We start from the raw sequence: 55,587 nt of genomic DNA, 5'->3' as shown, positions 1-55,587 counted from the left end.
GAAGCGGCATCGGCAATCTTTCAGACCGACTGGCCGGCCAGGTCATCGGCATCGTGGGACTGGGCGGCACCGGCGGGTATGTGCTCGACTTCCTCAGCAAGACGCCGGTCGCCCGCATCCATCTGTTCGACGACGACCTGTTCCTGCAGCACAACGCGTTCAGGGCTCCCGGCGCCGTCCCGCTTGCGGCCCTCGCGGAAAGGCGCGCGAAGGTCGATCACTTCGACAGGATCTATTCTGCCCTTCATCGCGGCGTCGTGCCCCACCGGGTCAGGATGGGTCCGGCGACGATGCGGCTGCTGGACAATCTCGACTTCGTGTTCCTGTGCTCGGACGATCCGACGGGCAAGCGCCAACTCGTCGAGCGGCTTGAGGATCGCGGGATCAGCTTCATCGACGTCGGCATGGGGCTGCAGGCTGGAGAACACGGCCTGACCGGGATCGTTCGGACGACGGCCAGCACGCCGGCCATGCGGGACCATGTCTGGGACCGGTCGAGGATCCCCATGGCTGCCGACGACGGAGTCGATCCTTATGCCACCAACATCCAGGTGGTCGAGTTGAACGCCCTAAACGCTGCGCTGGCGATCATTCGGTGGAAGCGGCTGTCGGGCTTCTACGTCGACACCGAGGCCGAGCACTTCTCGACCTACGCCATCGACGGCAATCACATCACGAACGGCGATCAGGCATAGGCGTCCGGCCGAATGCCGCGCCTTGATCTCGAGCACGGTTTCGCTCACTCTGATCCAGCCGTGTCACTAAAAGCGCCGTTGTGACAGTGTTATCGCGCCGCAGCGCCCGGCGGCGCGGAGGTGGTGAGCCCGTCGGGATTCGAACCCGAGACCTACAGATTAAAAGTCCGTTGCTCTACCAACTGAGCTACGGGCCCACGAAGCCCCCGCCCCTAGTCCCGCGGACGAGCGCGGTCAACCAGTTGGTGCAGCTGTCGGATCGTGCGACCGCTGACCGGATCGCGCCAGTCCGGCGCCACGTCGCGCAGCGGGCGCAGGACGAACAGGCGCTCTCGAAACGCGATATGCGGCACGCACAGGCCCCGGCTATGCCATCGGCCGCCCGACCACAGGACGATGTCAAGGTCGATGACCCGCGATCCCCAGCGTCGCCCACGCCGCCGCCCGAAGCTGCGCTCGATCCCCTTCAACTGCGCGAGCATATCGGGCGGCGACAGCGACGTATCCAACAACAGCACGGTATTGGCATAGCGGCGCAGCGACGGGCCGATAGGCGCGCTGGCCATGATCGGCGCGACCGCGCGGACCCCGTCGAGCGCAGCGACGGCGGCGCGCACTTCGGCGACCGGGCCGCCATGCCGCCCCGGCCGGTTCGAACCGATCGCAATCGCATAGGTTGAGGTCGCCATCGGCTGCGCCTATCGGCTGGCGATGGAAATCGCTACCCCCGCCCTCGCCGCGACCGAACCCTCGCGCGACTGCCCGTTCTGCCCCCGCCTCGTCCAACTGCGCGAAAGTCTCCGGATCGAGCATCCGGCTTGGTGGAACGCCCCGGTCGCACCGCTGGCGGATGCCGACCCATGGCTGGCGATCATCGGCCTTGCGCCCGGCATGCAAGGCGCCAACCGTACCGGACGCCCCTTCACCGGCGACCGATCCGGGCCGCTGTTCTGGGACACGCTGATCGCCACTGGCCTCGCCGAAGGAAGCTATACCGGCAAGGTCGACGACACGCCTGCGCCCAAGGGGATCGCCATCGTCAACGCCGTCCGCTGCCTGCCGCCTGAGAACAAGCCAACGCCGGAGGAAATCCGCACCTGCCGGCCGTTCCTCGACGCCGATCTGGCGGCGATGCCCTCACTCCGCGTCGTCATCGCGTTGGGTGCGATCGCTCACCAGTCGGCGGTGAAGGTACTGGGCGGCCGCCTGCCAAAGGCACGGTTCGCGCACCTGGCCGAACACACGATGCCGAGCGGCGTCACGCTGATCGATAGCTATCACTGCTCGCGCTACAACCAGAATACCGGGCGGCTGACACCGGAAATGTTCGCTGAGGTCTTTGCCCGCGCGATCGAACTGCGCGGTGCCGACTGAATCCGCTTGTACCGTGCCGGAAGCGCGATAGCCTGCGCCAACGACCTTGGGGGAATATCAAATGTACCGTCGCCATTTCGTTGCGCTGATGGCGCTCGCGCCGCTTGCCGGCAGTTTTCCGGCACTGGCGCAAAGCGGGCCGGCGGGCGACTTCGCGCGTCTGTCGAAGCGGTATCTCGACGGTATGGCGCGGCTGCATCCGGGCTATGCCACGGCGCTCGGCAACCACGACTATGACGATCAGGTTGAGGATCTGTCCGCCGTCGGTCGCGCGCGCGATGCCGCCTTCCTGCGTGCGACGCTGGCCGAACTGGCGGCGATTCCCCGCGCGTCGCTGTCGCGTGACGACCAGGTCGATGCCGCGCTGCTCGACAACGACCTGCGCTATCAGTTGTGGACGCTGGAGGTGCTGCAACCCTTCGCGTGGGACCCGCAGGGTGCCGCCGGCACCATTTCCGGCGGGCTCTACGCGCTGGCAGCCCGCGACTTCGCCCCATGGCCGCAGCGGCTGCGCTCCGCGACGAAGCGGATGGAGCAGGTGCCGGTGATGTTCGCCCAGATGCGCGAGAGCATCGTGCCGGCGCGCGTGCCGGCGATCTATGCGACCACCGTCGCGAAGCAGAATGCCGGCGTGCTCCAGATCGTCGACACGATGCTGGCCCCGCACCGCGCAACGCTCAGCCGTGCCGATCGCGCGCGGTTCGACCGCGCCGTCGCCACGCTGAAGACCGCGACCGCCGAGCAGCAGCGCTGGCTCGACACGGTCCTGGTCCCCGCCGCCAAAGGAGAGTTCCGCCTCAGCCCCGAGCTGTACGACCAGAAGGTAAAGTTCGCGCTGCTCTCCCCGCTGTCGCGGACCGAGATCAAGGCGCGCGCGGTGAAGGCCGCCGCCGAAACCCGCGCGGAAATGTATGGCCTTGCCCGGCTCGTCCTGCGCGGCCGGCCCAAGGCACCGGTGACGCCCGCCCGCCCGACCCCGGCGCAACAGCAAAAGGCGATCGAGGCCGCGCTGGAAATGAGCTACGCCCGGCGTCCCAACCGGTCGGGCGTGATGGCGAAGGCGCGCTCGACGCTCGAACAGGCGACCGCTTTCGTCCGCGAGAAAAGGCTCGTTCGCGTGCCGACCACCCCGGTGCAGATCATCGAGATGCCGAAGTTCCAGCAGGGCGTCGCCGTCGCCTATTGCGACAGCCCCGGTCCGCTCGAAAAGCATCTCGGCACCTTCTACGCCGTGTCGCCGATCCCAGCCGACTGGACCGAAGCGCAGACGACCTCGTTCCTGCGCGAATATAACGACTACATGATCCACGACCTGTCGATCCATGAGGCGATGCCGGGCCATTACCTCCAGATTGCGCACAGCAATGAAAACAAGTCGGTTTTGCGCGCGGTGCTGTCGTCGGGACCGTTCGTCGAAGGCTGGGCGGTCTATGCCGAACGGATGATGGCGGATGCCGATTACCTGGACGGCGATCCCCTGTTCAAGCTGACCGTGCTCAAGATGCGGATGCGCTCGATCACCAACACGCTGCTCGACATCGGCATCCATACCGAGGGGCTGACCGAGGCGCAGGCGATGAAGCTAATGATGGAAGGTGCCTTCCAGCAGGAGCGCGAGGCTGCCGGCAAATGGACCCGCGCCCGGCTGGGGTCGACGCAGCTGCTCAGCTATTTCGTCGGCTATAGCGAGCATATGGACATGCGCCGCGAGGCGGAGCGCCGCGCGGGCAGCAAGTTCGACCTGATGCGCTACAACGACGCCGCCATCTCGTACGGATCGCCGCCGGTGCGGTTCGTGCGGGCGCTGATGTTCGGCGAGGCGATCGCGTAAGATCCTCCCCGCTTGCGGGAAGGAACTAGCGAACTGCAAACGCCGCGCGATACTCGGGTTTTACGGCGCGCAGCACCGCCTGCGTCACCGGCAGCGTATGTTCATACGGCCCCTCGACATAGGAGCCGACGACATATTGGTCGGCGATCACGCCGATCCGGTTCAACGCGCGCCCGTTCGATGACCCCAGCAGAACTGTCACGTCCTTCGCCGGCGGGCATTGGCCGAACGTCGTATCGTTGCCCGCATCGGCACCCACGCGCCGCGTCCGTTCGGCGCGCATCCAGCGGCACCACGGCGTCATCACCGCCGACTGAAACGCCGCGGGAGAGACGAACAGCGACACGGCGTTCATCCGCCGCCCGGCCCGCTTGTCCCAGATCAATCCGCCCGACGACCCGTTGCCATGCGCCCCGCCGGTATCGCTGTAACTGGCCGACGACAGGCTGAGAAAGCGCGGCGTTTCGGTGACGACGTCCCAGCTCTGCTGCAACTCGTACGCCCGGAACGGAGCGCGGGCGGCCTTCGCCTCCCGGCGCGCCTCGGCGGACGCGCGGACGACCCATGCGCGCCGTTTCGCCTTGTCGGCTTCCAGCCACGCCTTGAGCGGCGCGATGCGGGCAGCCTGTACCGGGTAGCTATAATCGAACTCGTAATCCGCCGTCGCTGCCGGCTTCTGCGCGATGGCCGACGGTGCCACCGCCGCCGCCAGCATCGCCACGCCGATCATCGATCCTGCCCGCATTCCACAACCCTCCGCATCCCACGCTACCCGAACGCGGCTGCCGCAGGCCGACGGGTCAGTCGGCGAACAACAGCACCGGCGTTTCGATCAGCCGCTTCAATGCCTGAACATAGCTGGCGGCGTCATGCCCGTCGACGACGCGGTGGTCGCAGCTGATCGACAGGTTTATCAGCTTGGCCTTGACGATCTCCTCGCCGCCGCCGGGCCGTGCGCGGAATACCGGGCGCTCGACGATGCGGTTCGGGCCGATGATCGCGACTTCGGGGCGGTTGATGACCGGCGTCGTCGCGATCCCGCCCAGCGGCCCCAGCGAGGTGACGGTGATCGTGCCGCCGGACAATTCCTCGGATTTGGCCTTACCGGTGCGGGCCGCTTCGGCGAGGCGGATAATCTCGCTGGCCAGCTGCCAAGGATTCATGTCCTGCGCGTCGCGGATCACCGGCACCATCAGCCCGGCATCGGTCTGCGCCGCCATCCCCAGATGGACGCTGCCGAAGCGCGTAACGACACCCGCTTCGTCGTCATAGCGCGCGTTGAGCATAGGGAAGTCGGGCAGCGTCCGGCAGATCGCGACGATCAGCAGCGGCAACATGGTCAGCTTGGGTCGCTGGCCCCGTGCGGCATTCAGATCGGCACGCATCGCCTCCAGCGCGGTGACGTCGATCTCCTCGACATAGGTGAAGTGCGGGATGTGGCGCTTCGCGGCCGCCATGTTCTCGGCGATGCGGCGGCGCATGCCGATGACCTTGACGGTTTCGTCCGCGCGCGCGCGGCTGGCGTTCGGGGCACGGTAGCCCTGCGCGCTGCCGTAGCGGAGGAAGGCGTCGAGGTCGGCGTGGCGGATGTGCGGGCCGTCGTGGCGGACGGTGAACAGGTCGATGCCGAGGTCCTTGGCACGAGCGCGCACCGCAGGCGAGGCGAGCACCTTATCCTCCCCGGCACGGGGAGGGGGACCGTCCGGCGCAGCCAGATGGTGGAGGGGGGCGGCCTCCTGCGAAACATGGTTGGGTGTAGCGTCCAGTGGCGCCCCCCCTTCACCATGCTGCGCATGGTCCCCCTCCCCTCCCCGGGGAGGATCTTGCCGTTCGGCTACTGGGGAGGTTGCGACCTCTTCAACGCCCGGGTTTTCCGCCCCGACCCGCTCGGGTTCGGCCGGCTGCACGACCTCGCCTTCGGTCTCGATCACCACCAGCGTTGCGCCGATCGCCACCTGATCGCCCGGCTCGCCGGCCAGTTCGACCACCGTGCCCGCGACCGGGCTTTCCATTTCGACCGTCGCCTTGTCGGTCATCATGTCGGCGAGGCGCCCGTCTTCCTCGACGCGGTCGCCTACGGCGACGTGCCATGCGACGATCTCGGCTTCGGAAATGCCTTCGCCGATGTCGGGCAGGCGGAAAGAGAAACGTGCCATGGCGGTCAGTCCTGCATGATCTTCTTGAGCGCCTGTCCGATACGGACCGGCCCCGGGAAATACGCCCATTCGAGGCTGTGCGGATACGGCGTGTCGAAGCCGGTCACGCGCTCGATCGGCGCTTCGAGATGGTGGAAGCAGCGTTCCTGCACCAGCGCCGACAATTCGGCACCGAAGCCGCCCGTCCGGGTCGCTTCGTGCACGATCATGCAACGACCGGTCTTCTTCACCGACGCCTCGATCGCGTCGATGTCGAGCGGCACCAGCGTGCGCAGGTCGAGGATTTCGGCATCGACACCGGCCGCTTCCACGGTCGCCTGTGCGACATGGACCATCGTGCCATAGGCGAGGATCGTCAGGTCGGCGCCTTCGCGCACGACCTTCGCCTTGCCTAGTTCTATGCGGTAATAGTCCTCGGGCACTTCCCCGCCGGGATGTTTCGACCAGTTTTGCGCCGGCTTGTCCCAATTGCCGTCGAACGGGCCGTTATAGATGCGCTTGGGTTCGAAGAAGAGGACCGGGTCGTTGTCCTCGATCGCGGCGATCAGCAGCCCCTTGGCGTCATAGGGCGTCGACGGGATTACCGTCTTGATGCCCGATACGTGGGTGAAAATGCCCTCGGGCGACTGGCTGTGTGTCTGCCCACCGAAGATACCGCCGCCGAACGGCGAGCGCACCGTGATCGGCGCGGTGAAGTCACCGGCCGAGCGATAGCGCAGCCGCGCCGCCTCGCTGACCAGCTGGTCGAGCGCGGGGTAGATGTAATCGGCGAACTGGATTTCGGGCACCGGACGCAGGCCGTACGCGCCCATCCCGACCGCGACGCCGATGATGCCGCATTCGGTGATCGGCGTATCGAACACGCGGGTCTTGCCGTATTTCGACTGTAGCCCGGCGGTCGCGCGGAACACGCCGCCGAAATAGCCGACATCTTCGCCCATGACGATCACGCTCGGGTCGCGGTCCATTACCACGTCCATCGCGGAGTTGATCGCCTGGATCATGTTCATCCGCGCCATGTCAGTGGCCCTCCTTGCGCGCCCAGGGGCGACCGGAGGCCTCCTCCTCGGCCATCATCTGCGCCTGTTGTTCACGAAGGTGCCACGGCATGTGCTCGAACACGCCGTCGAACAACGTGTCGAGCGGCTGGTGCAGGCCGTGGCCGAGGATGCCGTTGGCCTCTGCCGCCTTCTGTGCGGTGCGGACGGCTTCGGCGACCTCGCGGTCCATCGCCGCGTGACGTTCGTCATCCCACTCGCCGATGTTGACAAGGTGCGCCTTCAACCGGGCGATCGGATCGCCCAGCGGCCATGCGGTCGGCTCACCGGCGGAGCGATATTGCGACGGATCGTCCGAAGTCGAGTGTCCTTCGGCGCGATAGGTGAAATGTTCGATCAGTGTCGGTCCCTGATTGGTCCGTGCGCGTTCGGCGGCCCAGGCGGTGGCGGCATAGACCGCCAGCGCGTCGTTGCCGTCGACCCGCAGGCCGGCGATGCCGTAGCCGATCGCCCGCGCGGCGAAGGTCGTCGCCTCCGCGCCCGCAAAGCCGGAAAAGCTGCTGATCGCCCATTGGTTGTTGACGACGTTGAAGATCACCGGCGCGCGGTAGACGGTGGCGAAGGTCAGCGCGGAGTGGAAGTCGCCTTCCGCCGTGCTCCCCTCCCCGCACCACGTCGCCGCGATCCGGGTATCGCCCTTCGACGCCGACGCCATCGCCCAGCCGACCGCCTGCGGATATTGCGTGGTCAGGTTGCCAGAAATCGAGAAGAAGCCGAAATCCTTCGACGAATACATGATCGGCAACTGCTTGCCCTGCAACTTGTCGCCGCTATTCGAATAGATCTGGTTCATCATTTCGATCAGCGGATAGTCGCGCGTAATCAGGATGCCCTGCTGGCGATAGCTGGGGAAGGTCATGTCGTCGCGGTCGAGTGCCATGGTTCCGGCAACCGCGATCGCCTCTTCGCCGGTACATTTCATGTAGAAGCTGGTCTTGCCCTGCCGCTGCGCGCGGAACATGCGTTCGTCGAACGCGCGCACCGTCGCCATCTTCAGCAGCATCCGCCGTAGCATGTCGGGGTCGAGCCGGGGGTTCCAAGGGCCGACCGCCTGCCCCTGTTCGTCGAGCACCCGGACCAGCGTGTAGCTCAAGTCGTGGAAGCTGTCGGGCGCGGCGGCGGTGTCGGGGCGGGGTTGCGCGCCGGCGGGCGGCACGGCGACATCGGCGAAGTCCACGGCATCGCCGGGACGGAATTTGGGTTCGGGCACGTGCAGCGCGAGGCGCGGCAGGTTCGTGCGGCTGTCGCCGGTCATGCACTCTCCATGTCTCTGCGTCGTCCGTCAGGGCGCGCAGACTCGTTACAAACGCTTGTTATATAATTTCAACGCACTTGGCGAGGGGGTCGTTGCGCCCGACAGGAACCGTTGGCGCAATTATCCGTATCGCATTGAACCGAAACGGAGAAAATCATGGGCGACCTTGCCGGGTGGATCGCACCGACCGCTACCATGATCGCCGCGATGATGACCGCCGCCAATCTGGGCGCGCGGATCACCGGATGGGGCTTCGTCATATTCTGCGTCGGATCGGTCGCGTGGACGACGGTCGGACTGACCAGCGGACAGACCAATCTGGTGCTGTCGAACGCGTTCCTGACACTCGTGAACATCGTGGGCGTATGGCGCTGGCTGGGGCGGCAGGCGAGCTACGACAAGGGCAGCAGCGCGGCGGCGGACGCAAGCGCGCGGCATCCGGTGCCCTCGCTATATGCGGCGGGCGGCGTGATCGGGGCGACGCTGACGGGACCGCGTGGCGAGGCGGTCGGGACGATCGTCGACGCGATGCTCGGCTGCGGCGACAATGCCATCGCCTATGTCGTGGTCAGTACCGGGGGTGTCGGTGGGGTCGGCGAGACGCTGCATGCGCTGACGCCGGGGGAGTTGCTGTTCGGGAAGGATGGGGTTCGGACGACGCTGACCGCCGATGCGGTTCGCGGGAAGCCGGTGGTGCAGGCGAACCACTGGCCCGAGGCGGTGTAGGGGGCCGCCGCATTCCGGCAGTTCCGTATGCGGGCGCCCCCCTCCACCGTCCTGCGGACGGTCCCCCTCCCCGCGTAACGGGGAGGATCTTTAGCGGACCGGGAAGCCGCGGCGCTTGAACAATGCGGTCACGTCCGGGTCGCGACCGCGGAACGCGCGATAGGCGTCCTTGCGGTCGGTTTCGTTGCCGGTCGACAGCAACGTCTGGCGGAAGCGATCCGCCGTCGCCTTGTCCCACACATTGCCGGTCGCCTCGAACGCCGCCCAGGTGTCGGCGTCCATCGTTTCCGACCAGAGGTAGGAATAATAGCCGGCGGAATAGGCGTCGGAGGAGAAGAGGTGATTGAACTGCGGCAGGCGGTGCCGCATCACCATCTCCCTGGGCATGCCGAGCCTGCCCAGCGTTTCCCGCTCGAACGCCGCGACATCGGTCACCGGCGTCTCGCGGTCGTGCAACTCCATGTCGACGATCGCCGAGGACAGATACTCGACGGTGTCGAAGCCCTGGTTGAAGGTCGACGACTTCTCGATCTTGTCGACCAGCGCCTGCGGCATCGGCTGCCCGGTTTGGTAATGCTTGGCATAGCGGTCGAGCACGTCGCGCGTCAGCAACCAGTTCTCGTTCACCTGGCTGGGATATTCCACGAAGTCGCGCGGCGTGCCGGCGAGGCCCGGATAGGTCACGTTCTGCAGGAACGAATGGATCGCGTGGCCGAATTCGTGGAACAGCGTCGTGGCGTCGTCGAGGCTGATCAGCGTCGGCTGCCCGGCGGCGCCCTTGACGAAATTGTTGTTGTTCGACGCCAGTACGTTGGTCTCGCCGCCCAGCTTCTGCTGTCCGCGATAGCGCGTCGCCCATGCCCCCGACCGTTTGCCCGAGCGGGCGAAGTTGTCGAGATAGAAGACGCCGACATTGCGCCCGGTCTTCGCATCGGTGACGACGAAGGTCCGGACATTCTTTTCGAACACCGGAATCTGCCCGGTATTCTCGGTAAACTTCAGGTCGTAGAGGCGACCGGCGGCGTAGAAGGCGGCCTGCACGATATTGTCGAGCTGGAGATACGGCTTCACCTCGCTTTCATCGAGGTCGTATTTCGCCTTGCGCACCTTTTCGGCGTAGAAGCGATAGTCCCATGGTTCGATGGTGATGTTCGCGCCGTCCTTGCGCGCCAATGCCTGCATGTCGGCGACTTCCTCGCGCACGCGCGCCACCGCGGCGGGCCAGACGCGCATCATCAGCGCCTTGGCATTGGCGGGCGTACCGGCCATCGTGTCGTCCATGCGCAGATAGGCGTGGTTGCGGAAGCCGAGCAGCTTGGCCCGCTCCTGCCGCAGCTTCAGGATGGTCGCGATCGTCGCCTTGGTATCGTTGGCGTTGCCGTTGTCACCGCGCATGACGAAGGCGCGCCAGACCTTTTCGCGCAAGGCACGGTCGGTGGCATAGGTCAGCACCGGCGCGACCGACGAGCGGGTGTTGACGATCGCCCATTTGCCCGCAAGGCCCCGCTCGTCCGCTGCCGCCTTCAACGAGGCGATAAAGCTGTCGGGCAAGCCGGCAAGTTGCTTCGCGTCGTCGACGACGATCCAGGTTTCCTCGTCCGCCAGCACCTTCTGGCTAAAGTCGTTATAGGCGACCGACAATTGCTGGTTCAGGCCGCTGACCTGCTGGCGCTGCGCATCGGTCAACAGGCTGCCGCGTCGCACGAAGCTGCGATAGGTCCGCTCCAGCAAGCGCAGCTGCTGCGGGTTCAGCTTCTGGCTCGCACGGCTATCATACGCCGCCTTGATCCGGGCGAACAGCTTCGGGTCGAGGAACAGTTCGTCATAAAAGGCCGACAGCTTGGGCGACCATTCGCGGTCGATCGCCTGCACGTCCTTGGTCGCAAGGTTGCTGGTATAGACGCCCCACATCGACCCGACACGCTCCATCATGTCGCCGGCCAGTTCCATCGGTTCGATAACCGTCTTGAACGTCGCGGGTCGCTTGTCGTCGCGGATTGCGTGAATTTCGCGGCGCATCTCCGCCATCGCCACCGGGAAGGCGACCGGGAACATCGCCGGCGTCACCTTGTCCCAGGGCGGCACCCCCTGATACGGGCCGGTCCATTTCGCGGTGAGCGGGGTCGCGTCGACGGTCGCGGCGGGCGCCTGCGGCATGGCAGCGGCAAAGGCCGAGGGTATGAAAATGGTCGTGGCGAGCAGCGCGCCGATACGCAGGATCATGCAACTATCCGTTTTACAGGCAAATTCGTATCGAGGGTAACGATCGGGAGCCGCTTGGCAAGATCGGCGTTGATGCGGCAACGAAACGATACGGGGCCTCCATGCAAATCACTTCGCTGACCGAACTCGACCACGTGCGCGACGAAGCGCGCACGCTGGTGACCAAGCGTGCGCTGGTATCGGCCGGCGCGTCGGCAGTGCCGGTGCCGGGTGCCGACCTGATCGTCGATGCCAACATCCTGACCAAGCTGCTGCCCGAAATCAGCAACCGGTTCGGGCTGGACGAAAAACAGGTCAAGGCGCTGGAGCCGGACCGGGCCAAGCAGGTGCTGCTGATCGCCGCCAACCTGGGCAATGGCGTGATCGGCCGGTCGATCACCAAACGGATCGTCACCATGCTGATCCGCCGCGTCGGCGCGCGCTATGCCAGCAAGTCGCTGCTGCGCTTCGTGCCGTTCGCCGGGCAGATCGCGGCGGCAGGCATCAGCTTCGGGGCGATGAAGCTGGTCGGCAATTCGCATATCGACGATTGTTACGAGACGGTGCGGCGCACGCTGGCTTAGAACGCCCAACACCTATTCCAATCGTCACCCCGGACTTGATCCGGGGTCCCGCTTCTTCTTCTGATGTCGTTAGAAAGCGGGACCCCGGATCAAGTCCGGGGTGACGGTTTGGATAGGGTTGCTCGCTACTCCGCCGGCACCAGTTCGATCACGTCCAGCAGCGATTCGAACCGCGGATAGGGCAGGACCAGCCGCCAGCGACGCTCCCCTACCCGCTCCAGCAACCCGGCCATGTCGCGGTCGCGGTCCTGGCCATATTGCAGCGCCGCCCGTTCGTCACCGAGCAGCAGCGTGCCGAGAAAGACGGTGCGGTCGCCATCTGCGAACAGCAGGCCGACCGGGCGCTGCGACCCGCTTTCCTTGTAGAAGCTGCGGACGCGGCCTTCGTCGGTGATGTGGCAATCGAACGCGGGATAGGCAGTGAAGTCGCGCATCGCGCTGCCCGCGCCGCCCAGCTTGAACACGCGACAGCGATAGCGCCCGGCCGGGGCCGATCCGCCGGCCAGCGCACCATCGGGGTTGAACAGCGCCCCCTGCGCCGCGATCGCCGCCGCATCTGCCGCGCGTGCGCGGGGCAGCGCGGTCATCCACGCATCGCGCCACCGCCGCAGCCGGTCGCGATCCGCCGGGGTCGCCACCCGCCGCCAGTCGTCCGATCCGGCCGACGGCGCCGTCGGAGGCGCGCCGGTCCCGGACGAAGCGACAGCCGCCCCACCGCCACCGCACGCGGTGGTCGCGCAGCCGGCCAGGATCGTCGCGAGCGATGCGAGGCGGATCATGCCACGATCACGCGGCGGTCCATCCGCCATCGATCGACAGGTTCGCGCCCGTAATCGCCTTCGCCTCGTCACGGCACAGGTACAGTGCCAGGCTGGCGACCTGTTCGGCGGTGACGAATTCCTTGGTCGGTTGTGCGGCCAGCAGCACGTCGTTCATCACCTGCTCGCGCGTCAGGCCACGCGAGGCCATCGTGTCCGGAATCTGCTTTTCGACCAGCGGGGTCCAGACATAGCCGGGCGAGATGCAGTTGGCGGTGATGCCGCAGGTCGCGACTTCCAATGCGACCGTCTTGGTCAGGCCGGCCAGACCGTGCTTGGCGGTGACATAGGCCGATTTGTTGGGGCTGGCGACCAGGCTATGCGCCGATGCGGTGTTGATGATGCGGCCCCAACCGGCCTTCTTCATGTGCGGCACGGCGGCGCGGATCATGTGGAAGGCCGACGACAGGTTGATCGCTAGGATCGCGTCCCATTTGTCGACCGGGAACTCCTCGATCTTGGCGACATGCTGGATACCGGCATTGTTGACGACGATGTCGACCGACCCGAACTCGGCCGCCGCCTTGTCGACCATGGCCGCGATCTGCTCCGGCTTGGTCATGTCGGCCGCGTCGTAGCGGGCCTCCGCGCCGCTTGCCTGCGCCAGCGCGGCGCGTTCCTGTTCGATCGCGGCTTCGTCGCCGAAGCCGTTGATGACGACCGTCGCACCTTCGGCCGCGAATGCCTTGGCATAGGCGAGGCCGATGCCCGACGTCGAACCGGTGACGATCGCAGTCTTGCCCTTCAGGAACATGCGTTATCCTTGGCGTTGGTGAAGAGAATGGGTGAGGTCGAACGCGGCGGTGCGTCCGTCGAGGATGTTTTCGGCGACGACGCGGGCATTGGCCATCGTCTCGGCGATGGCGGCGCGACCGGCGGCCCAATGCTCCTGCATCGCGCGCGCCGAAAATTCGAAGTCGCGCGCGCCGCCTTCCCAGCGGTTCGCGCGGTAGATCAGGTGGACGAGACTCAGCGGATGTTCGTCCGCCATCGCCTCGAGCGCGCGGACATCGGCATCGTCGCGCAGCTCGACCGGCAATTTGCAGACCAGCCGGCGGATCAGCTCGCGCTCCTGTCGCAGACGCAGGCGTTCGGCGGTGACTTGCCGGGTGCGGCTGGAGAAGCGGATTTCCTTTTCCCGCGCCGCCACGTCGCCGATGGTGCGCGGGAGTTCGGCCTCGGCGGAGAACAGGTCGACTTGAAACACCAGCATCGGATCGCGCTGATGGTCGAGGATATGGGTCAGCGGCGTGTTGCTGACGAGGCCACCGTCCCAGTACCAGCGGCCGTCGATCTCGACCGGGGGGAGGCCCGGCGGCAGCGCGCCCGACGCCATGACGTGCCGCGCGTCCAGCCGTTCGCGGGCGCTGTCGAAGTACACGAAGTTGCCGCTTGCGATGTCGACCGCCCCGACCGACAGCCGTACCGGGCCGTCATTGACGAGGTCCCAGTCGACCAGCGTATCGAGCGTCTCGCGCAGCGGCCCGGTATCGTAGTAGCTGAGAGCCCCCGCCGTGCCGGGCGCGGCGAATTGCGGCGCGATCCCGCGCGGGCGGAAGAAGCCGGGTACGCCGGTCGCCAGCACGACGCCCGCCGACCATTCATGTACCCATTCGCGCACGCGGTCGTCCGGCAGGATCGGGAACCAGGGGAGCACGCCGGCCGCCGTCTCCCAGAATTGGCGCAACCGCTCGATCCGGCGCTCCGGCGGGTTGCCGGCGAAGATGGCGGCGTTGATCGCCCCGATCGAGATACCGGCGACCCAGTCGATCTCGATCTGTGATTCCCCCAGGCGTTCGATCACGCCCGCCTGATAGCTGCCCAGCGCCCCGCCCCCCTGCAGCACCAGCGCCACGCAATCGGGCAAGGGCAGACCGGCGGGGGATTGTCGGCGCAAACGGGGATCAGCTTCTGCCATCGACGACACTTTGCGCATTATGCGTACGGGGTACAACGCCCCTTCAACCGATTTCATGGCGGCTGGTTGCAACATCATGGGCGTTTCGCGCATTTCAGTACGCAGCTACAACGATTGGACCGCCGCCCATGCGCCTCGACGATCTCGATCCATCCAGCAATGTCGACGATCTCGGTCGCGGAAGTGGCGGGTTCGGGGGCGGCGGGTTCAACCTGCTGGGCCTGCTGCCGCTGTTGCTCGGGCGCGGGCTGGGTTGTGGCACCATCGGCATCCTGGCGATCGTCGGTGTCGCCTTCCTGCTGTTTTCGGGCGGCGGCGGCCTGATCGGCGGCGGGTCGCAGGCTCCGACCGCGCAACAGGGTTCGGCGCAGGAGAATGTGCCGTGCGATACGGCCGAGGAACTCTTCGCCTGCCGGGTACTCAAATCGACCGAACAGGTCTGGGGCCAGATCTACGCCGAACAGGGCGCGCGCTACACGCCGCCCCGGCTGCGCTTCTATCAGGACAACAACCAGTCGGGCTGCGGCGCGGCGCAGGCGGCGATGGGGCCCTTCTATTGCCCGACCGATCGTGGCGTGTATCTCGACACCAGCTTCTTCCGCGAATTGTCGCAGCGTTTCGGCGCCAGCGGCGACTTCGCGCAGGCCTATGTCGTGGCGCATGAGGTCGGCCACCACATCCAGAACCTGACCGGACAGGCCGAAGCGGTCAGCCGCGCGCAACGGACGCTGCCGACCGCGCAGGGCAACGAACAGTCGGTGCGGCTGGAACTGCAGGCCGATTGCTATGCCGGCGTGTGGGCGAAGCGCAGCGGCCGGATGGAGCCGGGCGACCTGGAGGAAGGGCTGCGCGCGGCCGAGGCGATCGGGGACGACCGGTTGCAGGGCAGCAACGCTGCACCCGAGAGCTTTACCCATGGCACGTCGGCGCAGCGGGCCTATTGGCTCAAGCGCGGGTATGACACGGGCGATCCCGCCCGGTGCGATACGTTTTCAGGGACGATTTGATGAGCGTTGCGTTTCGGCGAGAGGATGACGACGAGCATAAGGAACCCCGGTTCGAACTGCCGCTGCCGCCCGGCCCCAATCTGGTAACGAAGCGCGGGCTGGCGGCGATGGCGGCGCAGGTCGCGCGGCTGGAAGGCGAGCTGGAGGCGGCGGAAGGTGACGCCGAGCGGACGACGGCGATCAGGCGCGACCTGCGCTATTGGCGCACGCGCCATTCGACGGCGGAGATCGCCCCTGTCCCGACCGACGAGGTCGCGTTCGGATCGCGCGTCACCTATACGCTGAACGGCCAGCGCAAGACGATCGAACTGGTTGGCAGCGACGAGGCCGATCCGGCGGCAGGACGTATCCCGTTCACCGCGCCGCTGGCGCTGGCGATGACTGGGCTGATGGCGGGCGAGACCGCTGATTTCGGCGGGCGCAGCGACGCGATCGAGGTGATCGAGACCGGTCCGATCGAACCATGACCCGCATCCTGGTCGATGCCGATGCCTGTCCGGTGAAGGACGAGGTGTATCGCGTCGCCGAACGGCACGGCGCGCGGGTATCGATCGTCAGCAACAGCCATTTTCGCGTGCCGCTCCTGCCCTGGGTCGAGCGGGTGGTGGTGTCGGACGGGTTCGATGCCGCAGACGACTGGATCGCGGACGCCGCGGGCGCGGATTGCGTGGTGGTCACCGCCGATATCCTGCTGGCGGATCGTTGCCTGAAGGCCGGTGCGGTGGTGCTGGCGCCCAACGGCAAGCCGTTTACCGGCGCGTCGATCGGCGGCGCGATCGCCACTCGCGCGATCATGGCCGACCTGCGCGCGGGCGGCGAGCAGTTGGGCGGGCCGCCGCCGTTCGGCAAGGCGGACCGGTCGAACTTCCTGCAATCGCTCGACGCCGCGCTGGTGCGGCCGGCCCGCCAACGATAGGAGACGCGCATGGCCGAGAAGTTCGAACGTCACCGCCAGCCGTGGCGGCCCGATGAAATCCAGAAGCTGCACCAGTTGGCGGGCAAGGGCATGGCGTTGAAGGCGCTGGCCAAGGCGCTGACGCGTAGCGAGGAGTCGATCAAGGATCGGGCAAAGGAAGACGGGTTGAAGATCGCGAAGTTGCGGTAACCGCAGGCTCCTCCCCAGCACGGGGAGGGGAACCAGCAGAGTTGGTGGAAGGGGCGAGCCGCTGACGCTGCGGTTCCGTATGCCGACAACCCCCTCCACCGTCCTTCGGACGGTCCCCCTCCCCGCGGAGCGGGGAGGATCTTGGTTACAGCTTCACCAGCATCTTGCCCTTGTTCTGGCCGCTGAACAGACCGAGGAACGCGTCGGGCATGTTCTCCAGCCCTTCGACCACGGTTTCCTCGCGCTGGAAGTTGCCGCCGGCGACGATTTCGCCCATGCCCTGCTGGAATTCGGCGATGCGACCCATGAAGTCGCTGACGATGAAGCCCTGGATGCGGATGCGCGCGGCGATGACCCGCATCAGGTAGCGCAGGCTGGTCGGCTGCGACGCGTTATAGCCGTCGATCATGCCGCAGATCGCAAAGCGGGCGCCCTGGTTCGCATGGGCCAGCGCCGCGTCGAGATGGTCGCCGCCGACATTGTCGAAATAGACATCGATCCCGTCCAGCGCGGCGGCGCCGAGCGCCTTCACCAGCGGCACGTCACCCTTATAGTCGATGACATGGTCGGCACCGAGAGAGCGGACCCATTCGACCTTTTCCGCTCCGCCGGCCGATCCGATGACGGTCATGCCCTTCGCCTTGGCGATCTGCACCACGACCGACCCGACCGCGCCGGCGGCGGCCGAGACGAACACGGTGTCGCCGGCCTTCGCCTCGGCGACGGCAAGCAGGCCGAACCACGCGGTCATGCCGGTCAGGCCCAGCGCACCTAGGAACGCCTGTTCGGGGAGATCGATATCGGGCAGCTTGTTCACGCCCTTGGCAGGCACGATCGCTTCGTCGCGCCAGCCGGCCATGTGCTGCACGCGGGTTCCGACCGGCAGGTCGGCGGCCTTGCTTTCGATCACTTCGCCGACCGCGCCGCCATCCATCGGGGCGTCGAGCTGGAACGGCGGGACATAGCTTTTCACGTCGTTCATCCGGCCGCGCATATAGGGGTCGACCGACAGCCAGCGATTCGCGATGCGGACTTCCCCGTCCGCCAGTTCGCGCTGCGGCAGGTCGCGCAGGTCGAAATCGGTCATCACCGGCATTCCCTGCGGTCGCTTTACCAGATGCCACGCCTTCGCCATGTTGGATGCTCCATATCAGTTTCGGTCCGCAACTTAAGCGCCTGTCCCGCAAAAGCAAAGGGGCGCGGTTTCCCGCGCCCCTCCGCCTGTCGCCACTGCGAACGGTTTAGTAGGTTCCGGGGGAGCTACGATTGAGGTTCGTATTGCTGTCGGTCGTCGTCCCGCCCACGCCGGTTCCGGCCGTGGTCGAGGTGCCGGCACCCAGCGCCTGACCGGTCGTGGTCGACGTGTTGCCGGTCGTGGTCGACGCGCCATAGCGGTTCGCTTCGCGCGTCCGGTCGTCGTCATTGTTCTGCGTGCCGAAGCGATCGCTGCCATAGCGCTGCTGCGACTGGTTGCCGAACATCGCCTGCTTCTCTTCCTCGTCGCGCCATGCCTGCTTGGCTTCCGAGGCGGTCTTGCGCAGCTTCACCTTGCCGTCGACCGACGACACCCAGCGCGACGGGATCGAGTGATGATGACCACCGGCGTCCGGGTCGCTCTTCGTCAGGATGATGCGGTCGCCGCGCACCTTGTCGACAGTGCCGACATGTTCGTCGTCGGACCCGACGACTTCCATATGCTCGGTCACGCGGGTCAGGCTGTCGCGCTGCGTCTGCCGCTCGGTGCGGAAGGCGTTGAACTCGCTCTGGAAGCGCTGCGAATTTTCCTGGCGATATTCGTCGTAATCGCGGTCGAACGCGCTGACCTGCGTGTCACGCCATGACCGGTAGGCGTGGTCGCCGTGACGGTCGTCATAGCGCGCCATCTGCTCGTCGTAGCGCTGGTCGCGTTCGCGGCGGCGTTCCGCTTCTTCATCGCCGAACCAGGAGCGGACTTCGTCGCCGGCGCGCGCCAGGAAACCGCGCTCGTCGGCATCATATTCGAGGTCGTCGCGCCGGTTGCTGCGGTCGTTCCGGAAGCGGTCGTTTCCGTAGCGCGAGTCGCGTTCGCCCTGATCGGCGAAACGGTGGCCGTCATGGGCATAGCTGCCGCGATAGCGGTCGCCCTGCGCACCGTAGCCCCGCGACCCGCGATCCGAATAATCGAAGTCCCGGCTGCCGTAATCGCGGCTGCCGTAATCGCGGCTGCCATATTCACGGTTGCCATAGTCCCGGCTGCCATAGCCGCGGTCGCGGTCCGCACCGTAGCTGGAGCCGTAGGACGAACGGCCGCCATAATAGTCGCGATTGCCGCGGTCGTCGCGCTGCGATCCGCTGCCATAGCTTTGCGAACCATAGCCATAGCCGCCCCGTCCACGATCGTCGCGGTCCCGCCAGCGGTTGTCTTCGCCGTTGCGGCTGTTCCGCGACCAGTCGTCGTCGCGCGAATAGCGATCATAGCCCATGAAAATCTCCTGCAGATGGTTCATGTTGTTGGCGGCGCAGCAGCATGGTCGCTGCCATGTCGTATGCCAGAGAAGCACCCAACAGGCCGATGGTTCCGACCCGTCTGAAACGGGCGCGACGAAGGGGTTCGTCGCAGCGACCGATGGCGGCCGGACGTTTTTGATCGGGAAATGTGCAAGACCCGTTGCATCCGCTTTTTCGGGCCGCTAAGGGAACGGCCCCGGCGACGTCCGGGAACGGGGCGGGGCTGTAGCTCAGATGGGAGAGCGCTGCAATCGCACTGCAGAGGTCAGGGGTTCGATTCCCCTCAGCTCCACCACCCCGCCTTCTACCTCCACATCGCTGATCTGATAGCGCGACCACCGCCGGATCGGTCGCGGCATGGCTGCTTGCGTTGATAGCGGAGCAATACCCCACTAAAGCAATGGGATTATTCCCAGCTCCCGTCGAGCGGTTACAACGACCCTCGACACCGCCGATCCGCGGCGGTCCTGAACATGGGGAGATCAGGTTTGAAACAGAATTTCGCACCGCTCGCGGCCGTCGCGTTGCTCGGGCTCGCCGCATGCGGCGACAAGACCGCCGCCGACAATGCCGCCGCGGAAAACGCCGTGATCGAGACGAACCTGACCTCACTCGACGAACCGCTGGCGAACGATGTGGCGCTCGGCAACGACGTCGCCCTGCCCGGCGACAATGTCGTGCTGAACGACGCCGCGGCGAACGTAGCCGATCCGGTAACCAACGGCACCGGCCTTTGAGTTTCGCGGCGCTCCGGGCGCCGCCTCCGCAACGCTTTGGATAGCTCCCTGAGCGCAACTCGGGCCGGACGGCAGCCGCCGCCCGGCCCCTTTCTTTGCGAGCAGATGCGATGACCCAGCCCGACGACGACCGCCGCCGCGCGATCGACCATGCCACCCGTGCCCTGTCGAGCGCGCGCATGGCGTGGCGGCAGGCGCAGCCGAACCGGCGGCAGCCCGCGGCCTTTCCGCGCCGTGCCGAGCTGGCACGCGCGGTCGAGCTGCTGGCGGCGGCGCTGTTCCCGGCGCGGATCGGCGGCTTTGATGGCGCGGCTGACGCGGAGGATGCGTTCGTTGCCGAACGACTGACCGAAGCGTTCGCGCTGCTCGATACGGCGATCGTCGCCGAGTTCGCTTATTGGCGCGATGCGACGGGGATCGGGGCGGCGGCGGAGCGGCCCGCAGAGATCGTGCGGCTGTTCGCGGGGACGCTGTCGCGGGTGCGGGCGCTGCTCGACACCGACGTCGCGGCGATCTTTCGCGGTGACCCGGCCGCGCGGAGCGTCGACGAAATCCTGATCTGCTATCCGGGCGCGACCGCGATCCTGCACCATCGCCTTGCGCACGAGCTGGATTCGCTGGGCGCGCCGATCGTCGCGCGGATCATGTCGGAAATCGCTAACGAACGCACCGGGATCGACATCCATCCCGGTGCGACGATCGGGCCGGGCTTCTTCATCGACCATGGCACCGGCGTCGTCATCGGCGAGACGGCGGTGATCGGCGCGCGGGTGCGGCTGTACCAGCATGTGACGCTGGGCGCGCGGACACCGCGCCGGTCGGAGCTGCGCGAGGCGACCGGACCGTTTGCCGAACGGGTGCCGCGCCATCCGATCGTCGGTGACGATGTGGTGATCTATGCCGGGGCGACCATTTTGGGGCGGGTGCGGATCGGCGACCGGGCGGTGATCGGCGGCAATGTCTGGCTGCTGAAGGACGTCGCGCCGCGCACCGTCATCGTGCAGCCGGAGGCGGTCGTCGCGTCCTGACGGGACAATCGATCACGCCAGCGAAACGAAACCGGGCATCGCGACGTTGAGCGATGAACGATGATAAAGGTAGCCAGCTATAACATGCGCAAGGCGATCGGGACCGATCGCCGCCGCATGCCCGAACGCACGCTGGAAGTGCTGCGCGAGGTCGATGCCGACATCATCGCGCTGCAGGAATGCGACCGCCGACTGGGCGAGCGCGCCGGGGTGATCCCGCTGCACATGCTGGACGAGCACAGCCCGTGGAAGGCGGTGCCGATCGCGATCCGGGCGCAGTCGATGGGATGGCACGGCAACGCGCTGCTGGTGCGCAAGGACGCGACGGTCAGCGCGCCCCGCCGGATCGAGATACCGGCGCTGGAGCCGCGCGGTGCGGTGCGGGCGGATGTGACGCTGAACGGCATGACATTGCGGGTGGTGGGCATGCATCTCGACCTGTCGGGGTTGTGGCGGCGCAAACAGGCGTCGGCGATCCTGCACGAGGTCGATGGCTGCGAACCGGCGCTGCCGAGCGTGTTGATGGGCGACCTGAACGAATGGACGCCGCAATCGGGATGCCTGCGCGATTTCGGGCGCAATCATCGCTTCGCCGAAACCGGTCCGAGCTTCCATGCGAAGCACCCGGTCGGGCGGCTCGACCGGATCATGGTGTCGAGCGAGTTACGCGTCGTGGAGTCCGGCACCCATCACAGTGCGGCGGCGCGCAAGGCGTCGGATCATCTGCCGATCTGGGCGACGATCGAGCCGGCATGAACGACGCCCCGCCCCCGCTGCGTGACCGCGAGCTGCGGCTGGCGCTGGTCTGTTACGGGGGGATCAGCCTGGCGGTGTATATGCACGGGCTGGTCAAGGAAGTGTGGCATATCGCCCGCGCCAGCCGGGCGATGCAGGACGAGAGCGAGCCGCTCAGCGGCAGCGCCGGCGTCTATCAGACGATGCTGCACGAATTGGCGACACTCAGCGGCATCCGGTTGCGGGTGCTGGTCGATATCGTCGCCGGCGCCAGCGCGGGCGGGATCAACGGGGTGTTCCTGGCCCATGCGGTCGCGACGGGCCAGTCGCTCGACCCGCTGACCGAATTGTGGCTGGAGGGCGCCGATATCGAAGCGCTGATCGATCCGGCACAGGCGCCGGCCAGCGCGCTGTCGCGCCCCTGGGCCCGGCCGATTGCGTGGATGGCGCTGGGCCGCGAGGGCGAGGACGTGTCGAGCGTAGACATCGCCGCGCGCGACGAACTGCGCGCCAAGCTCGACCGGTTCGTCCGCGCCCGGTGGTTCGAACCGCCCTTTGGCGGGCGGGCGATGGTCGACATGCTGCTGAACGCGTTCGAGGCGATGGCGGCGGGGCCGGTCGGCCCGCGCCTGCTGCCGCCGGGCCAGCCGCTCGACCTGTTCGTTACCGTCACCGACTTTGCCGGCCACCCCGAATTGCTGCGGCTCAATTCGCCCAAGGAGGTGGTGGAGACCGAGCATCGCATCGTCATCGGCTTTTCCGACCATGGCGACGGGCCGCTGGCCGATCCGGCCGAACTGGTGTTCGCGGCGCGGGCGACGTCGAGCTTCCCGGGCGCGTTTCCGCCGTTCCGGGTGGGCGAACTGGATGCCGCGCTGGCGGATCGGGGGACCGCGTGGCCGGGGCGCGAGGCGTTCCTGCGCCGGGTGCTGCCACGGCAATCGGCGGTGAACATGGTCGAACAGGCGGCGCTGATCGACGGATCGGTGCTCGCCAACGCCCCGTTCCGCCCGGCGATCGACGCCCTTCGCGAACGCCCGGCGCGGCGGCAGGTCGACCGGCGCTTCGTCTATCTCGACCCCGCGCCCAACCACAAATTCGGCTTCGGCACCGAATCCAAGGGGCCGCCGACCTTCTTCCAGACGATCCTCGGCGCGCTGTCCGAACTGCCGCGCAAGCAGCCGATCCGCGACAATCTGGACGCGATCCAGCGCCGGTCGGAGCGGATCGAGCGGATGCTGGCGATCGTCGAGAAGCTGCGCGCCGGGGTGGAGGCGGAGGTCGAGCAGCTGTTCGGCTATACCTTGTTCCTCGACTGGCCCACCCCCTCGCGCCTCGCCGGGTGGCGGCAGCGGGCGCAGGTGCAGGCGGCGAAGCGCGCCGGCTATGGCCATGCCGCCTATGGGCTGCTGAAGGTCGACCAGGTGCTCGACCGGCTGGCCGACCGGGTCGTGACGCTGGCGGACGACCCCTCCCCCGACCGGCGGCGGCGGTTGCGCGAGGCGTTTCACCGCATCGTCGTGGAGCGGGAGGCGGACCGGTTCGATGGCGATGGCGCGTCGGCGGCGACGATCGACTTCCTGCGCGCCCATGATCTCGCCTTTCGCATCCGACGGCTGCGGCTGCTGGTGCGGACGGTTTCCGCGATGGAGCCGGACCAGGATGCGGCGGCGCTGGCGCCGGTGCGCGAGGCGATCTTCGCCAGTTTGACGCCCTACCTCGCCTGCGAACATGCCGATCATTTCGACGCCGTCCGGCCGCTGGCTGCCGACAAGCGGGTCGATCCGGCCGATCTGCTGGCGGCGATGGCGACGGCGATGGACCTTGCCACGCTCGACGCGCAGGCGGAGGAACTGCTGTCGGCGGCCCTCTCCGCCGCGCCGCGCGACATTCGCCGGCCGGTGCTGCTCGCCTATCTGGGCTTCCCGTTCTTCGACATCGCGACGCTGCCGCTCCTGGGCGGCGAAGGGCTGGACGAGTTCGATCCGGTGCGGGTCGACCGGATCGCGCCCGACGATGCGCCGTCGATCCGGGCGGGCGGCGCGGAGGCGACGTTGAAGGGCATACGCTTCAACAATTTCGGGGCGTTCTTCAGCCGGCCCTATCGCGAGAACGACTATCTGTGGGGGCGGCTGCACGGGGCGGAGCGGATGATCGATATCGCGCTGTCGACCCTGCCGAGCGAGGTCCGCCTGCCGCCGGGGTGGATCACCCGGCACAAGCGCGCGGCGTTCCTGGCGATCCTCGACGAGGAGCAGCCACGGCTGACGACGATCCAGCCGCTGTTCGACGAGTTGCGGGCGGAGATCGGGTAGCGGCCTTTCCCTGCCCCTGCGCGCCGCGTCGGGCAGCGGTTGAACAGAAGCGGGACCCCGGATCAAGTCCGGGGTGACGGTTGGAGATCGTGGAGCGGTCCTGCGCCTATTGGAATTTCGCGCATGACCGGCGTAAGGATGGACCTCAAGCGAGCATAATGACGAAGGCGCCCCCCGCATGCAGTTCCTGAAAACCCTCTTCTGGGCCTTGCTGGTCGGGGTGATGGTCGCCTTCGCGCTGAACAATATGACGATGGTGCCGCTGAAGCTGTGGGGCACGCTCTATGCCGATGTGAACCTGCCGCTGCTGCTGCTGGTCACGTTCCTGGCGGGGTTCCTGCCGACCTTCGTCGCGCTGCACCTGACGCGCTGGCGGCTGCGGCAGCGGATCGCGGCGACCGACCGGACGCTGGCCGACCTGCACCGCGTCGAGGCGGTGTCGGTGCCCGCCGACCCCGCCCCCATCCCTTCGCAGGTCACGCCGGGAGCCGTATCGTGAGCCGTTCGCCGATCTATGTCGCCCTCGACACCCCCGATCTCGACCGCGCCAAGGCGCTGGCGAACAAGGTGCGCGGCCATGTCGGCGGGCTGAAGCTGGGCCTCGAATTCTTCATGGCCAATGGCCGTGCGGGCGTGCGGACGATGGCCGAACTGGGGCTGCCCATCTTCCTCGACCTGAAATTCCACGACATTCCCAATACCGTCGCCAAGGCGATCCAGGCGCTGGGGCCGCTCGATCCGGCGATCCTGACCGTCCATGCCTCGGGCGGGCGGGCGATGCTTGAGGATGCGAAGGCCGCCGCGCCGGTCGGGACCAAGGTCGTCGCGGTGACGATGCTGACCAGCCTCGACGCGCACGACCTGTCGTCGATCGGCCTGTCGCCCGACCCGCATGAACAGGTGGTGCGGCTGACCGAATTGGCGAAGAGCGCCGGGATCGACGGCGTGGTGTGTTCGGGGGCCGAGGTTGCGGCGGCGAAGAAGGCGTGGCCGCAGGGCTTTTTCGTAGTGCCGGCCGTGCGGCCGGCGGACGGACCGGTCGGCGACCAGAAGCGGGTGGTGACGCCGCGCGCCGCGCTGGACGCCGGGGCGTCGGTGCTGGTGATCGGGCGGCCGATCACGCAGGCGGAGGACCCGGATCAGGCCGCACGGGCGATCGAGGGGACGCTATAGGACGCGCCGGGTGAGGTCGAGCGACGCTCGACCGAGCCGCACGAGGCGCGTCCGGCCGGCGGCGCGAAAAGCGCCGTCCGACGACGCGGGCTTTGCCCGCGACGGGCCCTCTGCTTCCTTCCAAAGAAGAAGAAGCGGGACCCCGGGTCAAGCCCGGGGTGACGGGCCAGGCTGTTGTTTTTGCTAGACAACGCTCCATACCCTAGTTTCAAACTTCACTAAGTTCACACTCGCCACGGTTTCGCGCGCGTTCTGCACCGTCCCCATTCCAACCCTGAGAAAGACCCGGCCGCCGACACAAACGCGACGATCCTCGGCCACCCTGCCCGACCGTCGTCATGTAGGAAAGCCGTTCCGCCCCTGAACCAACGCGGCGGCCCGACGTTGCCGCCATGAGCATGTGCGGAGGGATGATGGACAGGCGGACAATCTTCGTGACCGGCGGGGAATCGGGCATCGGTGCGGCGTGCGCGGCGGCGTTCGGGGCGTTGGGCGACCGGGTCGCGATCGGCTATCATGCGGACAGCAAGGCGGCCGATGCCAGTGCCGATGCGGTGCGCCGCGCCGGGGGCGAGGCGATGACGGTGCAGGCCGATGTTGCGGACGAGGCGTCGGTCGACGCGGCGTTCGGCGCGGTCGAGCGGGCCTGGGGTCCGGCGAGCGTGCTGGTCAATTCGGCCGGGCTGAACATGTCGGGCGTGACGGTGCGCGACATGACGCTGGACCAGTGGCGGCGGCTGATCGATACCGACCTGACCGGCGCGTTCCTGACGTCGCGGCGGTTCCTGATCGGGCGCGGGACCGAGCCGGGTGATGCGGCGATCCTGCATATCTCGTCGATCCATGCCTATGCGGTGCGCGCGGGCGGCGCGGATTACTGCGCGGCCAAGGGCGGGCTGTCGAACCTGGTCGAGACGCTGGCGATCGAGGAGGCGCCGCGCCGCATCCGGGTAAATGCGATCGAACCCGGCATGATCCTGACACCGATGAATGCGCGGGCGAGCGCGGATGCGACCTATCGCGCGACGCTGGAGCGCAACATTCCGCTGGGGCGTGCGGGCGAGGCGAGCGAGGTCGCCGATCTGGCGGTGTTCCTGGCCTCCGACAAGGCACGCTACATCACCGGCGCTCGGATCGTGATCGACGGCGGGCTGTCGCTGATGCAGGCGCTGGGCGCATGATCGCGTCCGATTCCCCAGTCGCCGATCCGCATCGCAAGGATGCAGTGGCCGACAGCCCGATCGCGCTGGATTTCAACGTGAAGGCCATCGAGGACGTCACGATCGCAGGGCCGCCCGAACTGATGGCCCGCGACCTGATGAGCCCCTATGTCTGGCGCGAGCCGGACGGGCGCTATGCGATGATGGTGCGCGCGGTGGTGCCGCAGGGGCAGGAACTGACCGATACCGGCGTCATCTGGTCCGGATGGAGCGAGGACGGGCGGCATTTCCAAATGCTCGACCGACCGTCGATCGTGCCGGGTCCGGGCGACCATGATGCGGGCGGGGTCGAGGACCCGACGGTGGTGCGGACCGATCGCGGCTATGTCGTCTATTATTCGGGCGTGCTGTCGGATCATTCCCATGGCGAATTGTCCTATGCCGCCGGGCCGTCGCTGGATGCGCTGACCAAGAGCGGGGTGGCGCTGGCGTCGTCCAAGTCGGAGGGGAATACGAAGGAGGCGACGGTCGATCGGACCGCCGATGGCGGATGGCGGCTATTCTACGAATATGCCGCCGACGAGGCGTCGCGCGTCGGGCTGGCCGTCGGGCCGGATGTGGCGGGGCCGTGGGACGAGCAGCCGACGCCCTTCACCCCGCGCACCGACAGCTGGGACGACTGGCATTTGTCGACCGGGCCGCTGCTGACCGACGATCCGTCGACGCCGGTGATGTTCTATAACGGGGCGACCCGCGATGCGCGCTGGCGGATCGGGTGGGTGGCGTTCGATGCCGATTACACCCGCGTCGTGGCGCGCGGCATCCAGCCGCTGGTGACCCCGCCGCCGGTCGACGACCGGAGTGCGACGGATATCGCGTTCGCGGCATCGGTGGTGGTCGTCGGGGGAGCGATCTGGCTGTATTATTCGCTGGAGGACCGGCGGCTGGCGCGGGCGTTGATCCGGCGGAGTTGAGGGTGGCACATCCTTCGTCACCCCGGCCTTGATCCGGGGTCCCGCTTTTTCTTCTTCCGAGGGCAGCAAGAAGGAAGAAGCGGGACCCCGGATCAAGGCCGGGGTGACGGTTTGGGTTGGGGGTTGCACTCCACAACCTCGGACCGTCACTCCCGCGCAGGCGGGAGTCCATAGACGCTGACGCTGCGCATGGAGCCGAGACGTTGGCGTGTATGGATTCCCGCCTTCGCGGGAATGACGAATGGTTCTCTTTGCTGGCGCAACCCTCTAAGCCCCGCCCCATGACGCTCATCAAGATCTGCGGCCTCTCGACCCCCGACACCCTGTCCGCCGCGCTGGCGGCGGGAGCGAGTCATGTCGGGTTCGTGTTCTTCCCGCCCTCCCCCCGCAATGTCGGCTTCGATGTGGCGAATGGCTTGGCGCAGGCGGTGCCGAACGGGCGCGCCAAGGTCGGGGTGTTCGTCGATCCCGACGACGCGCTGATCGATGCGGCGATGGCGGCGGCGCGGCTGAACGTGATCCAGCTGCACAAGACCGCGCCGGAGCGGATCGCAGCGATCCGCGCGCGGACCGGGCGCGAGACATGGGGCGCGGTGGCGGTCAAGACACGGGCCGATCTGGACGGCGCGCGGGCGCTGAGCGGTGCGGCGGACCGGGTGCTCTACGATGCCAAGACCCCGCCGGGCGCGGCGTTGCCGGGGGGCATGGGGCTGCGGTTCGACTGGGGGCTGCTCGACGGGTTTCGCCATCCGCTCCCCTGGGCGCTGTCGGGCGGGCTGGATGCGGGGAATGTCGCGGAAGCGATCCGGGTCACGCGCGCGCCGCTGGTCGATGTGTCGTCGGGGGTCGAGAGCGCGCCGGGCGTGAAGGATGCCGCGCGCATCCTGGCCTTTTGTACAGCGGTGCGCGGTGCCTGATCGATAGACATGGGCGCGCGTGCGGCGTAACGAGCGTCGCCATGAACGCCCCCAACAGCTATCGCGCCCAGCCTGACGAGCGTGGGCATTTCGGCGATTTCGGCGGCCGCTATGTCGCGGAAACGCTGATGCCGCTGATCCTCGACCTCGACCGCGAGTACAAGGCGGCGAAGGCCGACCCGGCATTCGCGGCGCAGTTCGACGATCTGATGACCCATTATGTCGGTCGTCCCAGCCCGCTCTATCATGCCGAGCGGCTGTCGGAGACGCTGCGTAGCGGCGCGGAGCCGGGCATGGGCGCGCAGGTGTGGTTCAAGCGCGACGAGCTGAACCATACCGGCGCGCACAAGATCAACAACTGCATCGGGCAGATCCTGCTCGCGATCCGGATGGGCAAGACGCGGATCATCGCCGAGACGGGTGCGGGCCAGCATGGCGTGGCGACCGCCGCCGTCTGCGCGCGCTTCGGCCTGCCCTGCGTCATCTATATGGGTGCCAAGGACGTCGAGCGACAGCAGCCCAATGTGTTCCGCATGAAGCTGCTGGGGGCGGAAGTCCGTCCGGTAACGTCGGGTGCGGCGACGCTGTCGGATGCGATGAACGAAGGCTTGCGCGACTGGGTCGCGAACGTCCACGACACCTTCTACATCATCGGCACCGCCGCCGGTCCGCATCCCTATCCGGAGCTGGTGCGCGATTTCCAGAGCATCATCGGCCGCGAAGCGCGGGCGCAGATGCTGGAGCGGACCGGACGCCTGCCCGACCTGCTGGTCGCGGCGATCGGCGGCGGGTCGAACGCGATCGGGCTGTTCCACCCGTTCCTCGACGATGCCGATGTGGCGATGCTGGGCGTCGAGGCGGCGGGGCATGGGCTGGACAAGGACCATGCCGCATCGCTGGCCGGTGGGTTCCCGGGCATCCTGCACGGCAACAAGACCTATCTGCTGCAGGACGAGGACGGGCAGATCGCCGAGGGGCATTCGATCTCGGCCGGCCTCGATTATCCGGGCATCGGGCCGGAACATGCCTGGCTGCGCGATATCGGGCGGGTCGAATATGACAGCGCGACCGACAAGGAGGCGCTGGATGCGTTCCAGCTGCTGTGCCGGACCGAGGGGATCATCCCCGCGCTGGAACCGGCGCATGCGATTGCGGCGGTGGCGCGGCGGGCGAAGTCCATGCGCGGCGACCAAATCATCCTGGCGAACCTGTGCGGGCGGGGGGACAAGGATATCTTCACCGTGGCGTCGGCGCTGGGGGTGGCGATTTAATGAAATCATCGCCAGGCAGCCTCAAACGACGTTCCATCAAGATCGCGCTTTTTGCGGCATCGTTCGCGCTGTTCACGCTGCTATTTTTCATAGCGGACTGGGGCCTACCCTTGATCGGGCTTCCGCGATATCTCGCGCCAGCAACCGGCGGCATCACCGCATTGCTAGCCCGTCCATGGTTCAAATGGTTTGATGAGAAGTGGCCGAAACAAAACCTCGAATATTCCCAATGACCTCCTCTCGTCTTGTCGCTGCCTTTGCAAAAGGCCGTCCGGCGCTCGTCTGTTTCGTCACCGCCGGTGACCCGACGCCCGACGCGACGCCCGCCATTCTCGACGCGCTCGTAGCCGGTGGCGCGGACGTGATCGAACTCGGCATGCCGTTCACCGATCCGATGGCCGATGGCCCGGCGATCCAGTCGGCCAATATCCGCAGCCTGAACGCCGGCACGCGCACCGCCGATGTGCTGCGGATCGCCACGGGTTTCCGCGAGCGCCATCCCGACGTACCTTTGGTGCTGATGGGCTATGCCAATCCGATGGTGCGGCGCGGCGCCGAGTGGTTTGCGCAAGGGTGCGTCGCGGCCGGGGTCGACGGGGTGATCTGCGTCGATATTCCGCCCGAGGAGGATGACAGCCTCGGCACGACGCTGCGCGCGCATGGCATCGCGCCGATCCGGCTGGCGACCCCGACCACCGATGCCGCGCGCCTGCCGGCAGTGCTGGAGGGGGCCGGCGGCTTCCTCTATTATGTCTCGGTCGCCGGGATCACCGGCAAGCAGCAGGCGGTGCAGACGTCGATCGACGAGGCGGTCGCCCGGTTGAAGGCCGCGACCGACCTGCCGATCGCGGTCGGGTTCGGCGTGCGTACGCCCGAACAGGCCGCCAATATCGCCCGCGTGGCCGACGGCGTCGTCGTGGGATCGGCAATCGTCGAGATCGTCGCCGAGCATGGCACGCAAGCCGCCGAACCCGTCCGCACCTATATCGAAAGCCTCGCCTCGGCCGTTGCCGCCGCGAGCAGGGAACCCGCATGAGCTGGCTCAACCGCGTCCGTAACGCCCTCCCCTTCGTCGCGCGCAAGGAAACGCCCGACCATCTCTGGCACAAGTGCAAGGGATGCGGGCAGATGATCTTCACCAAGGAATGGGAAGAAAATCTGCACGTCTGCCCGAAATGCGACCATCACGGCCGCATAGGGCCGAAGGAGCGGTTCGAACAGCTGTTCGATGCCGGCAGCGTCGAGATCCTGCCGAACCCGAAGGTCGCCGAGGACCCGCTGAAGTTCCGCGACAGCAAGCGCTATGTCGACCGGCTGAAGACCGCGCGGACCGATACCGGCGAGCAGGACGCGTATCGCAACGCCTATGGCACGATCCAGGGCAAGGGCTGCGTGATCGGCGTGCAGAATTTCGCGTTCATGGGCGGGTCGATGGGTCAGTATGTCGGCGAGGCGTTCATTGCGGGCGTGGAGGCGGCGATCGCGCGCGGCGTGCCCTATATCGTCTTCACCGCCAGCGGCGGGGCGCGGATGCAGGAGGGTATCCTCAGCCTGATGCAGATGCCGCGTACGACCGTTGCGATCGAGATGCTGCACGATGCCGGCCTGCCCTATCTGGTCGTACTGACCGATCCGACCTCGGGCGGGGTCATGGCAGCCTATGCGATGCTGGGCGACGTGCAGATCGCCGAGCCGAAGGCGACGCTGGCGTTCACCGGACGACGCGTGATCGAGAGCACGATCCGCGAGAAGCTGCCCGACGATTTCCAGACGTCGGAATATTATCGCGACCATGGCCTGATCGACCGCGTGACGCATCGCCGCGATCTGCCGGGCGAGCTGGCGCAGCTGATCGAGTTTCTGGGGCGCAAGGAAGCGGCCTGACAGCCAGTTCCTCCCCGCTCCGCGGGGAGGGGGACCGCCGCATAGCGGTGGTGGAGGGGGATCGCGGCGAAACGCAACCGTTGTGGAGATGGCCAGCCCCCTCCACCATGCTTCGCATGGTCCCCCTCCCCGCGTAGCGGGGAGGATTTTGAGATGCCCGATTTCGCGATATCTGCCGACCCCGCCGTACAAGCGCAGTTCGACCGGCTGGTCACCCTGTCGCCGGGGGCCGACATTCTCGGCCTCGACCGGATCACTCGGCTGCTGGGCCGGCTGGGCGACCCGCATATGCGGCTGCCGCCGGTGTTCCATGTCGCCGGCACCAATGGCAAGGGATCGACCTGCGCCTATCTGCGCGCGGCGCTGGAGGCGGCGGGGCTCAGGGTCCATGTCTATGCCAGCCCGCATCTGGTGCGGTTCAACGAACGCATCCGGCTGGCAGGCACGCTGATCGACGATACGGCATTGGCCGACCTCTTGCGCGAAGTGCTGGACGTGGCCGAGGGGATCGGAGCCAGCTTTTTCGAGATCACCACCGCCGCCGCGTTCGTTGCGTTCGCGCGGACGCCGGCCGACGCGTGCGTGATCGAGGTGGGCTTAGGCGGACGGCTGGACGCGACCAACGTCCTCCCTGCCCCGGCCGCCTGCGGAATCGCCGCATTGGGGATCGATCATGAGGCGTTCCTCGGGTCGTCGCTGGTCGGGATCGCCGGCGAGAAAGCCGGGATCGCCAAGCCGGGCGTGCCGATCGTGACGCTTGCCTATCCACCCGAGATCGCGGCGCGGGTGGCTGAGACGGTTGCGGTGGCCGGGGGCGTGCTGGTCGCGCGGGGCGATGGATGGGACGTCGAGGGCGGGCGGTATCGCGATGCGGCCGGTGGCCTCGATCTGCCCGAACCGGCGCTGGCAGGGCGGCACCAGCGTGACAATCTGGCGCTGGCAACGGCGATGCTGCGGCATCAGTCGGCGGTGCACGTGCCCGATGCGGCGATCGTTGCCGGTGGGCGCGCGGCGCACTGGCCGGCGCGGATGCAGCGGCTGCGGCCGGGCGGGCCGCTGACCGGGCGGGTCGATCCGCGCCATGGCGTGTGGCTGGACGGCGCACATAACGAGTCTGCGGCGATCGAGGTCGCGCGGGTCTGGCCGGGGATCGCGCGGGGCGAACGCTCGGCGCTGGTGCTGGGGATGCTCACCAACAAGGATGCCGGTGCGGTGCTGCGGCATCTGGCCGAGGTGGTCGACCATGTCGTCGCGGTGCCGGTGCCGGGCCATGCGCATCACGCGCCGGCCGATCTGGCAAAGGTTGCGCGGGGACTGGGGCTGACCGCCGATGTCGCGACCGATCCGGCGGCGGCACTGGACCTGCTGGCGCGATCGGAGCCGGAGGCAGTGCTGATCGCTGGGTCGCTGTATCTGGCGGGTACGGTGCTGGCGGCGAATGACGAGGTGCCGGTTTAGTTTTTGTTCACGCGAAGGCGCGGAGGCACGAAGAAGATTAGTTTTCGCGCGGAGGCGCGAAGGCGCAGAGAGGTTTCGAAGCTGGCGGGTGTTATCGAGTCGGCGAAGCCTGCTCTTACCTGCGCTCCAAGATCGAGAGCCGCTGTCGCGGTAGGTACAACTTCTCTGCGCCTCCGCGCCTCCGCGTGAATCAACCCTTACGAAGCTCCCGCTTCCACCGCACCCATTCGAGCAGCACGAACACCACCGCGACCAGACCCAGTGCGGCGGTGAAGCGGAACACCGGGGCATAGCCCATCTGCTCGACCGCTTCGCCCAGCCCCGCGCGGCCGAGCGAGCCGACCAGCAGCGTCAGCGACGACAGCAGCGCATATTGGACCGCGCTATGTTCCTTGCTGGCGATCGAGGAGAGATAGGCGACGAATGCCGCCCCGGCCAAACCGCCCGCGATATTCTCGCCCGAAATCGCCACCATCAGCCGAACCATCCGCGCATCGGCGCCCAGCCCATGCAGGCCGAGCGTCCCCGCCACCGCATCGATCACCGGCGCACCTGCGGCCAGATCGGCATAGAGCAGGTTGCTGGCCGCCGCGACGATCGCGCCGATCAACAGCGTCGGCATCCGCCCGAGCATCGCGAACGAGATACCGCCCAGCGACACGCCGAGGATGGTCATGCCCACGCCGAAGATCTTGGAGGCGAAGGCGACCTCGTCGTTCGTGTATTTCAGCTCCTCCAGATAGAAGGGATAGGCGAACGGCCCCCAGATCGAATCGCACAGCCGGTAGCTGAGGATCAGGCCGAGCACGATCACCACGCCGAAGCCCAGCCGCCCGACCAGCTCGGCCATTGGCAGGATCAGCGCGCGATAGCCATGTTCGACGAAGCCGCTGGCAGGCGCCGCGCCCTCTTGCTCCCAGCCGAAATATTGGGCGTTGAGCGCGCGGCGGTTGAGCCACGCGGCGACCAGCGCGGGTATCATGACGGTCGCGATGACGATCCAGAAGCCGGTCAGCCGGGTGAAGTCGCCGACGCTGGGCGGAGTCTGGCCGGCGGGCGTCGCGAGCACCCGCGCCATGAACGCACCGATGGTGACGATCGCCCAGCCCCAGCACAGGCCGACGATGATCAGGCCGGTACGCTTGTCGCGCGCGCTGGGGCCGGTGACGGCTACGGCCTCCTGTTGCACCGCCGGCCGCGGCGTATCGGGGGCGAGCAAGGTGACGAGCAGCAGCACGAGCATCAGGACGCCCATCGCGGCATAGACCGTCTGCCAACCGATCCGCGCCGCCAGCACCAGCGCGAGCGCGCCACCGATCAGCGTCGCGAGCCGGTAGCCGAGCTGATAGATGGACGACAGGATGCCCAGGGTCGCGCGTTCGTCGGCGACGTCGATGCGCCATGCGTCGATTACCACGTCCTGCGTCGCCGCGGCGAAGGCACCGATGACGGCGATGAGCGCGAACCAGCCGATCGCGCGCGCCGGGTCGCTGATCGCGAGCAACAGGAAGGTCGCGGCCAGCACCCCCTGGCACAGCAGCAGCCACGACCGCCGCCGCCCGAAGCGCTCCAGCAGCGGCAGGCGCAACCGGTCGACCAGCGGCGACCACAGGAACTTGAACGCGTAAAGCAGACCGATCCACGACAACAGGCCGATGGTCGCAAGGTTGATCTTCGCCTCGCCCAGCCAGGCGTTCAGCGTGCCGAGCAGCAGGGTGAAGGGCAGCCCGGCGGCAAGGCCGAAGGCGAACATCGCCCCGGTCTTGGGGTTGTTCAGCCCCATGCGGATCAGCGCCAGCCCCTTGGGCGCGGCTTCGGTCATTCAAATCCTCCCGGAAGGGGCGCGACCGTAGAAGGGGTTGGGGGTGGCGGCAAGGTGGGCCAGCCGCCTTCGCATGCCTTATCCCTTTGGTTCGGGCGGCTTCGAGTCTTTCGAGAACGGAGCGTTGTAAGAAGATTCGGTTTCACGCGGAGGCGCGGAGACGCGGAGAAGAAGGAAAAGTGGTTCGCGCAGAGGCGCAGAGAACGCAGAGAGACTGCGATTCACGCCGGCGCCGTTCTTACGGCGAAGCCGTCCCAATCGGCAGAAAGAGGGGGGCGCCATGGCGGCATGCGCATCATCTCCGCGCCTCTGCGCCTCTGCGCGAAAACTATCTTCTTCGCGTCTCCGCGCCTTCGCGTGAAACGAACTTCCTAAACCGCGGGCAGCGTTCTCGACGGACGCTTCTCGACAGGCTCGAAGCTGCTCGAACCAAGCGGATCCTAGATACGGTTATGCTGCCGTCTGGAACAGGTTGAACCCACTCGGCAACCGCCTGGGCAGCTTGGCGCCGGCCACCACCGCGTCGATCGCGTCGATTGCGCTGATCAGGTCCTTTTGCGGATAGGGCTTGCTGAGACAGCCCGCCGCGAAATCCTGGGCGCCCTGCGGGCAGCTGCCGGTCACCAGCAGCACCGGCACGCCGCGTCCATGCGCCACGCGCGCGACGTCCAGCCCGCTGCCGTCCGACAGGTTGATGTCGACCAACACGAGGTCGAGCCCGTCATCCCCCTCGATCGCGGCACAGGCACCGGCCACGGTGTCGACGGTCGCGCGGATGTCGAAGCCCGACGCCCCCAGGAAATGTTCGGTGTCGAACGCGACCAGGGGTTCGTCCTCGACGACCAGGATCCGGTTGATGTGCCGCTTCTTGCGCCCGAACAACATATCCCCTCTCGCTTTCCACCGGGATGCAACCAGCTTATACGAAGCCACAAACTCGCGAAGGCGACGAAGGAACCGCTTCGGCTGAAACTTTCGTCGCGTCGCCGCAAACGGATACCCAGATCATCGTTACGTCCCCTGAATCCCCGACCGAATCCCCCCGCGACGGCCAACGTATCGCCAAGCTGATGGCGCGCGCCGGTGTCGCGTCGCGCCGCGATGTCGAGCGCATGATCACCGCCGGCCGGGTGGCGCTGAACGGCGTCGTCGTCGACACGCCCGCCACCATCCTGCCCAATCTGAAGGGCGTGACCGTCGATGGCGCGCCCGTCGCCGCGCCCGAACCGACGCGGCTGTTCCGCTTCCACAAGCCCGCCGGCACGCTGACCGCCGAGCGTGACGGCGCGGGTCGCGCGACGATCTACGACCGGTTGCCGGCGGGCCTCCCCCGGCTGATCCCGGTCGGGCGGCTCGACCTCAATACCGAGGGGTTGTTGCTGATGACCACCGACGGTGAATTGAAGCGCCGTCTGGAACTGCCCGCGACCGGGGTCGAGCGGACCTATCGCGCGCGCGCGTACGGCGAGGTCAGCCAGCAGCAGCTCGAAGAGCTGATGATGGGGATCGAGATCGAGGGCGTGCGCTACGGCCCGATCAACGCCAATCTCGAACGGCGCACCGGGACGAACACCTGGATCGAGATGACGCTGACCGAAGGCAAGAACCGCGAGGTTCGCCGCGTGCTCGAACATCTGGGGCTGAAGGTCTCGCGCCTGATCCGCACTCGCTATGGCCCCTTCTATCTGGAAGACCTGCCCGAAGGCGAGGTCGACGAGATCCGCCAGCACGAGCTGGTCGCGTTCCGCAAGACGCTGGCCAACAAGCCGACCAGCAAGCCCGCGCCGGAGGGTGCCGATCCTGCCGCGCTGAAGGCATGGAAGCGGGCGACGCCGCTGCCGCGTCCCGAACCGGTCGAGCGACCGCGTTTCGACGAACGCCGCCCGCGCGTGGAGCGCGACGGGCAGCGTTCGGGGTTCAGCGGGCGCCGGCCGGACCGCGACGGCGGCGAACGGCGCATCTTCGGCGATGGCGCGCAGGCGGGCGGCGAGCGCCCCCGCTTCGGCACGCGGCTGCAGGGCGATGCCCGGCGGAGCGGCCCGCGCACCCATGTGACCGAACGGCCGGTCGAGCGACGCGAGGGCTTCGATCCCCTCACCCAGGCCGGACAGACGCCGGCCGAGCGGCGGCAGCCGGGGCTTGGCGACCGGCGCGCCTATGGCGACCGGCCGACCGAGAATGCGCGGGCACGGCGGGCGGCGGCGCATGCCGAACGGCCCGGCTATGACGGCGTGGCCCGCGTGCCGCGCAAGCCGCGCGAGCAGGCGCACACCGACGAGGCGCGGACGGCGCGTGGCCCGGTCGACAAGCGGATGACGCAGGCGGAAGCGGCGGAAGCCGACCGGGCGAGCTTCGTCGACCGGCCCAAGCGCAAGCCCAGCGGCTGGGCCAAGGCCGGCCCCTCCCCCCGCATCGCCAAGGGCAAGCCCAAGGGCGGTCGCCCCGGCGGCGGCAAGCCCGGTGGAGGAAAGCGCTGATGCGGGTGATTTCAGGACAATGGCGCGGTCGCCCGGTCGTCGCTCCCAAGGGCGATGCAACCCGCCCGACCGCCGACCGTACCCGCGAGGCATTGTTTTCGATGCTGGCCAGCCGGGTCGGCAGCTTCGACGAGCTGGCGGTGGCGGACCTGTTCGCCGGATCGGGCGCGCTGGGGATCGAGGCGCTGTCGCGCGGTGCCGCGACCTGCCTGTTCGTCGAACAGGACAAGGCCGCGCTGGACGCGCTGCGCGCCAATCTGGCGAAGCTGGACGTGGCGGGTGCAGACGTGCGGGCAACGTCGGTGCTGGCGCTCGGTCCGGCGCCGCGCCCGCTCGACATCGTGATGATGGACCCGCCCTATGGCAGCGGCGCCGGCGCCGTGGCGGCGGACAAGCTGGCGCGGCTGGGCTGGATCGGTCCGGCGACGTGGGTCAGCATCGAAACCGCCAAGAGCGAGGCGCTGGACCTGCCCCAATTCACCGTCGATGCGGAACGCACCTATGGGAAGGCGCGCATAACGCTCTTGCGACTGATTTGATCCCGAAATATTCCCGCCGTTAACATTTCGACCGAAAAATGCTGATAGGGCTTTCGGATCGTTGCAGCGGCGGGATGGGGAATGGACAGCGCGGTATATGCCCTGATCGTCAACGCCTGCATCGCCGGGCTGTTCGCGACCGCGTTCGCGATCGTCCGGATATCCTATCCCGAACAGCGTTACGTCACCTGGTTCGTGCTGGCCTATCTGATCGGCGGGCTGACGCCGCTGAGCGAACTGGGCGTGCGGCTGACCGATTCGACCACGCTGTTCATGATCGGCAGCTATGGGTCGTTTCTGGTCAGCATTGTGCTGTTGCAGGGCGGACTGGCCGCGCTGGCGGGACGCGCGGTCCCGCGCGGGCCGCTGATCGCGCTGCTGGTCTTCGGCGTGGTCGTCCGGGCGCTGATCTGGAACGGACCGCGCAACGAATTGTGGTATGAAATCGCCTATCAGGCGCCGTTCGCGCTGGGCGCGTCGCTATCGACGGTCATTGCGGTCGATGCGGTGCGGCGCAGGCGCGGCGCGCTGTGGCTGGCGCTGGCGATCGCATCCGCGCTGACGACCGCGCATTTCGTCGTCAAACCCTTTTTCGCGGCGACGTTCGGATCGGGAACGACGGCAAAGGCTTATGCGAGCAGCAGCTATGCGTTGTTCTCTCAGGCGACCGGCGGCGTGCTGATCGTCACAGCGGGACTGTTGACGCTGTTGCTGGTGGTGAAGGCAGCGATGGGATTGTCGGTGGCCGCGTCGGAAACCGATCCGCTGACCGGCATCGCCAACCGACGGGGGTTCGAACGGCGCGCGACGCGGCTGCTGGCCCGGTCCTGGCAGCAGGACGAGCCGCTGGCAGCGATCCTGTTCGACCTCGACCATTTCAAGCGAGTCAATGATGGCTATGGCCATGCCACCGGCGACCTCGTGCTGCGCGCGTTCGCCACGATGCTGACCGAACGGTTGCCGGCATCGGCGGTGATCGCGCGGCTGGGCGGGGAGGAATTCGTCGCCGTGCTCGACCGCACGACGCTGCGCGGAGCGTGGCTGGCGGCGCAGTCGGTCCGCGCGTCGCTGCCCGCCATCGCCACGCATCTGCCGCCGATCACGGTCAGCGCCGGGCTGGCGGTGCTGGAACCGGGCGATACGCTCGACAGCCTGATCGACCGGGCGGATCGGCGATCCTATGAAGCCAAGCGCGCCGGGCGCAACCGGATCTGCCCGGTGCCCGACCCGGTGGTCGACGCGCAGAGCCTGCGGACTGGGTAAAGGTTATCGCTCGCGGGGGACCAGCAGCAGGCCGACGATGCTGGCGATCCCCGCCGCGCCCAGCACCGCGCCGACCGCGGACAAGCCGTGCGACACCGACAGTGCCTGGGCGATGCTGGGGGTCAGTCCGCCGCCGATCACCCCGCCGACATTGAACCCCATCGATGCGCCGGTATAGCGCACCCGCGCCGGGAACAGCGCGGGCAACCATGCGCCGAGCGGTCCGTAGACGAAGCCCATCATCAGCAGCGCGAACGACAGCCACGCGCCGATCACGAACAGCGATCCGCCGCCGACCATCGGCGCCAGCAGCACGCCAGCCAGCACCACGCCGACACAGCCGCCGGCAAGGACCCTGGCCGGGGTCGAGCGATCCGACAGCCATCCGGCAAGCGCGATGCCGATGGCCATGAACAGGATCGCGATCAGCTGGGTCTGGAGGAACGCGCTGCGGCTGTAGCCCAAGGCGGTCGTGCCGTAGCCGAGCACGAAGGTCGTCGCGATATAATAGAGCGCGAAACAGGCGACGACCCCGAACGTCCCGGCCAGCGTCGCGCGCAGATGCGCGCCGGCCAGTTCGGCGATCGGCACCGCGGCGGGCGCCTCCCGCTCCAGCGCCTTCGCGAAGGCCGGCGTTTCGTGGAGCTTCACCCGCACCCACAGGCCGAGGCCGACCAGCGCCGCGCTGAACAGGAACGGCAGGCGCCAGCCCCAGGCGGCGAAGTCGGCGTCGGACAGTGCAAGGCCGAGCAGCAGGAACAGCCCGTTGGCGGCTATGAACCCGACCGGCGCGCCCAGCTGCGGCACCATGCCGAACCGTCCGCGCCAGCCCGGCGGGGCGTTCTCGACCGCGAGCAATGCCGCCCCGCCCCATTCGCCGCCCAGCCCCAGCCCCTGCGCAAACCGCAACGTGCACAGCAGCAGCGGCGCGATCCAGCCGACCATGGCATAGGTCGGCAGGAACGCGATCAGCAGCGTCGACCCGCCCATCAGCATCAGCGATGCGACGAGGGTCGACTTGCGCCCCAGCCGGTCGCCGAAATGGCCGAACACCACCGCGCCGAGCGGTCGTGCGATGAAGGCGAGGCCGATCGACAGGTAGCTCGCCATCAGCTGCGCCGACGCGCTTTCCGACGGAAAGAACAGCGGTCCGAAGACCAGCGTCGCGGCGGTCGCGTAGATATAGAAGTCGTAGAATTCGACCGAGGTGCCGATCAGGCTGGCGATCAGGATGCGACGATCGACGCGCATGGGGTGCGGTTGGGTCATGCGCCCGCCTAGCAATTTGACGCTCCAAGGCAAGAAGCGTTCACACAGGCGCGTTGTCACGTAATTATAGGACCCTGTCCCATGCAGCTCGTGACCCCGGACTTGATCCGGGGTCCCGCTTCTCACTCCGGTTGCCAAAGAAGCGGGACCCCGGGTCAAGCCCGGGGTGACGACGGTGTTACTTCGCGCTGGCGAGCTTCACCGGCGTCAGCTGCGCGACCCGGACCTGCGCGTCGCGGTGCATTTCGCGGCGGCAACGGCCTTCATCGGCGACACCGCGCAGGCCGAAGGCGCGCGACCGGCACGCCCCGATCGCGGCACGATCGATACGCGCGTCGAGGATGCGGCGGCCTTCGGCGGTGCCGAGGTCGAGGCCGGCGATCGACACACGGGCGGTGACCGGCTCGCGCTGTTCGGCATGGGCGGCGGACGACAGGCAGGCGGCAACGGCCGCCGCGAGGACGATGAGACGGTTGGTCATGATAGCTCCTGCGAATGCGGTGCCCGTCGCGGCAGCGGTCGTCCGGGATGACGCCGCCGTCCACCGGCAGCCGCGCGATAGTCACCCAATGTTGCAACGCAGCGAAGCGATGATGGCAGGTTGATGACGGTTCTGAAACGATTTCCTTGCTTGTCGCTTTACGGTTCGTTCCCTACCTGTTCGACGATGTCCTCGCTTGCTCCCCCCGCCCCGACCCCGGCCGACGCCCCCTATCTGCGCGGCCTGAACGAACCGCAGCGCGATGCGGTACTGACCACCGACGGGCCGGTGCTGGTGCTGGCCGGCGCGGGCACGGGCAAGACCGCGGCGCTGACCGCCCGGCTGGCGCATCTGCTCTACACCCGGAAGGCCTATCCGTCCGAAATCCTGTCGGTGACCTTCACCAACAAGGCCGCGCGCGAAATGCGTGAGCGCGTCGCCCGGCTGGTCGGCGACATGGTGGAGGGGATGCCGTGGCTCGGCACCTTCCACGCGATCGGCGCGAAGATGCTCCGGCGCCATGCCGAACTGGTCGGGTTGCAGTCGAACTTCACCATCCTCGACACCGACGACCAGTTGCGGCTGCTGAAACAGTTGATCGTCGCCGCCAATCTCGACGAGAAGCGCTGGCCGGCGCGCAGCCTCGCCGGCCTGATCGACGGTTGGAAGAACAAGGGGATGACCCCCGCCGATGTCGATGCCGGGGAGAGTGAACGCTTCGCCAATGGCCGCGGTGGCGAGCTGTACCAGGAATATCAGGACCGGTTGAAGGCGGTGAACGCCTGCGACTTCGGCGATCTGCTGCTGCACGTGCTGACGATCCTGCGCACCAACCGCGAGGTGTTGCAGCAATATCAGCAGCGCTTTCGCTACATCATGGTCGACGAATATCAGGACACCAACAGCGTCCAGTATCTCTGGCTGCGATTGCTGGCGCAGGAGCGGCGCAATTTGTGCTGCGTCGGCGACGACGACCAGTCGATCTATTCGTGGCGCGGCGCGCAGGTCGAGAATATCCTTCGGTTCGAACGCGACTTTCCCGGTGCCAAGATCGTCCGGCTGGAACAGAATTACCGATCGACCCCGCATATCCTGGGCGCGGCATCGGGCGTGATCGCGCATAATGGCGGGCGGCTGGGCAAGACGCTGTGGACCGAGACCGATGTTGGCGAAAAGGTCCGCGTCATCGGTGTATGGGACGGGCCGGAAGAAGCGCGCCGCGTCGGCGAGATGATCGAGCGCGGCCAGCGTGATGGCAGGAATCTCGACCAGTTCGCGATCCTCGTCCGCGCGCAGCACCAGACGCGCGAGTTCGAAGAACGCTTTATCGGCATCGGCATGCCCTACCGGATCGTCGGCGGCTTCCGCTTCTACGAACGCGCCGAAATCCGCGATGCGCTGGCCTATCTGCGGGTCGTCAACCAGCCGGCGGACGATTTGGCGTTCGAACGGATCGTCAACGTGCCCAAGCGCGGACTGGGCGACAAGGCGGTGCAGACCATCCACCGCTTCGCGCGGGCGACCGGCAGTTCGCTGATGACCGCCGCCGCGCGCATCCTCGACACCGACGAACTGACCGGCGCGGCGCGCAAGTCGCTGGGGCGGCTGGTCGGCGATTTCGCGCGCTGGCGCGACATGGCGCAGGGCCTGCCGCATGCCGAACTGGCGCGGCAGTTGCTCGACGAAAGCGGCTATACCGCCATGTACCAGGCGGAAAAGACCGCCGAGGCTGCCGGGCGGCTGGAGAACCTGACCGAGCTCGTCCGCGCGATGGAGGAATATGAATCGCTCGGCGCGTTCTTGGAACACGTGTCGCTGGTCATGGACAACGAGGCATCGGCGGAGGAGCCGAAGGTCACGATCATGACGATCCACGCCGCCAAGGGGCTGGAGTTCGACACGGTGTTCTGCGTCGGGTGGGAAGAAGGGTTGTTCCCGTCGCAACGCTCGCTCGACGAGGGCGGCACCGCGTCGTTGGAGGAAGAACGCCGCCTCGCCTATGTCGCGATCACCCGCGCGCGGCGGCTGGCCGTGATCTTTCACGCTGCCAATCGCCGCATCTATGGACAGTGGAATTCGTCCCTGCCGTCGCGCTTCGTCGGCGAACTGCCTCCCGAGCATATCGAAACCGAGACGACGATGTCGGGCGGCGAGAGCCTGTGGCGGGCGAATTGGAGCGAGCGCGCCGACCCCTTCGCCGATGTCGCGCGTGGGACCGGGCGGGGGCCGGGGTGGCAGCGCGCGGCGTCGCAAGGCTCCACCTTCACCACCACCCCGTCGCGGGTGGTCGAGGCGCGGGCGAGTGCGATCAGCCTGGGCAACAAGGGCCGCAGCGACCTGTCGACCGGGCAACGCGTGTTCCATCAGAAATTCGGCTATGGCACGATCGAAACGATCGAAGGGAACAAGCTGGAAGTGTTGTTCGAGACGGCGGGACAGAAGCGCGTACTCGACAGCTTCGTGACACCGGGCTGAGGATTATCGTTACTGAACAGATGCTTAATCTGGATCAGCGACGCCTTTGGCATAACAGCGTAGACTATGGTCCGCCAGGTACACTGTACAGGAGGCCATGATGCCCACCGACAATATTACCTATTATCGCCGCCGGCTGGACGAGGCACGGCACCGCGCCAGCGAGGCGAGCCTGCCGGAAGTGCGGCGGGTCCATGCGGAGATGGCGGAACGCTACTCGGCGATTCTGCGCGATGCCGAACGGGGCATCGTCCGCCCGGTGCTGGGCATCGTTCCGCGCTGACCGTACGGTTGTCGTTCGGAGGCAACCGCGTCGCGGCTCGCTCGTTCACCGACGAGCAATTCGCAACGAGGACCGCGCCATGCCCTATGTAAAGACCCGTGACGGCACCAGCCTGTTCGTGAAGGACTGGGGACAGGGCCGCCCGGTCGTGCTGATCCATGGCTGGCCGCTGAGCGCCGACAGCTGGGACCCGCAGGCGATGGCGCTGGCCGATGCCGGATACCGCGTGATCGCCTATGACCGGCGCGGCTTCGGCCGGTCGGACCAGCCCTGGTCGGGCTATGACTATGACACGCTGTCGGACGATCTGGCCGATGTGCTGAAGGAAACCGGCGTCACCGACGACATCGCGCTGATCGGCTTCTCGATGGGTGGCGGCGAGGTTGCGCGCTATATGTCGCGCCATGGCGGCAAGGGCGTGACCCGGGCCGGCTTCATCGGATCGGTCGTGCCCTACATGCTCCAGACCGACGACAATCCCGACGGCGTGCCGCAGGACCAGCTTCAGGAGATCGCCGACAATATCAAGGCGGATCGCCCGAAATTCTTCCGCAGCTTCTTCGACCAGTTCTACGGCGTCGGCTTCATCACTAGCCCGGTGAGCGAGGAAGTGCTCGACCTGTCGTGGAACACCGCGATGCTGGCGGGCCTCAAGCCGACTCTAGCCTGTGCGGAATCGTTCGGGACGACCGATTTCCGCCCCGACCTGCCTTCGATCACCGTGCCCACGCTGGTGATCCACGGCACGTCGGATCAGACGGTGCCGATCGACGCGACAGGCCGCGCGTTGGCCAAGGCGCTGCCGAACGCCACGCTGATCGAATATGACGGCGCGCCGCATGGGCTGTTCGCCACCGAAAGCGACCGGCTGACCGAAGATCTGCTCAGCTTCCTGGGGAAATAAGCCGCCTCCCGCCCGTCGTCATTCCCGCGAAGGCGGGAATCCATAAGCGCTGACGGTCATGATGATCCTCAAGGTTGGCGCATATGGACCCCCGCCTTCGCGGGGGTGACGAACCAGGATGAAGCCACTACCCAACACCCCCCAAGCCGATCTGCATTGCCCCGCCCCGCCAGCGGACCTACACCCCGCCCCATGCGTACCACCCCCCACCCGTTATCGATCGGCCCGTTCCGCGCCTATTTCCTCGCGCGCCTGTCCAATACGTTGGCGCAGATCGCGATGGTCGTGGTCATCGGGTGGCAGGTGTACGACATCGCCCGCGAGACGATGACGATCAAGGAATCGGCGTTTCAGCTGGGCCTCATCGGCGTCGCGCAGTTCCTGCCGCTGCTGGTGCTGTCGCTGGTCGCCGGTTGGGTCGCCGACCGGGTCGATCGCCGCTGGATCGCGCGCGGATCGGTCGCGCTGGAGGGGGGCTGTGCGCTGCTGCTCGCCTGGCTGACCTATACCGGCGGGATCAGCCTGCCGTGGCTGTTCTTCGTCGCCGCGCTGCTGGGCGTCGCGCGTGCCTTTGCCGGGCCGGCGTTGCAGGCGCTCGCCCCCAACCTCGTCCCTGCCGCCGTACTGCCGACCGCCATCGCGATGAGTTCGATCGCGTGGCAGGGCGGATCGGTGCTGGGGCCGGCGATGGGCGGCTATCTCTACGCCTTCGCCCATTACCTGCCCTATGCGGTGTCGGCCGGGCTGTTCCTGTTCGGGCTGGTCATGCTGTTCCTGATCCCGCCGATCCCGCGTGCGGCGATCACCGGCAATATGAACCCGTGGCGGCAAATGCTCGACGGCCTCGCCTATGTCCGGCGCAACCGGCTGGTCTTTGGGGCGATCTCGCTCGATCTGTTCGCGGTGCTGCTGGGCGGGGCGACGGCGATGCTGCCGATCTATGCCCGCGACATCCTGCAGATCGGTGCGGACGGTCTCGGCCATCTGCGCGCCGCCCCGGCGCTGGGCGCGGTGGTCGTCGCGGCGGTGTTCGCGGTCAAGCCGCTGTCGAAGGATGTCGGCGCCAAGATGCTGCTGTCGGTGATGGGCTTCGGTGCGGCGACCGCGCTGTTCGGCCTGTCCGCGCCGTTGCTGATCCCGGTGTTCGGACCGGCGGCGATCGGCAGCGACTTCGCGCCCGCCGCGCTGCTCGCCCTCGTATCGCTGTTCGTCGTCGGCGCGACCGACATGGTATCGGTCTATGTCCGCCAGTCGCTGATCCAGCTACACACGCCCGATGCTATGCGCGGGCGGGTCGGCGCGGTGTCGACCCTGTTCGTGTCGGGGTCGAACGAGCTGGGCGAGGCGCGCTCCGGCTTTCTTGCCGCACTGGTCGGCCCGGTCGTCGCGGTCGCGGGCGGCGGGGTGCTGGCGATCGGCGTTACGATGCTATGGTCGCGCCTGTTCCCCGAACTGCGCGCCGCGCGGAGCTTTACGCCGCCCGAAGATTTGGAAGTCATCCCAAAGGAGACACAGCCATGAAGGCCGATACCATCCTGCAAACCATCGGGAATACGCCGCACGTCCGCGTCCGCCGGCTGTTCGGCGATGCCGAGGTGTGGATCAAGTCCGAACGTTCCAACCCCGGCGGGTCGATCAAGGACCGTATCGCGCTGGCCATGATCGAGGCGGCGGAAGCCTCCGGCGAATTGAAGCCCGGTGGCACGATCATCGAACCGACCAGTGGCAATACCGGCGTCGGCTTGGCGATGGTCGCGGCGGTCAAGGGATACAAGCTGATACTGGTCATGCCGGAAAGCATGAGCATCGAGCGTCGCCGCCTGATGCTGGCCTATGGTGCGACCTTCGACCTGACGCCCCGTGAAAAGGGGATGAAGGGCGCGATCGAGCGCGCGCATGAACTTGCCGCCGAAACGCAGGACGCGTGGATTCCGCAGCAGTTCGAAAATCCGGCGAACATCGACGTCCATGTTCGCACGACCGCGCAGGAAATCCTGAACGACTTCGCCGATGCGCCGATCGACGTCATCATCACCGGCGTCGGCACCGGCGGCCACATCACCGGCGTCGCCGAAACGCTTAAGGAAAAATGGCCGAACCTGAAGGTCTTCGCGGTCGAACCCGAACTCTCGCCGGTCATTTCGGGCGGGCAGCCGGGGCCGCACCCGATCCAGGGCATCGGCGCGGGCTTCGTGCCGGCCAACCTCCACACCCGTGCGATCGACGGCGTCATCAAGGTCGATGCAGGCGTGGCGAAGGACATGGCGCGGCGGTCGGCGCGCGAGGAAGGGATGCTGGTCGGCATCTCGTCCGGCGCCACGCTGGCGGCGATCCTGCAGAAGCTGCCAGACCTGCCCGACGGCGTGCGCGTGCTGGGCTTCAATTACGACACCGGCGAGCGCTATCTGTCGGTGCCGGACTTCCTGCCCGAACAGTAAGCGGCTAGGCGCGCTTCCAAACTCCGTTCGCTTCGAGCGGAGGATCGAGCTTGTCGAGATCCGCAGTCGAGAAGGCGCCGCTGGCGCGAAGTTCTCGACGGACGTTTCTCGACAGGCTCGAAACTGCTCGAACCGAACGGGTAATTTGTGGCGCATTCAGTAACCGACGCAACGCCGACCCGAAGCGGCATCCGCACCGGATCGACCGCACTCGACGGCGTGCTCGTCGCGCTGTCGCTCGCCGCTGCGGTGATCCCCGCCGTCATCGTCGAGCGCGTGCCGCCGATCCGCGTCGAACCCCGCATCGCGGCCGGCCAGCGTGGCGCTGCCGCCCCTGCCACAGGTCCCGCCATTCCCCCGCCCCCGGTCGAACCGGCCGAGTTCCGCAACCTGCCGCCTGACGGGGCGCGCGCGTTCAACGCCACCGTGCCGTTCTTCGACGGCCCCAACCCGGCGGCGCGTCCGTTCCGCTTCGCCGGCGATGCCGAGAACCGCGCCCGCGCCACCGACTGCCTTGCCGCCGCCGTCCTGTACGAAGCGGGCGACGATACCAAGGGGCAGCGTGCCGTCGCGCAGGTCGTGCTGAACCGCGTCCGCCACCCCGCCTTTCCGGCGAGCGTGTGCGGCGTCGTCTTCCAGGGATCGGAACGCCGTACCGGGTGTCAGTTCACCTTCACCTGCGACGGCGCGCTCGCCCGCGCCTACCCCGAAGCTTTCTGGGAACGCGCGCGCAAGGTCGCGGCGGCGGCGCTGTCGGGCAGCGTCTATGCGCCGGTCGGCTATGCCACCCATTATCACACCGACTGGGTCGTCCCCTATTGGCAGTCGAGCCTGCCGAAGATCGCGGCGGTCGACACGCATCTGTTCTTCCGCTGGGCCGGGTGGTGGGGCACCCCCGGCGCGTTCCGACAGGCGGCGCGGGGCGAGGAACCGCGCATCGGGCAACTCACCCCCTATTCGGATGTCCACAAGCTGCCCGAAGTGCTGGCGGTCGAACAGGAGGCCGGATTGCTGGCGGCACGCTTTGCCGGCGGATCGCTGCCACGCCCCAGCAGCGACGATCCCGACACGTTCCTCGTCGCGCTTGACGGCGCCGGATCGCCGGAGGGCTGGCCGGCGCTGGCCGCCGCCGCGTGCGGCGACCGGGTGCGCTGCAAGTTCCTCGGCTGGCGCGACCGGGCGGCGGTGCCGGCGCAGGTCGCCGCCGCCAACGAACCCGCAGCGGTCGAGGCGATGTCGTTCGGCTATTTCCGCGACCGGACCCAGTCGATCGAGCGCCGCCTGTGGAATTGCCAGCAGGTATCGCGCCCGGCGGCGGAGTGCATGCGCCGGGCGGTCGCGCCCCCGCCCCCGCCGCCGCCCGCTACACCAGTGCGAGCCGATCCGGCCGGACCCGCGCCGCTGGCCGGCGTCCGGCGGCGGACCGAACCGACGGCCGTTCCTTCACCCGTTCCGCAATAGCGCCCGCGCCAGCGAATAGGCGTCCTCGACCGCCAGATCGGAAATGTCCGGCCGCCCGATCCCCTTCGCCCCGGCAGTGTCGACCCGCACCGTCGCGATGCCGAGCAGCCGTTGCAGCGGCGAGCGGGTGACCGATACGCTTTGGATGTTCGACAGCGGCACGATCCATGCCCGCTGGGACAGCACGCCGCGCATGACCTGCAACGTGGTGCCGACGATCGCATAGCGATGCCGCCGCCGCGCCAGCAGCGCGCTGACCACCGGGATTGCCACCAACGGCAGCGCAAGGCCCGCGAGCGGCAGGAACCAGCAGGCGATGGCCACCCCGACCAGCGGCACCCCGCCGCGCAGCAACGCCGCCCGCACGACATGGCCGAAGGCGACCGGTCGCAACGGCAGCGGATCGAACGGCGGATAGCCTGCTGCCGCCAGTACCCGCGTCACCTCCTCGTCGCGCGCGAACGGCGCGACCTGTTGCCGCCCACCGGCATCGTCGCTGCCGCCCAGCGTCTGCAACCGCAGGCTCGACCAGCCCAGCCGCCCGCTGACCATGCCGCGCTCGATCAGCGCCAGCTGGATGCGGCGCAGGCTGACCACCACCTCGGTCCGGGTGGTCAGGCCGCGCACGCGGCGCAGCCGGTCGCCCTCGCGCTCCAGTCGAAAGCCATGTTCGATGAAGAAGGTCCGCGCCACGCCGCTGATCGCACCGATGACCAGCGCGGCGACGGCGGCGAGCAGCGCGAACAGCGGCGTCGCCAGCGCCATCGCCTCGCGCCGGGCCATCCCCGCCCAGTCGCGCCAGATATCCCGGTCGAACCCGATCAGATCGCCGACCTGGTTGATCGCGGCGAACAGCACGCCGACCCAGACCAGCGAGAAGCCGAACAGGCCCATGGTCAGCACGCGGCGACCGTCCATCGCGAACACCGTATCGCGCACCGGCGCCTGCTCGACCGCTTCGGCGACCGGCGCATCCCGCCCGCGCAACACCGCTCGCAACCGCGCGGCTTCGGCCAGCGACACGCTGTCGAGCGACGCCTCGTCCGCCTCGCCGCCGCCGGTTTCGATTCTCACCCGCGCCAGCCCGAACAGGCGGGCCAGCAGTTTCTGGTCGATCGACACGTCCTGGATGCGTCCGAACGGGATCGACCGGCGGTTGCGGTGCAGGATGCCGTCGGCGATCACCAGTTCGCCGTCCGCAATGCGATAGGTGAATGACCGCCAGCGCAACCATGTGACCAGTCCCGCCCCGACCAGTACCAGCGCCGCGACCCCGGCCATCACCAGCCACCCGCCGCGCGACGCCGCTGCCGATAGCGCGACCAGCCCCGCGATATTCTGCGGCGCCTTGATAACGATCCGCAGCGCGATGGTCCCGGGATGCAGCCGCCGCGCCGCATCGCGCGCGCTCACCATGGCGATGCGCCGATCGCGGCGCGGATGCGGTCGCGTACCCCCTCCGCCGCCGCGCGCGACAGGCCGGGCACCGCGACCCGGCTGTTGTCGGTGCCGGCCGTGTGCAGCACCACCGTCGCGACACCGCAGGCACGTTCGATCGGCCCCTGCGACAGGTCGATATGCTGCACCCGCCCGATCGGCACGACGGTATGCACCCGCATCAGCCAGCCATGCGCCACCTGCAGCTCCCGATCGTCGAGCGCGAAGCCCCAATGCGCGAACTTGCGCGCCGGCGCGACGAAGGTCAGCCACGCGCCCAGCACGAGCGCGGGGACGACGGCCAAGCCGTTCTGCACTCCCTGATCGGCGAGGATCAACTCGCCGACCCCGCCGACCGCTAGCAGGACCAACGCCTTGATCGCCCCCCGCCACCGCAGGACGTTCAGGAACCGGCGGTCGAGGGTGCCAAGCACAGGGGTATCATCCATGGCGGGTGTGATAGGGGCGCAATACGGCCCGCTCAAGCGAATCCCGCCTATGCTCTTGTGCACGCGGCGCGGCGGGGCCATAGCGCGCGGCAATATTGTGCAGTCGAGGGCTATCCATGAAACTCCGCATCGTCGTGACGCTCAAGAACGGCGTACTCGATCCGCAGGGCAAGGCGATCGAACACGCGCTGGCCTCGCTCGGCTTTGCGGGTGTCGGCGAAGCCCGTGTCGGCAAGCTGATCGAGCTGGAGGTCGCGGACGACACCGACGACGCGACGATCGACGCGATGTGCCGCAAGCTGCTGGCCAACACGGTCATCGAAAACTACCGGGTCGAACGGGCATGAAGACCGCCGTCATCGTCTTTCCGGGGTCGAATTGCGACCGCGACATCGCCGTCGCGCTGGAATCGGTCACCGGCACCGCGCCGACGATGGTGTGGCACCGCGACACCGACCTGCCGAGTGATATCGGTCTGGTCGCGGTGCCCGGCGGCTTTTCCTATGGCGACTATCTGCGCTCCGGCGCGATCGCGGCCCGGTCACCGGTCATGCGCGCGGTCGTCGATGCGGCGGGCAAGGGGTTGCCCGTGCTCGGCATCTGCAACGGTTTCCAGATCCTGACCGAAGCCGGCCTGCTGCCCGGCGCGCTGATGCGCAATCGCGGGCTGTCGTTCGTGTGCCGCGACGTCGCGCTGACGGTCGGCGACACCCGCTCGGCCTTCACCAGCGGCTATCGCGCAGGCGACACGATCCGCGTGCCCGTGGCGCATCATGACGGTAACTACACCGCCGACGACGCCACGCTCGACCGGATCGAGGGCGAGGGACAGGTCGCGTTCCGCTATGCCGAACCGGTCAACGGATCGGCCCGCGACATTGCGGGCCTCGTCAACGACGCCGGCAACGTGCTGGGCATGATGCCGCACCCCGAACGCCGCATCGAAGCCGCCCATGGCGGCCGCGACGGCCGCGCGCTGTTCGAAGGGCTGCTGGCCAAGGTCGGCGCATAAGCCCTACCCGATAGCGGCAAAGTTCAGGGAATATGCATAGGTCCGCAATTCGACGTTACCGGCCCGTCGAGTTGCGGCCCGAATACGATCGGAAAAAGAACCAGCGACCAGCATAGCCCGGACCGGCTGGCCCTGCTCTTGCTCAATGTCATAAGCATAGGCGAGAAGTTGTTCGAGCGCACCAGCGGGGCATTTGCCGGGCTTCAGCTCGATCACGACCGTCCGTCCATGCGCATCACGGGCCAATATATCGATACGGCCCGTTGCAACGCTGACTTCGACGCCGTTGTCGATAGCAATCAGGCCCGCCTCCAAGGCTGACAGTTGCTGTCGAACCTGAGTTTGCATCTCGCGCTCGCGCAGGAAATTCGCGTCCGCGACAATCACATCGGCAAGGTCGGTAACGACGTCCGTTACGGGTGGTGCCATGTCGTCCTCGACACCGTCCGACGCTTTTTCCAGCCGATAGAGCGAGTATCGTTTGAGGACCGATCGGGCGTGCGAGCGATAGGTCGCAAACGGCTCCTTGTCGGTGTCCTTCGCCCATTGCGCCACCGCCTCCAGTCCCTGCGACAGCAATGCCTCATCCAAGCCGCCAATAGCCTGGTCGATCCTGTTCAGAAAAGATCGATAGGTGTCGCACGCATTCTTCGACGCACCGACAGTGTTGGCGAAATAGTCGTTGAAGCCGGCCTTGTCGTACACGCTACGCTCCCTTGTTCGAAAACGGCGAGAAGTCGGTCGCGGTGTCGAAGATCTCGACGCCCTCGCGCCGCTTCAGCCACCCGACTACGATGTAGGTCAGCGGCGTCAGCACCACTTCCCATGCGACCTTCATCGCCCAGTTGGTGACCATCACCGTCACCACCTGCTGCGTCGGCCAGACATAGAGGAACGCCAGCGGATAGAAGATCGCGCTGTCGACCGCCTGTCCCACCACCGTCGACCCGATGGTGCGGGTCCATAGCGCCTTGCCGTCGGTCCACACCTTCATGCGCGCCAGCACATAGGCGTTGACGAACTCCCCCGCCCAGAAGGCGGCGATCGACGCGAACACGATGCGCGGCACCTGTCCGAACACCGCTTCATAGGCGCCCTGCCCGGTCCAGTCGGCGGCCGGCGGCATGGCGACCACCGCCCACGACATGAACGCCATGAACAACAGCGCGGCGAACCCGACCCAGATGCAGCGTCGCGCATGGGCATAGCCATAGACCTCGGTCAGCACATCGCCGATGACATAGGATACCGGAAAGAACAGGATACCTGCGCCGAACACGAACGGCGTACCGGCGATATCGATCGCCGCGACCTTCCCCGCGCCGATGATGTTCGACAGCAGCAGGATGGTGACGAACGCCGCCATCACCAGATCGAAATGCCGAAACCCGCGTTCGGGAACGGCGCTGGCCTCGACACGGTGCAGGACGGGATCGGCAGCTTCTTGCATGACGGCGTTATGATAGCGGTTCCGCTTCGCCGCAATGCGCGCTAACGAAGCGCCGGGCACCCGTAGCTCAGCTGGATAGAGCAAGGAGCTTCTACCTCCTTGGTCGGGGGTTCGAATCCCTCCGGGTGCGCCAATCACTCATGAAAGTACGAACCCTGTCGTCGGCGGGCATTTCGCCCGCGGCGGCGAGTTCGAGCGCACGGTTAGGTCCGCGGATGATGAGCCGTTCGCGGGTCATCACGACCTCGCCGACGAACGCGCGAACGTAACGGCGACGGACCTGCGAGTCGTCGGCGTCGCGCAGCCTTGCGCGTATAGCCTCGGCGAACCGTTCGACCTTCTCTGGCGTGATCCGGCCGCCCTTGGCGCCGATCTGACGCTCAAGGCTGACCGCTTCCTCAGCGATCCCCGAAAGCCGCAGCTTGAGCGTCGCCAGCCGCTCCTTCAGGAACGGGTCGTCGGGGGTGGTGACGCCGCTCTCGACCATCATGAACAGCGCGCGGATCGACTGGTTGACCTCGGTCTCTTCGGTGCGGAGGACGGCGAGCCGCTTGCGGCGGTCGGCATCGGCAGCGTCGGATGCGTCGAGCATCTCACCAAGCAGCGCCTTTAGCCGTTCGGGCTGGAACAACCGCTTCTCGAGCGCCGACACCACGGCATCGTCAACCTTGTCCATCGGCACGTTGTTGCCGCCGCAGGACAGGTCACCCTTCTTCCGGCGGTTGGAGCAGGCGTAATAGCGATACTTCCCGCCCTTGCCGGTCATCAGCATCATCGTCGAAATGCAGCCGTTGCAGCCGCAGCGGCCGATGCCGGACAGCAGCACGGGCGACGTGTGGGATCGCGGCGCGGCAATGTGCGGGTTGCGCGCCTTGAGCCGCTGCTGGACCGCCTGGAACCGTTCCTCACTGAGGATCGCGGGCACCTTGACTTCAATCCACTCCTCGCGCGGGCGCGCCTCGTTGGTGCGGCTGTTGCGGCAGCCGTAATAGTGGCGACCGGCATAGGTCTCGCGGGTCAGGATCGCGTAGATGAGGCCGGTGTGAAAATGCTGGCTGCGATGGGTGTAGCCGTGCTCGCGCAGCCACTTGACGATGCTGCCGATGCCCAGCGGCTCGCCGGTGCCGTCGCCTTCCATGTACAGGCGAAAGATCAATTCGACGAGCGGACGCTCGGCCGGATCGATCTCGAGTTTCTTCTTGTCCTTCTTGCCGCGGCGCTCGGCGACATAGGTGCGATAGCCGAGCGGTGGCGCCGAGCCGTTGTGGAAGCCGGCCTCGGCATTGGCGCTCATGACGACCTTGACCTGCTCGGCGTTGATCTCGCTCGACGCGGCATCAAGGGACGTGAATATGCTGCGGATCAGGCGCGCATGCGGACCTTCGCCGACATCCTGCGTCGCCGAGATCAGCTTGACGCCCGCCTTCTCCAGCTTGCGGCGATAGCCCTCGCACTCATACTCGTCGCGGAAGAAGCGGCTGAAGTTGTAGACGAACACGGCGTCGTATCGCTTCGGCTGCGCGCAGGCGTCCGCGATCATCCGCTGCAGTGCCGGGCGGCGATCGGTCATGCCGGACCGGCCCGCCTCGACGTAGGTCTCGACGATCTCGTAGCCGCGCTCAGCCGCCCCCCGCGCGATGCCCGTCTCCTGCTCGTTCAGCGAGGTCTCGTGCTCGGCCTGCCGCTTGGTGCTGACCCGCACATAGGCGCAGGCGCGCAACATCGTCGGGTCAGTCATCGGCAAGGATCCTAGCAAGGTCGTCGGCCAAGAGGGCCATCAGCCATTGTGACTCGCCCGGCAGCAGAGGGAAAGAGCCGGCGAGGGCATCGACCACCTCGAAACGGGGCACGTCAGCGCCGGGGACACGAAAGGCGCGGCGCCGGCGAGCATCGCCGACGCCGGGCACGCCGTTCCGACCGCCAGAGGTGGACGCACCCAAGCGCTATGCCTCCGCCTGCGCCTCCTCTCAGTCGCGTTCGGCCAGGCCGAAGTGGCGGAGGACCTGACCGATGCAGGCATCGGCGGCGATCTCGCGCTCCGCGAGCGACATCCCGGACACGTCGGGCAGGCGGATGCGATCGACGTTGTCGGCCAGCCGCTCGTAGGCACCGACCGGCTGGTCGTCGTGGCCAAGGATGGGTTCGCTCTCGATCGGCACGATCGGCTTCGGCCTGGCCGCGGTCGGCTCGGGCGCGTCGGGATCCACGACGCGGTCGATCTGCAGGAAGTCGAACGCTTCGGCGGGCCGGCACCGCTCGCCATTGGCGGCGAGATCGGCAGCGCGATCCAGCACCGCCTGGAACGCATTGCCCATCGCCTTGCGGACCTTGTTGAGCTCGACCCCGTAGGAGATCGGCGCGCGGTCAGGCTCGTGGAGGATGTCGAACAGCGCCGGAAAGGCTGCCCTGATCTCCGCAGCGATCAGCATGTTGCTGACCTTCGACACGGTCAGTCCGGGATAGTGGTTGGCGATCGCGGTGCGGCCGACACCGTTGGTCCGGGTCAGGCTGAGCAGCGCCTGCGCCTGCTCGATCGCGCTGACGCCGATCGTCCCGAGCGCGGTGTCGCACATGGCCACGACCGCCGCCTTCTCGTCGCCGTCGAACAGGATGCAGCGGACCGGGACGTCCTCGTTGCCGCTGTTCACCTCGCGGATCGCGGCCCAGCGGAAGCGACCATCGACGATCGGGTGGATGCCGTCGACCGCGGGCAGCACGACGATCTCGGCCATCGACGCGGGATCGGCGGCGCTGAGCAGCAGCGGCTTCTCATGCCTGCCGAAGAAGCGCGAGCCGCGCCGGGGATGGTGCTCCCACTCGCCGAGCCTGCTGAGCGGCACGAGGAACGTGCCGGGACGCATTGGGGCTGGCTGGAAATCCTCGCCGGCATCGGGGTCATCTTCGGTGTCCGGTTCGTCGTCCGGCATTGTGGATCGGCGTGGAAAAGGGACCCCGGTAG

55 protein-coding genes and 3 tRNA genes (1 of these 58 only partly in view) are annotated in these 55,587 nt (G+C 67.4%); 36 read left to right on the top strand and 22 right to left on the bottom strand.

Annotation, left to right across the window (positions count from 1 at the left end):
- Positions 1–695, top strand: the 3' portion of a protein-coding gene (locus AVT10_RS18640; RefSeq protein ID WP_443018140.1) for a ThiF family adenylyltransferase. The gene continues 184 nt to the left of window position 1, outside the view; only the last 695 of its 879 coding nucleotides appear in the window; its start codon lies off the left edge, out of view; it ends in the stop codon at positions 693–695.
- A 121-nt stretch (positions 696–816) separates the two neighbouring features.
- On the opposite strand, the gene AVT10_RS00295 is transcribed toward AVT10_RS18640, so the two are convergent.
- Together AVT10_RS00295 and folK are read right to left on the bottom strand one after the other, a co-directional pair.
- A tRNA-Lys gene (locus AVT10_RS00295) sits at positions 817–892 on the bottom strand.
- Between the two features lie 15 nt (positions 893–907).
- Positions 908–1,384 (bottom strand): 2-amino-4-hydroxy-6-hydroxymethyldihydropteridine diphosphokinase, encoded by a 477-nt coding sequence (gene folK / locus AVT10_RS00290; RefSeq protein ID WP_066686780.1) that lies wholly within the window; start codon positions 1,382–1,384, stop codon positions 908–910.
- Positions 1,385–1,406: 22 nt separating this feature from the next.
- Here folK and AVT10_RS00285 point away from each other — a divergent pair, with 22 nt between their 5' ends.
- Both AVT10_RS00285 and AVT10_RS00280 read left to right on the top strand, forming a co-directional pair.
- A complete protein-coding gene (locus AVT10_RS00285) occupies positions 1,407–2,069 on the top strand; it encodes a uracil-DNA glycosylase (RefSeq protein ID WP_066686777.1) in 663 nt (220 codons plus the stop codon).
- Positions 2,070–2,130: 61 nt separating this feature from the next.
- A complete protein-coding gene (locus AVT10_RS00280) occupies positions 2,131–3,900 on the top strand; it encodes a DUF885 domain-containing protein (protein WP_066686774.1) in 1,770 nt (589 codons plus the stop codon).
- A gap of 25 nt (positions 3,901–3,925) precedes the next feature.
- Here AVT10_RS00280 and AVT10_RS00275 read toward each other — a convergent pair whose 3' ends face one another.
- The 4 genes from AVT10_RS00275 to AVT10_RS00260 are packed head-to-tail and all read right to left on the bottom strand — an operon-like array spanning position 3,926 to position 8,369.
- Positions 3,926–4,645, bottom strand: a complete 720-nt coding sequence (locus tag AVT10_RS00275; protein WP_232307813.1) for a DUF4163 domain-containing protein — start codon at positions 4,643–4,645, stop codon at positions 3,926–3,928.
- Between the two features lie 55 nt (positions 4,646–4,700).
- On the bottom strand, positions 4,701–6,056 hold the full coding sequence (locus AVT10_RS00270; RefSeq protein ID WP_066686771.1) for a dihydrolipoamide acetyltransferase family protein: 1,356 nt from the start codon (positions 6,054–6,056) through the stop codon (positions 4,701–4,703).
- Positions 6,057–6,061: 5 nt separating this feature from the next.
- Complete coding sequence (locus AVT10_RS00265; RefSeq protein WP_066687994.1) at positions 6,062–7,066, bottom strand: alpha-ketoacid dehydrogenase subunit beta; 1,005 nt, start codon at positions 7,064–7,066, stop codon at positions 6,062–6,064.
- A gap of 10 nt (positions 7,067–7,076) precedes the next feature.
- On the bottom strand, positions 7,077–8,369 hold the full coding sequence (locus tag AVT10_RS00260) for a 3-methyl-2-oxobutanoate dehydrogenase (2-methylpropanoyl-transferring) subunit alpha (RefSeq protein WP_066686768.1): 1,293 nt from the start codon (positions 8,367–8,369) through the stop codon (positions 7,077–7,079).
- Between the two features lie 156 nt (positions 8,370–8,525).
- Here AVT10_RS00260 and AVT10_RS00255 point away from each other — a divergent pair, with 156 nt between their 5' ends.
- On the top strand, positions 8,526–9,095 hold the full coding sequence (locus AVT10_RS00255) for a photosystem reaction center subunit H (RefSeq protein WP_066686765.1): 570 nt from the start codon (positions 8,526–8,528) through the stop codon (positions 9,093–9,095).
- Between the two features lie 90 nt (positions 9,096–9,185).
- On the opposite strand, the gene AVT10_RS00250 is transcribed toward AVT10_RS00255, so the two are convergent.
- Positions 9,186–11,318 carry a M3 family metallopeptidase gene (locus tag AVT10_RS00250; RefSeq protein ID WP_066686762.1) on the bottom strand — a complete coding sequence of 711 codons (2,133 nt, stop codon included), beginning with the start codon at positions 11,316–11,318 and terminating at the stop codon, positions 9,186–9,188.
- A 101-nt stretch (positions 11,319–11,419) separates the two neighbouring features.
- Here AVT10_RS00250 and AVT10_RS00245 point away from each other — a divergent pair, with 101 nt between their 5' ends.
- On the top strand, positions 11,420–11,881 hold the full coding sequence (locus AVT10_RS00245; protein ID WP_066686760.1) for a hypothetical protein: 462 nt from the start codon (positions 11,420–11,422) through the stop codon (positions 11,879–11,881).
- A 125-nt stretch (positions 11,882–12,006) separates the two neighbouring features.
- Here AVT10_RS00245 and AVT10_RS00240 read toward each other — a convergent pair whose 3' ends face one another.
- From AVT10_RS00240 to AVT10_RS00230, 3 genes are read right to left on the bottom strand one after another with little or no spacing between them, the layout of a single operon-like run.
- Positions 12,007–12,660 carry a DUF4893 domain-containing protein gene (locus AVT10_RS00240; protein ID WP_066687991.1) on the bottom strand — a complete coding sequence of 218 codons (654 nt, stop codon included), beginning with the start codon at positions 12,658–12,660 and terminating at the stop codon, positions 12,007–12,009.
- Between the two features lie 7 nt (positions 12,661–12,667).
- Entirely contained in the window at positions 12,668–13,453 is a 786-nt protein-coding gene (locus tag AVT10_RS00235) for a 3-hydroxybutyrate dehydrogenase (protein WP_066686758.1), read from the bottom strand.
- Between the two features lie 3 nt (positions 13,454–13,456).
- On the bottom strand, positions 13,457–14,617 hold the full coding sequence (locus AVT10_RS00230) for a patatin-like phospholipase family protein (RefSeq protein WP_066687983.1): 1,161 nt from the start codon (positions 14,615–14,617) through the stop codon (positions 13,457–13,459).
- A gap of 128 nt (positions 14,618–14,745) precedes the next feature.
- On the opposite strand from AVT10_RS00230, the gene ypfJ reads away from it, so the two are divergent.
- The 4 genes from ypfJ to AVT10_RS00210 are packed head-to-tail and all read left to right on the top strand — an operon-like array spanning position 14,746 to position 16,729.
- Complete coding sequence (gene ypfJ / locus AVT10_RS00225; RefSeq protein ID WP_066686756.1) at positions 14,746–15,624, top strand: KPN_02809 family neutral zinc metallopeptidase; 879 nt, start codon at positions 14,746–14,748, stop codon at positions 15,622–15,624.
- Positions 15,624–16,091, top strand: coding sequence for a GreA/GreB family elongation factor (locus AVT10_RS00220; protein ID WP_066686755.1), 468 nt, complete (start codon positions 15,624–15,626; stop codon positions 16,089–16,091). Before ypfJ ends, AVT10_RS00220 begins: the two co-directional genes overlap by 1 nt.
- Positions 16,088–16,540, top strand: a complete 453-nt coding sequence (locus AVT10_RS00215) for a YaiI/YqxD family protein (protein ID WP_066686753.1) — start codon at positions 16,088–16,090, stop codon at positions 16,538–16,540. Before AVT10_RS00220 ends, AVT10_RS00215 begins: the two co-directional genes overlap by 4 nt.
- Before the next feature lie 9 nt (positions 16,541–16,549).
- Positions 16,550–16,729 carry a hypothetical protein gene (locus AVT10_RS00210; protein ID WP_055763497.1) on the top strand — a complete coding sequence of 60 codons (180 nt, stop codon included), beginning with the start codon at positions 16,550–16,552 and terminating at the stop codon, positions 16,727–16,729.
- Between the two features lie 145 nt (positions 16,730–16,874).
- Here AVT10_RS00210 and AVT10_RS00205 read toward each other — a convergent pair whose 3' ends face one another.
- Both AVT10_RS00205 and AVT10_RS00200 read right to left on the bottom strand, forming a co-directional pair.
- A complete protein-coding gene (locus AVT10_RS00205; RefSeq protein ID WP_084401164.1) occupies positions 16,875–17,864 on the bottom strand; it encodes an NADP-dependent oxidoreductase in 990 nt (329 codons plus the stop codon).
- Positions 17,865–17,970: 106 nt separating this feature from the next.
- The gene (locus AVT10_RS00200; protein WP_066686736.1) at positions 17,971–19,215 is read right to left on the bottom strand and encodes a DUF2171 domain-containing protein; all 1,245 of its coding nucleotides are present in this window, start codon (positions 19,213–19,215) and stop codon (positions 17,971–17,973) included.
- Between the two features lie 220 nt (positions 19,216–19,435).
- Between AVT10_RS00200 and AVT10_RS00195 the strand changes: the two genes are divergently transcribed.
- From AVT10_RS00195 to AVT10_RS00125, 15 genes are all read left to right on the top strand, one after another.
- Positions 19,436–19,511: transfer RNA gene (locus AVT10_RS00195), tRNA-Ala, on the top strand.
- A gap of 193 nt (positions 19,512–19,704) precedes the next feature.
- On the top strand, positions 19,705–19,953 hold the full coding sequence (locus AVT10_RS00190; RefSeq protein WP_066686734.1) for a hypothetical protein: 249 nt from the start codon (positions 19,705–19,707) through the stop codon (positions 19,951–19,953).
- A 110-nt stretch (positions 19,954–20,063) separates the two neighbouring features.
- Complete coding sequence (gene epsC / locus AVT10_RS00185) at positions 20,064–20,981, top strand: serine O-acetyltransferase EpsC (RefSeq protein ID WP_066686732.1); 918 nt, start codon at positions 20,064–20,066, stop codon at positions 20,979–20,981.
- A gap of 60 nt (positions 20,982–21,041) precedes the next feature.
- Positions 21,042–21,737, top strand: a complete 696-nt coding sequence (locus AVT10_RS00180) for an endonuclease/exonuclease/phosphatase family protein (protein ID WP_066686731.1) — start codon at positions 21,042–21,044, stop codon at positions 21,735–21,737.
- Positions 21,734–24,031 (top strand): patatin-like protein, encoded by a 2,298-nt coding sequence (locus AVT10_RS00175; protein ID WP_066686729.1) that lies wholly within the window; start codon positions 21,734–21,736, stop codon positions 24,029–24,031. Before AVT10_RS00180 ends, AVT10_RS00175 begins: the two co-directional genes overlap by 4 nt.
- A 178-nt stretch (positions 24,032–24,209) precedes the next feature.
- Complete coding sequence (locus AVT10_RS00170) at positions 24,210–24,530, top strand: lipopolysaccharide assembly protein LapA domain-containing protein (protein WP_066686727.1); 321 nt, start codon at positions 24,210–24,212, stop codon at positions 24,528–24,530.
- On the top strand, positions 24,527–25,204 hold the full coding sequence (gene pyrF, locus AVT10_RS00165) for an orotidine-5'-phosphate decarboxylase (protein WP_066686725.1): 678 nt from the start codon (positions 24,527–24,529) through the stop codon (positions 25,202–25,204). Before AVT10_RS00170 ends, pyrF begins: the two co-directional genes overlap by 4 nt.
- Before the next feature lie 413 nt (positions 25,205–25,617).
- Positions 25,618–26,385, top strand: coding sequence for an SDR family oxidoreductase (locus AVT10_RS00160; RefSeq protein WP_157092653.1), 768 nt, complete (start codon positions 25,618–25,620; stop codon positions 26,383–26,385).
- A complete protein-coding gene (locus AVT10_RS00155) occupies positions 26,382–27,338 on the top strand; it encodes a glycosidase (protein WP_157092652.1) in 957 nt (318 codons plus the stop codon). Before AVT10_RS00160 ends, AVT10_RS00155 begins: the two co-directional genes overlap by 4 nt.
- Positions 27,339–27,619: 281 nt before the next feature.
- Positions 27,620–28,255, top strand: a complete 636-nt coding sequence (locus tag AVT10_RS00150) for a phosphoribosylanthranilate isomerase (RefSeq protein WP_066686721.1) — start codon at positions 27,620–27,622, stop codon at positions 28,253–28,255.
- Between the two features lie 41 nt (positions 28,256–28,296).
- On the top strand, positions 28,297–29,526 hold the full coding sequence (gene trpB, locus AVT10_RS00145) for a tryptophan synthase subunit beta (RefSeq protein ID WP_066686713.1): 1,230 nt from the start codon (positions 28,297–28,299) through the stop codon (positions 29,524–29,526).
- Positions 29,526–29,759 (top strand): hypothetical protein, encoded by a 234-nt coding sequence (locus AVT10_RS00140; protein WP_066686710.1) that lies wholly within the window; start codon positions 29,526–29,528, stop codon positions 29,757–29,759. The genes trpB and AVT10_RS00140 overlap by 1 nt, the downstream gene beginning before the upstream one ends.
- Positions 29,756–30,562 (top strand): tryptophan synthase subunit alpha, encoded by an 807-nt coding sequence (gene trpA / locus AVT10_RS00135; RefSeq protein ID WP_066686692.1) that lies wholly within the window; start codon positions 29,756–29,758, stop codon positions 30,560–30,562. Before AVT10_RS00140 ends, trpA begins: the two co-directional genes overlap by 4 nt.
- Positions 30,559–31,410 carry an acetyl-CoA carboxylase, carboxyltransferase subunit beta gene (gene accD / locus AVT10_RS00130; RefSeq protein WP_066686690.1) on the top strand — a complete coding sequence of 284 codons (852 nt, stop codon included), beginning with the start codon at positions 30,559–30,561 and terminating at the stop codon, positions 31,408–31,410. The genes trpA and accD overlap by 4 nt, the downstream gene beginning before the upstream one ends.
- Before the next feature lie 153 nt (positions 31,411–31,563).
- Complete coding sequence (locus AVT10_RS00125; protein ID WP_066686688.1) at positions 31,564–32,868, top strand: bifunctional folylpolyglutamate synthase/dihydrofolate synthase; 1,305 nt, start codon at positions 31,564–31,566, stop codon at positions 32,866–32,868.
- A gap of 190 nt (positions 32,869–33,058) precedes the next feature.
- Here the strand turns inward: AVT10_RS00125 and AVT10_RS00120 are convergent, their stop codons facing one another.
- Together AVT10_RS00120 and AVT10_RS00115 are read right to left on the bottom strand one after the other, a co-directional pair.
- Positions 33,059–34,690, bottom strand: a complete 1,632-nt coding sequence (locus AVT10_RS00120) for an AmpG family muropeptide MFS transporter (RefSeq protein WP_066686687.1) — start codon at positions 34,688–34,690, stop codon at positions 33,059–33,061.
- Positions 34,691–35,140: 450 nt separating this feature from the next.
- Positions 35,141–35,575, bottom strand: a complete 435-nt coding sequence (locus AVT10_RS00115) for a response regulator (RefSeq protein ID WP_066686686.1) — start codon at positions 35,573–35,575, stop codon at positions 35,141–35,143.
- 185 nt (positions 35,576–35,760) lie between these two features.
- Between AVT10_RS00115 and AVT10_RS00110 the strand changes: the two genes are divergently transcribed.
- The 3 genes from AVT10_RS00110 (at position 35,761) to AVT10_RS00100 (ending at position 38,969) form a co-directional block, all read left to right on the top strand.
- A complete protein-coding gene (locus AVT10_RS00110) occupies positions 35,761–37,167 on the top strand; it encodes a pseudouridine synthase (RefSeq protein WP_232307812.1) in 1,407 nt (468 codons plus the stop codon).
- Positions 37,167–37,706, top strand: coding sequence for a 16S rRNA (guanine(966)-N(2))-methyltransferase RsmD (gene rsmD / locus AVT10_RS00105; RefSeq protein ID WP_066686684.1), 540 nt, complete (start codon positions 37,167–37,169; stop codon positions 37,704–37,706). The genes AVT10_RS00110 and rsmD overlap by 1 nt, the downstream gene beginning before the upstream one ends.
- A gap of 81 nt (positions 37,707–37,787) precedes the next feature.
- Positions 37,788–38,969: a GGDEF domain-containing protein gene (locus AVT10_RS00100; protein WP_066686683.1), complete on the top strand. Its 1,182-nt coding sequence runs from the start codon at positions 37,788–37,790 to the stop codon at positions 38,967–38,969.
- A 3-nt stretch (positions 38,970–38,972) separates the two neighbouring features.
- Here AVT10_RS00100 and AVT10_RS00095 read toward each other — a convergent pair whose 3' ends face one another.
- Positions 38,973–40,220: an MFS transporter gene (locus tag AVT10_RS00095; RefSeq protein ID WP_066686682.1), complete on the bottom strand. Its 1,248-nt coding sequence runs from the start codon at positions 40,218–40,220 to the stop codon at positions 38,973–38,975.
- A 196-nt stretch (positions 40,221–40,416) separates the two neighbouring features.
- On the bottom strand, positions 40,417–40,719 hold the full coding sequence (locus AVT10_RS00090) for a UrcA family protein (protein ID WP_066686680.1): 303 nt from the start codon (positions 40,717–40,719) through the stop codon (positions 40,417–40,419).
- A 186-nt stretch (positions 40,720–40,905) separates the two neighbouring features.
- Between AVT10_RS00090 and AVT10_RS00085 the strand changes: the two genes are divergently transcribed.
- The 6 genes from AVT10_RS00085 to AVT10_RS00060 all read left to right on the top strand — a co-directional run bounded on the left by AVT10_RS00085 (position 40,906) and on the right by AVT10_RS00060 (position 48,280).
- Entirely contained in the window at positions 40,906–43,194 is a 2,289-nt protein-coding gene (locus tag AVT10_RS00085; RefSeq protein ID WP_066686678.1) for an ATP-dependent helicase, read from the top strand.
- A gap of 100 nt (positions 43,195–43,294) precedes the next feature.
- Positions 43,295–43,477 carry a hypothetical protein gene (locus AVT10_RS00080; protein WP_126012629.1) on the top strand — a complete coding sequence of 61 codons (183 nt, stop codon included), beginning with the start codon at positions 43,295–43,297 and terminating at the stop codon, positions 43,475–43,477.
- A 79-nt stretch (positions 43,478–43,556) separates the two neighbouring features.
- Positions 43,557–44,381: an alpha/beta fold hydrolase gene (locus AVT10_RS00075; protein ID WP_066686672.1), complete on the top strand. Its 825-nt coding sequence runs from the start codon at positions 43,557–43,559 to the stop codon at positions 44,379–44,381.
- Positions 44,382–44,573: 192 nt separating this feature from the next.
- Positions 44,574–45,902 (top strand): MFS transporter, encoded by a 1,329-nt coding sequence (locus AVT10_RS00070; protein WP_066686669.1) that lies wholly within the window; start codon positions 44,574–44,576, stop codon positions 45,900–45,902.
- A complete protein-coding gene (cysK, locus tag AVT10_RS00065; protein WP_066686666.1) occupies positions 45,899–46,819 on the top strand; it encodes a cysteine synthase A in 921 nt (306 codons plus the stop codon). Before AVT10_RS00070 ends, cysK begins: the two co-directional genes overlap by 4 nt.
- 147 nt (positions 46,820–46,966) lie before the next feature.
- Complete coding sequence (locus AVT10_RS00060) at positions 46,967–48,280, top strand: cell wall hydrolase (protein ID WP_232307811.1); 1,314 nt, start codon at positions 46,967–46,969, stop codon at positions 48,278–48,280.
- Here the strand turns inward: AVT10_RS00060 and AVT10_RS00055 are convergent.
- Both AVT10_RS00055 and AVT10_RS00050 read right to left on the bottom strand, forming a co-directional pair.
- Complete coding sequence (locus tag AVT10_RS00055; RefSeq protein ID WP_066686664.1) at positions 48,263–49,696, bottom strand: PH domain-containing protein; 1,434 nt, start codon at positions 49,694–49,696, stop codon at positions 48,263–48,265. The two genes, AVT10_RS00060 and AVT10_RS00055, sit on opposite strands and share 18 nt — an antisense overlap.
- Complete coding sequence (locus tag AVT10_RS00050) at positions 49,690–50,166, bottom strand: PH domain-containing protein (RefSeq protein ID WP_066686662.1); 477 nt, start codon at positions 50,164–50,166, stop codon at positions 49,690–49,692. Before AVT10_RS00050 ends, AVT10_RS00055 begins: the two co-directional genes overlap by 7 nt.
- A gap of 116 nt (positions 50,167–50,282) precedes the next feature.
- Between AVT10_RS00050 and purS the strand changes: the two genes are divergently transcribed.
- Together purS and purQ are read left to right on the top strand one after the other, a co-directional pair.
- Positions 50,283–50,513, top strand: a complete 231-nt coding sequence (purS, locus tag AVT10_RS00045; protein ID WP_066686659.1) for a phosphoribosylformylglycinamidine synthase subunit PurS — start codon at positions 50,283–50,285, stop codon at positions 50,511–50,513.
- Positions 50,510–51,178 (top strand): phosphoribosylformylglycinamidine synthase subunit PurQ, encoded by a 669-nt coding sequence (gene purQ / locus AVT10_RS00040; RefSeq protein WP_066686656.1) that lies wholly within the window; start codon positions 50,510–50,512, stop codon positions 51,176–51,178. The genes purS and purQ overlap by 4 nt, the downstream gene beginning before the upstream one ends.
- Positions 51,179–51,181: 3 nt before the next feature.
- On the opposite strand, the gene AVT10_RS00035 is transcribed toward purQ, so the two are convergent.
- Entirely contained in the window at positions 51,182–51,883 is a 702-nt protein-coding gene (locus AVT10_RS00035) for an endonuclease NucS domain-containing protein (protein WP_066686653.1), read from the bottom strand.
- A 1-nt stretch (position 51,884) separates the two neighbouring features.
- On the bottom strand, positions 51,885–52,628 hold the full coding sequence (locus AVT10_RS00030; protein WP_066686651.1) for a queuosine precursor transporter: 744 nt from the start codon (positions 52,626–52,628) through the stop codon (positions 51,885–51,887).
- 56 nt (positions 52,629–52,684) lie between these two features.
- Here AVT10_RS00030 and AVT10_RS00025 point away from each other — a divergent pair.
- Positions 52,685–52,761: transfer RNA gene (locus tag AVT10_RS00025), tRNA-Arg, on the top strand.
- On the opposite strand, the gene AVT10_RS18920 is transcribed toward AVT10_RS00025, so the two are convergent.
- Positions 52,720–54,351 carry a recombinase family protein gene (locus tag AVT10_RS18920; protein ID WP_420038488.1) on the bottom strand — a complete coding sequence of 544 codons (1,632 nt, stop codon included), beginning with the start codon at positions 54,349–54,351 and terminating at the stop codon, positions 52,720–52,722. The two genes, AVT10_RS00025 and AVT10_RS18920, sit on opposite strands and share 42 nt — an antisense overlap.
- A 244-nt stretch (positions 54,352–54,595) precedes the next feature.
- Complete coding sequence (locus AVT10_RS00005) at positions 54,596–55,555, bottom strand: hypothetical protein (protein ID WP_066686634.1); 960 nt, start codon at positions 55,553–55,555, stop codon at positions 54,596–54,598.
- Positions 55,556–55,587: the final 32 nt, after the last annotated feature.

Source organism: Sphingomonas hankookensis (assembly GCF_001619955.1).
Taxonomy (GTDB): domain Bacteria; phylum Pseudomonadota; class Alphaproteobacteria; order Sphingomonadales; family Sphingomonadaceae; genus Sphingomonas; species Sphingomonas hankookensis_A.
This window is presented reverse-complemented; position numbering and strand designations above follow the sequence as displayed.

Coding starts and splice junctions, on each gene's coding strand:
- folK (WP_066686780.1), bottom strand. CDS start 1,384: ATGGCGACCTCAACCTATGCGATTGCGATCGGTTCGAACCGGCCGGGG.
- AVT10_RS00285 (WP_066686777.1), top strand. CDS start 1,407: ATGGAAATCGCTACCCCCGCCCTCGCCGCGACCGAACCCTCGCGCGAC.
- AVT10_RS00280 (WP_066686774.1), top strand. CDS start 2,131: ATGTACCGTCGCCATTTCGTTGCGCTGATGGCGCTCGCGCCGCTTGCC.
- AVT10_RS00275 (WP_232307813.1), bottom strand. CDS start 4,645: ATGCGGGCAGGATCGATGATCGGCGTGGCGATGCTGGCGGCGGCGGTG.
- AVT10_RS00270 (WP_066686771.1), bottom strand. CDS start 6,056: ATGGCACGTTTCTCTTTCCGCCTGCCCGACATCGGCGAAGGCATTTCC.
- AVT10_RS00265 (WP_066687994.1), bottom strand. CDS start 7,066: ATGAACATGATCCAGGCGATCAACTCCGCGATGGACGTGGTAATGGAC.
- AVT10_RS00260 (WP_066686768.1), bottom strand. CDS start 8,369: ATGACCGGCGACAGCCGCACGAACCTGCCGCGCCTCGCGCTGCACGTG.
- AVT10_RS00255 (WP_066686765.1), top strand. CDS start 8,526: ATGGGCGACCTTGCCGGGTGGATCGCACCGACCGCTACCATGATCGCC.
- AVT10_RS00250 (WP_066686762.1), bottom strand. CDS start 11,318: ATGATCCTGCGTATCGGCGCGCTGCTCGCCACGACCATTTTCATACCC.
- AVT10_RS00245 (WP_066686760.1), top strand. CDS start 11,420: ATGCAAATCACTTCGCTGACCGAACTCGACCACGTGCGCGACGAAGCG.
- AVT10_RS00240 (WP_066687991.1), bottom strand. CDS start 12,660: ATGATCCGCCTCGCATCGCTCGCGACGATCCTGGCCGGCTGCGCGACC.
- AVT10_RS00235 (WP_066686758.1), bottom strand. CDS start 13,453: ATGTTCCTGAAGGGCAAGACTGCGATCGTCACCGGTTCGACGTCGGGC.
- AVT10_RS00230 (WP_066687983.1), bottom strand. CDS start 14,617: ATGGCAGAAGCTGATCCCCGTTTGCGCCGACAATCCCCCGCCGGTCTG.
- ypfJ (WP_066686756.1), top strand. CDS start 14,746: ATGCGCCTCGACGATCTCGATCCATCCAGCAATGTCGACGATCTCGGT.
- AVT10_RS00220 (WP_066686755.1), top strand. CDS start 15,624: ATGAGCGTTGCGTTTCGGCGAGAGGATGACGACGAGCATAAGGAACCC.
- AVT10_RS00215 (WP_066686753.1), top strand. CDS start 16,088: ATGACCCGCATCCTGGTCGATGCCGATGCCTGTCCGGTGAAGGACGAG.
- AVT10_RS00210 (WP_055763497.1), top strand. CDS start 16,550: ATGGCCGAGAAGTTCGAACGTCACCGCCAGCCGTGGCGGCCCGATGAA.
- AVT10_RS00205 (WP_084401164.1), bottom strand. CDS start 17,864: ATGGCGAAGGCGTGGCATCTGGTAAAGCGACCGCAGGGAATGCCGGTG.
- AVT10_RS00200 (WP_066686736.1), bottom strand. CDS start 19,215: ATGAACCATCTGCAGGAGATTTTCATGGGCTATGATCGCTATTCGCGC.
- epsC (WP_066686732.1), top strand. CDS start 20,064: ATGACCCAGCCCGACGACGACCGCCGCCGCGCGATCGACCATGCCACC.
- AVT10_RS00180 (WP_066686731.1), top strand. CDS start 21,042: ATGATAAAGGTAGCCAGCTATAACATGCGCAAGGCGATCGGGACCGAT.
- AVT10_RS00175 (WP_066686729.1), top strand. CDS start 21,734: ATGAACGACGCCCCGCCCCCGCTGCGTGACCGCGAGCTGCGGCTGGCG.
- AVT10_RS00170 (WP_066686727.1), top strand. CDS start 24,210: ATGCAGTTCCTGAAAACCCTCTTCTGGGCCTTGCTGGTCGGGGTGATG.
- AVT10_RS00160 (WP_157092653.1), top strand. CDS start 25,618: ATGGACAGGCGGACAATCTTCGTGACCGGCGGGGAATCGGGCATCGGT.
- AVT10_RS00155 (WP_157092652.1), top strand. CDS start 26,382: ATGATCGCGTCCGATTCCCCAGTCGCCGATCCGCATCGCAAGGATGCA.
- AVT10_RS00150 (WP_066686721.1), top strand. CDS start 27,620: ATGACGCTCATCAAGATCTGCGGCCTCTCGACCCCCGACACCCTGTCC.
- trpB (WP_066686713.1), top strand. CDS start 28,297: ATGAACGCCCCCAACAGCTATCGCGCCCAGCCTGACGAGCGTGGGCAT.
- AVT10_RS00140 (WP_066686710.1), top strand. CDS start 29,526: ATGAAATCATCGCCAGGCAGCCTCAAACGACGTTCCATCAAGATCGCG.
- trpA (WP_066686692.1), top strand. CDS start 29,756: ATGACCTCCTCTCGTCTTGTCGCTGCCTTTGCAAAAGGCCGTCCGGCG.
- accD (WP_066686690.1), top strand. CDS start 30,559: ATGAGCTGGCTCAACCGCGTCCGTAACGCCCTCCCCTTCGTCGCGCGC.
- AVT10_RS00125 (WP_066686688.1), top strand. CDS start 31,564: ATGCCCGATTTCGCGATATCTGCCGACCCCGCCGTACAAGCGCAGTTC.
- AVT10_RS00120 (WP_066686687.1), bottom strand. CDS start 34,690: ATGACCGAAGCCGCGCCCAAGGGGCTGGCGCTGATCCGCATGGGGCTG.
- AVT10_RS00115 (WP_066686686.1), bottom strand. CDS start 35,575: ATGTTGTTCGGGCGCAAGAAGCGGCACATCAACCGGATCCTGGTCGTC.
- AVT10_RS00110 (WP_232307812.1), top strand. CDS start 35,761: ATGGCGCGCGCCGGTGTCGCGTCGCGCCGCGATGTCGAGCGCATGATC.
- rsmD (WP_066686684.1), top strand. CDS start 37,167: ATGCGGGTGATTTCAGGACAATGGCGCGGTCGCCCGGTCGTCGCTCCC.
- AVT10_RS00100 (WP_066686683.1), top strand. CDS start 37,788: ATGGACAGCGCGGTATATGCCCTGATCGTCAACGCCTGCATCGCCGGG.
- AVT10_RS00095 (WP_066686682.1), bottom strand. CDS start 40,220: ATGCGCGTCGATCGTCGCATCCTGATCGCCAGCCTGATCGGCACCTCG.
- AVT10_RS00090 (WP_066686680.1), bottom strand. CDS start 40,719: ATGACCAACCGTCTCATCGTCCTCGCGGCGGCCGTTGCCGCCTGCCTG.
- AVT10_RS00085 (WP_066686678.1), top strand. CDS start 40,906: ATGTCCTCGCTTGCTCCCCCCGCCCCGACCCCGGCCGACGCCCCCTAT.
- AVT10_RS00080 (WP_126012629.1), top strand. CDS start 43,295: ATGCCCACCGACAATATTACCTATTATCGCCGCCGGCTGGACGAGGCA.
- AVT10_RS00075 (WP_066686672.1), top strand. CDS start 43,557: ATGCCCTATGTAAAGACCCGTGACGGCACCAGCCTGTTCGTGAAGGAC.
- AVT10_RS00070 (WP_066686669.1), top strand. CDS start 44,574: ATGCGTACCACCCCCCACCCGTTATCGATCGGCCCGTTCCGCGCCTAT.
- cysK (WP_066686666.1), top strand. CDS start 45,899: ATGAAGGCCGATACCATCCTGCAAACCATCGGGAATACGCCGCACGTC.
- AVT10_RS00055 (WP_066686664.1), bottom strand. CDS start 49,696: ATGGTGAGCGCGCGCGATGCGGCGCGGCGGCTGCATCCCGGGACCATC.
- AVT10_RS00050 (WP_066686662.1), bottom strand. CDS start 50,166: ATGGATGATACCCCTGTGCTTGGCACCCTCGACCGCCGGTTCCTGAAC.
- purS (WP_066686659.1), top strand. CDS start 50,283: ATGAAACTCCGCATCGTCGTGACGCTCAAGAACGGCGTACTCGATCCG.
- purQ (WP_066686656.1), top strand. CDS start 50,510: ATGAAGACCGCCGTCATCGTCTTTCCGGGGTCGAATTGCGACCGCGAC.
- AVT10_RS00030 (WP_066686651.1), bottom strand. CDS start 52,628: ATGCAAGAAGCTGCCGATCCCGTCCTGCACCGTGTCGAGGCCAGCGCC.
- AVT10_RS18920 (WP_420038488.1), bottom strand. CDS start 54,351: ATGTTGCGCGCCTGCGCCTATGTGCGGGTCAGCACCAAGCGGCAGGCC.
- AVT10_RS00005 (WP_066686634.1), bottom strand. CDS start 55,555: ATGCCGGACGACGAACCGGACACCGAAGATGACCCCGATGCCGGCGAG.